The organism is Rhizobium acidisoli (assembly GCF_002531755.2).
GTDB lineage: Bacteria > Pseudomonadota > Alphaproteobacteria > Rhizobiales > Rhizobiaceae > Rhizobium > Rhizobium acidisoli.
Genome location: NZ_CP034998.1, coordinates 796,430 through 852,485, shown reverse-complemented (window position 1 = coordinate 852,485; position 56,056 = coordinate 796,430). Strand labels below are relative to the sequence as shown.

Here is a 56,056-nt window from a genome sequence, read left to right as displayed (position 1 = left end):
CCGGGCAGATTGGGGGCGGCGCCGTGATAGAGCCTGGTGCCCTCGCCGTTCAGCAGCAGCACCGACCCGTCGATGCCGGTCAGCTGCGCTTCGATCATCAGCACCAGCGCCTCGAGGATCATCGGCAGCGGCTCGTTGCGGGCGATCATTTCGAGCAGGTTCGCCTGCTCGCGATGGAGATCCTCCTGGCGCTTGCGTTCGGTGATATCGCGGGAAACGCCGATCAGGCCGATGACCTCGCCGCGATCGTTGCGCAGCGGTATCTTCGAGGTCAGCCGGCATATCGGCCTTTTGCCGCCGGGCAGGACGTAGCTTTCCTCCATGTCGATGCAGGCTTGCCCCGTCGCCATGATCTGCTGCTCGATATCGAAATGGTGGAGAGCCGTCTCGAAATCGAACAGGTCGAAATCGCGCTTGCCGGTAAGCAGATCAGCGCTCTCCAGGCCGAGGCTGCTGGCGGTGACGGTGTTGGCGAAGACGAAGCGGCTGTCACGATCCTTGACGTAGAGGAAATCCGGAAGTTCGTGGACGATCGTCTTCAGGCGCAGGTTCTCGATGCCGTCGGAGAGATGATGGGCGGTCGAGGCCATCATCGCCTCCGTCGCGGCGACGATGCGCCGCGTTTCGGCCGACAGGGCATCGGTCGATTCCCATCGCCTGGCACTCGGTTTGGGCATGCCGTCACTCTCCCCGGAGGCCGAAGGCCTCATCCCGCATAATCACCCCGTAATATTCCCTTCAAAGTAGTCCTCATTTCCTTCGGCTTGCTTAAATGAAAGGGTGAACAAGACGACAAAATCGGCGGCGATATCCTGCCCTTCGCCAAGGCTACAACGGCAATTCCGGCCGCCTGTGCCAGAAAGAGACAGGCGCGTCTGGCATGTTTCGTGCTACGGGCGAGTTGTAACGAGAGAACCTGGAATGCCTTCACGCCGCGACATGTTTTTCTTCCTCGCCGCCGCCGCGGTTGCGGGAGGTTCAGCGCCGCGCGCGCTTGGCGCACCGCTGGCGGCTGCCGGACAACCCGATCTGCGCGGCGCGATCGACGCAGTGGAATATCGCGCCATTCCGGAAGGCGGCGACCGCAAGACCCGCAATCTGCAGCAGATGATCGAACAGGCGGCGCGCGAGAACGTGCCGGTCTTCCTGCCGCCCGGCACCTATCGAGTCGCCAATCTCAACCTGCCCGACAATACCCGCATAACAGGCGTGGCCGGCGCCTCGCGGATCGTCTATACCGGCGAAGGCCACCTGTTTGCGGCGGCAAATGTGCGCCGCATCGAGCTTTCCAACCTCGTTATCGACGGCGGCAACCGCCAGCTCGCCGACTCTGCCGGCGGGCTCATCCAATTTACCGGTGTCGACGAGGTGCTGATCGAAAATTGCGAGATCGGCGGCAGCCGCAAACACGGGTTGCAGCTGGAGCGCTGCGGCGGACGGATCGAGCGCAGCCGCATTTCGGGCGCGGCCCAGGCCGGGCTTTATGCGGTCGATTCCGCCAATCTTTCGGTCACCGGAAACACGATCACCGATTGCGGCAATGGCGGCATTCTGGTGCATCGCTGGAACAAGGCGGAGGATGGCACGGTGGTTTCCGGCAACCGCATCTCCAACATCCGCGCCAATGACGGCGGCACCGGCCAGAACGGCAACGGCATCAACATCTTCCGCGCCGACGGCGTGATGGTGGTGAACAACCATATTTCCGACTGCGCCTTCACGGCGATCCGCGCCAATTCGGCCTCGGACATCCAGATCAGCAACAATCAGTGCCGGCGCTCCGGCGAAACGGCGATCTATGTCGAATTTGCCTTCGAGGGCGCCGTCGTTTCCGCCAACATGATCGACGGGGCGGCGAACGGCATCTCGATCGCCAATTTCGACGAGGGCGGCAGGCTCGCGACCGTCACCGGCAACGTCGTGCGCAACCTCACTCTGAAAGGCCCCTACAAGCACGAAGTCGGCTTCGGCATCGGCATCGCGGCAGAGGCCGACACGCTGATCTCGGCCAATATGATCGAGGGGGCGCCGCGCTGGGGCATGCAGATCGGCTGGGGTCCCTATCTCCGCAATGTCGTCGTCAGCGGCAATGTGGTGCGCCAGGCGCCGGTGGGATGCGCTGTCTCGGTCGCCGATGGCGCCGGCACCGCCGTCATCACCGACAACGTCTTCCAGGAGACCGCTAAAGGTGCGGTTCTCGGCTTCCAATGGGAGAAGAAAGTCTCGGCCGAGATGGCGGGCGGCGGCGCGCCCTACAAGCAGCTGACCGTCGAGCGAAACCGGGTTTCGTGACGAGCATCAAAAGCTTTCATCATCCCATCAGCGGCAAGGACTTTTCCGCAGCTGCTGCGGCCTCTACCCTCCCGGACAGTTACATCGAGGGGAACAAGATCATGCTGACAATCTACGGAGTCTATCGATCGCGGACGTCGCGCGTCTACTGGATGGCTGAGGAGCTCGGACTCGAATTTCGGTCGGTGCCGGTGCTGCAAGCCAGGCGGTTGCCGGAGCCCCTATCCGAGAGCGCGCCGTTCAACACCCACTCGCCCGATTTCGCTGCCGTCAATCCGCTGGCGCAGATCCCCAGCATCAAGGATGGCGATTTCGTCATGCACGAGTCGCTGGCGATCAATCTCTACCTCGCCCGCAAACATGGCGGGCCGCTTGCAGGACAAACCGTCGAAGAAGACGGATTGCTGACGATGTGGACCGTCTGGGCCGCCTCGCAGGTCGAGCCGCATTCGGCAAGGAGACGATCGCCGCCGCCTGTCATGCCTTGCGCAGGCCGCTTGCCGTGCTCGAAGGCCAGCTTGCCGGCCGGCAGTGGATCGTCGGCGACCGCTTCACCGTCGCCGATCTCAACATTGCCGAGGTGCTGCGCTACGCTCAGAGTGAAGAAGCGCTGTTCGATGCGCATCCGAATATCAAGGCCTGGATCGAGCGCTGCCAGTCGCGCCCGGCCTACAAAAGGATGCAGGGAGACGCGTGGCAGGGAGCCGATCGAGGTCTGAGTTATCGGAACAGCGCAAGCGTGCCGGCCATTTCCTCGCGGATCCAAGCCTTGAAATCCCTGACCTTCTTCGGCTCGCGCGTGCCTTCGGCGGTGACGAAGTAGTGGCCGAAGCCGGTGCGCGCGCGAATGCCGAAGGGGGCGACCAGCCGGCCTTCGGCAAGCGCAAAGGCGGCAAGGGTCTGCCAGGCGAGCATGACGCCCTGCCCGGCGATCGCCGCATCGAGGCACAGCGAGGCATCGTTGAAGACGTGGCGGGTCGCAGGTGTCGCGCCTGACAGTCCCGCCTCGCGCATCCAGACATCCCAGGAGAACATGGCGCGGCCGTCGACGACGGCAGGCAGCGCCAGGATATCGGCGGGCGCCTTCAGTTTCGCCGCCATCTCCGGCGAGCAGATCGGAAAAACCTCCTGCTCCAAGAGCAGTTCGGCCTTCACGTCAGGCCATTTGCCGGCGCCGACGCGAATGCCGATATCGACATCGCAGAGAGCGGGACTGACGAGATTGGTGGTCGCATCCAATCGCAGCTTGATGTCGGGATGACGCTCGGCAAAACGATCGAGCCGGCAGACGAGCCAGCGGGCGGCAAAAACCGGCGCCACCGAGATTGTCAGGATCGTATCGTCCTTGCGTTGGGCGATCGACACGGCCGCCGATAGACGGGCAAAACCTTCGTCGAGCGCCAGCAGCACCGGCCGGGCGGCTTCGGTCGTCATCATTCCCCGGGCGGTGCGCTCGAAGATCACCAGGCCAAGCTGCGCCTCCGCCTTGATGACCTGCTGGCTGACGGCGCCGACCGAGACGCCGAGCTCGTCGGCGGCCGCCTGCAACGAGCCGAGCCGACCGACGGCTTCCAGCGCCCTGAGGCCGTTGAGATGCACAGTGTTCAGGTTCTTCATATAGTTTTTCTATAGCAGAGCCGCATTAATCTCAATTGAAAACCAGCCTGAGGGAGCAGAGATTACAGCCTGCGGCGATCGTCCCCGCCGTTTGGAGAAAGTGAGGCATGCCATGTCGTTGCTGAAGTTTTTCTTGAGGCCCGCCCTAGCCCTCGGCGGCGCAGACGCTCCCCCAGCCTGGAACAACGATCCGCTGCGGCATCCCGAGGTCGAGCGCATGTCGATGCGGGAAATTGCCGATCTGCCGCTCGGAACAGAGACCGGTCTTGCCGCCGAGGCCAAACCGACGTTGGCAAAATGCGCGTGACGCTGCGCCCCCGTTTCAGCCGGCCCTGAAACGCGCCGCATCACTCGCGTGACGCGACGCGCTTTGTTCCGAGCGACCTGCCTCAGTCCGCCGCCGCCTGCCAGCAAATCACGCGACCGTCTTCCGGATCGATACGCTCGCCGATGCGGATGAAGCCGTTGCGCTCGAGGACACGCTGCGAGGCGATGTTTTCCACGCCCGTATCGGCTGAAACGAGCGTCACGCGCGGGTCCTTCCGCGCCCATTCGAGCAGTTCGCCGATCGCGCGCGTGACGTAGCCACGCCGCTCGCGGCTCGGCGCAATCCCATAGCCGATGTGGATTTCGCCGTTCTCAGGTGCGCGAATGAGGGAGCACAGCCCGACGATCTCGCCATCCTCGACAATCATCCAGGCCGACGGCGTAAAATCGGCGCCGATCTCGGCGGCGATTCGCGCCAGCATCTGCAGCACCTCAGGCGGCGCGATGGCGCTATCGGAAACCAGGCACGTATCTGCGGGCGCGGCGCCGTTCAGCAACGCGGCGAAATCATTAACAGTCAATTCGATGATCATGTTCTTCTCGACATTGGACATGCGCCAGCTTTGGCGCGTCATGGCCGAGCAGCAAGACTAGCCCTCGATTGAATTCGAGCCGCGTCTCGTCCTTCCGCCTCGGCCGGTGCGTTCTGAATATTTTGCGACGGCAAACAAAGGCGTTCTCCTCTTCGGGCCCGATCCCGGAATGAGCGGATGCGGATTGATATTGAAGCCCACCGGCTTCTTTGTCCAGCCGTTACGGAGGACCGGCCCCAGCAGGCTGAAGGGCTATTTCGACAGAGCGGGCAACACTTCCACCGTAGAAAAACCTTACTTGGCGGTTGCATTCGCGCGACGCTACGCCAACCGGCGTCGCGAAGCCCTATCTGTTTCAGCAAAGAGATTTTCAGTGCCAGCAATTCGAAAAATCCTGTTCGGACTCCTCGCAATTTTCACGGTCGCCATTGTCGTCAGCGCCGGCTGGCTCTGGCAGGTCGCGGGTGCTTACGGTTTCAACACCGTCCTGCGGCGCGGTGGGACCTATTGGATCGACATGAAACCTGACGACGAGCGCCTTTCCGCCTCCATGCGGTTGGCGTTGAGCCCGGTCATCCCGGCCGTTTTGCCCGGGCCGCTGGTCTGGCAGGAGCCGGAGACGGGCTTCGAGGTGGCGGAACTGCCGGTTCTTGCCGATGGCCGCGAGGTCGACCGGATCTTTCTCAGCAGAATTGACCCGACCCGCTTTCGATTCGTCACCCGTAACGCGGCTGCTGGCGATGCCGGCATCGACGAATGGGAGAAGGCTTTGCCCAACGCCGTGCTTATCGTCAACGGCAGCTATTTCGACAAACATGGCAGACCCGATACGCCGTTCATCAGCGAGGGTATTGCGATGGGTCCTCAGCAATATGACGCGAGGGCCGGCGCCTTCATTGCCGGCAAAGACGCTGCCGATATCCGCGACCTGACGCATCAAGATTGGCAGACAGCCTTTGCCGGCGCGTCGAACGCCATGGTCTCCTATCCACTCCTGATCGGCGATGACGGGCAGACGCATGTGAATGTGAAAAGCCGTTGGCTCGCCAACCGTACGTTTGTCGCCAAAGACGATTTGGGGCGTGTCGTCATCGGGACGACAAAGGACGCGTTCTTTTCCCTCGACCGGCTTGCGGAGTTTCTCAAGACCTCGCCGCTCAATCTCAAGGTCGCGCTCAATCTTGACGGCGGTCCCGTCGCCTGCCGGAGCGTTCGGCTGAATGGCTATCGGCAAAAATTCTACGCAAGGTGGGAGTCTCAGGCGGACGGCAACAAAGTAAGCCTGCTCCGCTGGCCGATTTCCGAGGTCAATTGGGCGATGCCGATGGTGCTGACGGTCGAGCGGAAATAGGTCGGGATCTGGCGATCGTCGCAAGGCCGGCGAGGATTATCGCGAGCATTAATGTCGGAAACGCGTTTCGCCAGCCGTCTTCAAGCCAGTGCATAACGCCTTACATCGCATCGATCTAAGGATAATCATATGGAGGAAGCGATGACGATTACCATTACCGCCTTTGAACGCTCGCCCGATCGCGGCCAGGGCCTGGCGCGCGACATGCGCGTTCGCTGGGCGCTCGAAGAAGCGGGCCAGCCTTACGAGGTTCGTCTCGTTTCGTTCAAGACGATGAAGGAGCCCGCGCATCTGGCGCTTCATCCTTTCGGGCAGATTCCGACCTATGAAGAAGGCGATCTTACTCTGTTCGAGTCCGGCGCGATCGTGTTCCATATCGCCGAGCGCCATGCGGGCCTGCTGCCCAAGGATGCGAACGCCCGGGCGCGCGCTGTCACGTGGATGTTTGCGGCGCTCAACACGGTGGAGCCGCCGATCTTCGAGCGCAGCCTCGCCACCATCCTCGAGCGCGACGAACCCTGGTACGAGCAGCGCCTGCGCGCCCTTGGGGACAGCATCCGCAAACGGCTGGACAGCCTTTCCGCTCGCCTTGGCGATGCCGACTGGCTCGATGGCGCGTTCAGCGCCGGCGACCTGCTGATGGTGACGGTGTTGCTCAGGGCGCAAGCATCGGGTCTCTTGGAGGAATATCCAAACCTTGCCGCCTATGTCGCCCGCGGCGAAGCCCGGCCGGCCTATCAGCGTGCTTTCGCGGCCCAGCTGGCGGTGTTCACCGCCGCAGCGGCCGGCTGAGGATGGGCCGACTTCTGTCCGAAGCGGTGGGGCGCGGTTTCAGCTTTCGGATCAATACAAGGGGAAGGCGAGATAATGACCGGCGACGTCGATGCAATTTTTGAGCGCCTCAAGAGGCTGGCTGCGGAAGCCGGTTTGCTCGATGTTGAGGAAAGCACCTCTTATGGCAACCCGGCGCTGAAGGTCGCGGGAAAGAGCTTTGTCGCGGTAAAGGACGCCGAGACGATCGTCATCTCGATAAGTCTGGACGACAAGGATCATCTGCTCGAAATGGCGCCCGACATCTATTTTCAGACCGCGCATTATATCGGCTGGCCGCATCTGCCGGTGCGCGCCGCCGTGATCGGCGACGAGGAATTGCGATTGCGGCTCATCGGCGCCTGGCTGTTCCGGGCGCCGAGGAAGCTTGCTGCCCGTTTCGGATGTCAGCCGCGATCGTAGGCCAGCGCCCGCTGGACGGCGGGGCGCTGCAGCATGCGGGCGTGGTGATCGCTCACCTCTACGAAACGGGCGGGATCGACGCCGTCGGACGGCAGCCAGCCGGTCATGACGAAAAGATAGGGATCGGCGATCGAATAGGTCTCGCCCATCACCCACGGGCCTTTGAACATCGTCTCTTCGATCAGGGTGAAACAACCGGCCATATTCTCAGGCACCTTGGCCTTCATTGCCTCGAGTGCGGCCTGATCGTCGGCCCAGCGGGAGCCGCGCGGGCGATGGGCATGGTTCACATGCACGGTCGAGCAGAGATAGCTGTTGAAGGACTGCAGCCGCGCCATGTCGAAGGCATCGCCGAGCGGCGCCAGTTTGGCGGCCGGCGCGCTTTCGGCGATGAAGCCGAGGATCGCCGGCGTTTCCGTCAACACGCCGCGATCGGTGACCAGCGCCGGCACCCGGCCCTTCGGATTGATCTTCAGATAGTCCGGCGAGCGCTGTTCGCCATTGGCGAAGCTGAGCTTCCTCGTTTCGAAGGCGAGGCCGGATTCCTCCAGGGCAATCAGGCTTGCGAGTGCGCAGGTTCCCGGCGCGTAATACAATGTCAGCATGGTTCTCGTCTCCCTTTCGGCAGGTGGTATAGCGCAGGGATGCGTGCGCCGGAACCGGGGGATGATGCGACATGTCGCCAATGACCGGCGTGCCATGGCGCGCCCCTCATCCGGCTGCCGCCACCTTCTCCCCGCTCGCGGGGAGAAGGGAACACGCCGCGACCTCTCGGTCCCCCGCAGACCTTTCGCAGGGCACGTCCCCTCTCCCCGTTTTTACGGGGAGAGGGCTAGGGTGAGGGGCAAATGCATGGCACAAACTCGCCGCCCCCTCACCCGCAGCCCGGCACATCCTCCAGCCGGTGCCAGACCGGGATGCCGCGCTCCCTGGCGATGCGCACATCGTTATCGGCCCCCTTAGAGTCGCCCGGGAGCCGCAGCACGCCGTCGCAGAGCTGCAGCAGCCGGCCGGCGACCGGGTGGAAGATTTCTTCGTAGAGCGCGTCGCCGACCGACTTGCCGCCGGCGGCGTGCCAGATCGGCAGGGCCACCCATTCGCCGATCATCGGCACATGGCCGGCGGCAAACAGTGCGTGTGAGGGTTCCTCCAGCCGCTTCAGGTTGGCGGCCATCTTTTCCGGGTCGTCGCCCGTTCCCGACCGATAAGGCCCGGCAATCAAAATCAGCATTTTCCACTCCATCGCTGAACACTCCCGGCCTCATGCACGGGACATCGTGAAAATGCACGATATTTCTTGAATGTCGAGTCATTTAGTGCAATATCATGCTATATCGTTCACTTTCGTGCGGAGAGCCCATGCTGACGACGCAACGCAAGGCCCTGATCCTCGACATTCTGCGCCGTGACGGCCAGGTGATCGCCAAGCGTGTCGCCGAGGATTTTTCCCTTTCTGAGGACACGATCCGGCGCGACCTCCGCGAAATGGCGGCGGAGGGGCTGTTGAAACGGGTGCATGGAGGCGCGATGCCGCTGGCGCCCGATCTGCCCGATTTCACCGCGCGGCGCAGCGTTTCGTCGGAGATCAAGGCGCGGCTCGGGGCTGCTGCGGCGGCGATGGTCAAGCCCGGCCAATTGATCTTTCTCGACGGCGGGACGACGACGGCGGAGATCACCAGGCACTTGCCGCGCGACATGCCGCTGACGGTTGCGACCCACAGCCCGACGATCGCTGCCGAACTCGAGCACCACCCAACGGCGGAGGTGATCCTTGCCGGCGGGCGGCTCTACAAACATTCGATGGTGGCGACGGGCGCGGCGGCGGCGGCGGCGATCTCACAGTTACGCCCCGACCTGTTCTTCCTCGGCGTGACGGCCGCCCATCCCGTGCACGGGCTTTCCACCGGCGACTTCGAGGAAGCGGCGATCAAACGCCATATTGCCCGCTGCTCGGCCGAAACGCATGTGCTGCTGACGGAGGAGAAGTTCGACCTCGTCTCGCCCTGCCCGGTGCTTGCAATTTCCGAAGTGGCGGGGCTGATCGTGCCGACGGAAATGCCGGCCGAGCGGCTGAAACCCTATCGCGATCTCAACAGCACGATCGCCGTGGCATAGTCATTCGGTCAAGGCGGACGTGACCCTGATATCGCCGACATGGATGCCGTTCCAATTGCGCATCGAGGTTGCGGCAAAGGCCGTCAGGGCGGCATGCACCTCGCTCTCCGTCTCGAAGAAACGGGCAAGTGTCGCCGCCACCATGGCTTCGGCGGCGCGGGTGGCGCCATCCTCGCATTTCAGGGCGACGGCGATGCCCTTTTCCGGGATCGCGGCGCAGAAGACGCCCTCGGCGCCGGTCTTGACGAAGATACGGCCAGGGGCGATCTGCATCAGCTCCGTGCAGGCGCGGCCGGTGCCGGCGACATAGAAGGGCTCGGCCATGCAGGCCTCGATCAGCCGGCGGGACGCTCTGGCGCGCAAGGGTTCCAAGCCGGTTCCGGTCGCCATTTTGGCAAAGCCGTGGGCAAGGCTTTTGAGCGGCACGGCATAGGTCGGGATCGAGCAGCCGTCGGTGCCGCAGCTCTCGGCGCCGAGCACCGCACCGGTCAGGCTTTCCATCGCCGCGCGGATCTCGACCTGCAGTGGGTGCTCATAGCCGACATAGCCCTTCGGATCGATATGCTGATGGCAGCAGGTGCAGATGAAGCCGGCATGTTTTCCCGAGCAATTGTTGTGCAACGCGGTCGGTGCGGCGAGCGCGCGGGCCTGCTGGATCAGGACCTTCTGGCTCATCGACCAATGGGCGCCGCATTCCAGCGCCTCGGCATTGCGGCCGGCCCGCGCGAGCATGGAGGCGGCAAGCGCCACATGCTCGTCCTCGCCATTATGCGAGGCGCAGGCGAGCGCCAGCTCCTTATCGCCGAAGCCATAGGCATCGGCCGCACCGCTCTCGATCAGCGGCAGCGCCTGCATCGCCTTGCAGGCCGAACGCGGGAAAACGGCGGCTTCGATATCGCCGAGCGAGAAAACGAGCTTGCCGTCACCATCGACGACAGCCACCGAACCGCGATGGCGGCTTTCAACGAGCAGGCCACGGGTAACTTCGACGGCGACGGGATTGGTCATGAGCTCTCATCCGGATGCTGGCGGGATACGGGAGGCATAACGCGTCGCGGCGCGAAAGCCAACGGGGTTTGGCTATGCTAACGTTCGCATGGCGATGCGACATCCCCACACATTCCGTCATGCGGCGGCGGCTGATGGATGCGGCGTGAATGCTCGGGTCAAGCCCACGGCTGTCCGGTTTAAAAATGGTGGACAGGGCGCACAGTGTTGATTCTACTCATGTTCGAGCGTTTGGCGACGTTCCCGGACACGAAAAGAGGAGCAACACCGTGCGGCATGACAATAGCGTCTTTCATGATCTGTTGAAGCGGATTCCGTGGGCGGCTTTCGAAAGACTTGTGGAGGAGCATCAGGCCGATAAGCATGTTCGGCGGCTGTCGACCAAGAGCCAGTTGATTGCCCTGCTTTATGGCCAGCTTGCCGGTGCCACCAGCCTGCGTGAGATCGTTGGCTCCCTGCAGAGCCACGGCACCCGCCTTTACCATCTCGGCGCTCGTCCGGTGTCACGCTCGACATTCGCCGATGCCAATGGCCTGCGTCCGAGCGCCGTTTTTGCCGAGTTGTTCGCGCAGATGGTGGCCCGCGCCGGGCGCGGGCTCAAGCGGGCCGTCGGCGAGGCGGTCTATCTAATCGACGGCAGCAGTCTGAGCCTTGCCGGGGCGGGATCGCAGTGGGCCCGCTTTTCCGATCAGGCCTGCGGCGCCAAGATGCACGTCGTCTACGATGCCAACGCCGAACGTCCGATCTATGCGGCCGTCACCCCGGCCAATGTCAATGACATCACCGCGGCCAAGGAGATGCCGATCGAGGCAGGCGCCACCTATGTCTTCGATCTCGGCTACTACGACTTCGGCTGGTGGGCGAAGCTCAATGCCGCCGGCTGCCGCATCGTCACCCGCCTCAAATCCCACACGAGACTGACGGTGAGCGCCGAGCAGGCGGTCAACGAGGATGCCGGCATCCTGTTCGACCGTATCGGCCTGCTGCCGCAGCGCCAGGCCAAGAGTCGCCGCAACCCAATGAACCGGCCGGTGCGCGAGATCGGCGTGCGGATCGAAACCGGCAAGGTGTTGCGCATCTTCTCCAACGATCTTACCGCCCCGGCCGAGGAGATCGCCGCGCTTTACAAGCGTCGCTGGGCGATCGAACTGTTCTTCCGCTGGGTCAAGCAGACGCTGAAGATCCGCCATTTCCTCGGCAACAACGAAAATGCCGTGCGCATCCAGGTCGCCGTCGCCCTGATTGCCTATCTGCTGCTGCAGATGGCAAAGGCCGACCAGACCATCGTCACAAGCCCGCTGGCATTCGCCCGCCTGGTGCGCGCAAACCTCATGCACCGCAAAAGGATCGACCGACTGCTAAAACCAAGACACAGCCCTCCCTCCAGTCCCGGCCAGATGAGCCTCCAATGGTGACAAAATTTAAACCGGACACTCGTGGGTCAAGCCCGAGCATGACGGAGTGTGGGGTGGGCTTCTGCAACAAGAGCCGCAATGCTGAGCGGAATAAGAGGATAATTGTGCCTCCGGCCGATCGAGCCTCAACTTCCGTCATCCCCGGCATTGTGTCTCGGATTCATGCCTGCCGCGGCGGAGGCGATCTGGATCCTCGGGTCAAGCCCGAGGAGGACGGAGCGTGGGGTGGGCTTGGAGCAAGCGCGGCAGGGTGGCAGGGTGGTTGGTGCCTCCTTGCCGGTCAAGCTCTCCCCGCCCTCCGTCAGGGTCGTTGCGCTTCCTCCTGGTCGAGCCCCCCACTCTCCGTCATCCCAGGCCTTGAGCCTGGGATCCAGCCTCGGCCAATCCAGCAAAGTGCCAATCCTCCGAAAGCCATTACGTCGCCAGGCAATCATCACAAAAATTGACCGCGACGATCGAAAACTATCATTTTCCTGATGGGTCTGTTCCCGCTAAAGGTGGAGCATCAGGAACTGCCCCATGTCATCCACCCTCTCCTTGATCCTGCGCGACAACAGGATCCGTATCCCGGCCGTGACGCTTGTGGCGCTCGCCTTCACCTATGCTTCGACCGCGCCCTATCAGTCGATCATCGGGATCAACGAACTGAACTTGAGCAACGGCACCTATTCGGCGCTGATCTTCTTCTCGGCGATCGTCAACGTCACCACCAGCCTGACGCTCGGCATCTGGTCGGACAGGCTGAAAGAGCGGCGGCCGCTGGTGTTGGGGCTTTCGGTCGCCGGCATGCTCGGCTTCGGGTCGATCGCGATCTTTCACAGCCCTGCCGTCTTCGTCGTCTCGACGCTGTTGCTGGTGCCGATGAGCAATTCCACCTATTCGCTGCTGTTTGCCAGCCTGCGCGCCAGGACCAACCAGATGGATCGCGGCCAGGCGGCAGGGATCACCGCGACGGTGCGGGCGCTGTTTTCCGGCTCGTGGGCGCTGGCGCCGGGGATGATCGGCCTTTATCTCGTCAATTCGTCGTCGATGACGCCGGCTTACGGGATCGCCGCCCTGGCAAGCTGCACCTGTTTCTGCCTGTATTTCTTCTTCGCGCCCGGAAACGGCACGGCCGGTCCCGCCCCCGATCAGCCCGGATTCATGGCATCGCTGAAGCGGATTTTCATGCCCTATGTGCTGGTCCGCGTCATCGTCATGGCGCTGCTCTTCGGGCTGCAGCGGCTAAACAGCATGCTCCTGCCGCTGATCATCACCCATTCGGGGGGTGGAAGCGTGGTCGATGTCGGCTTCATCGCCGGGCTGACGGCCTTTCTCGAAATGCCGTTCATGATGATATGGGGCATGGCGCAGCGGCGGTTCCGCACCGTGCATGTGCTCGCCTTCGGCGCGCTGATCTACTGCGCCTATCTGCTGCTGCTCGGATTTGCCGCCGCACCCTGGCACATCTATGCGCTGCTCCTCCTCAACGCCTGCGGGGCGGCGGCGATCCTCAGCGTGCCGATCACCTATCTGCAGGACCTGATCGCAGACCGGCCGGGGCTCGGAACCTCGCTGATCTCGCTCAACACCTTCATCGGCACCGGCATCGCCGCCGGGCTCTTCGCCTTCGGCACATCGATCAGCGACTATTCCGGCACCGCCTTTGTCGGCGCGGCCGCAGGCTTCGCGTCGATCGGTGCCTTGCTTTATCTCGAAAGCGCCAGGCGGCACGCGCGGCAGCCGGCCTGAAGCGCGCGCTGCCTGCGTGTGCTCCGCCTCAACGCGGCGTGATCCGATAAGCGCAGCGCCTTGCGCCCAAGAGGATGTGTTCGCTGCGCTCGACCTCGGCGCCGAGGGCGGCGCGAAAGGTTTCGAGTTCGGAGCGGCAGAAGCCGGCGCAGGCGGTGGCCGCCGCGCAGATCGGGCAGTGGTTTTCGACCAGCATGAAGGAGCCGTCCGCCTCCTGCCAGTGATCGGCCATATAACCCTCGCGGGTGCGGATGGCGGCAAGGCTATCGACACGCGCCGCAAGGTCGCCGGCATTTTGCAGTTCCTGTCGATAACGCTGCAGCGTCTCCGCCTCGCGGGCTGAAATGACGGTGTCGAGCGCGGCCGGCCCCAGCTGTTCGACCAGCGTGCCGAGCAGGTTTGCCGTCAGTTCGGCATGGCCGTCCGGGAATTGGCGGTTGCCCGCGGCAGTCAGGTGCCAGAGCTGACGTGGCCGCCCCCTGCCCGTGGCGCCGACGGTGACCGGCTCCACCAGCCCCTGGTCCGCCAACTTGGCGAGCTGCTGGCGGGCGGCCTCGCCCGATATGCCGAGCGCATCGCCGATCGCGCCGCCAAGCTGCGGGCCGTCGGTCTTTATCAGGATCAGGATGCGGTTGGCGGGGGACTGGCGCATATTTTTCCAAGCAACATCTTGTTTTAATCGGGACGGCGTGTAATTTTCCAAATTATAACTTGGAAAATTATTCTTCGCCAGAAAAAATCTCGGGGTCATTCCATGTCCGATATCGACCAGACTGCAGCCATCCCCGCCACCAGCTCCCTCCTCCGCCTCTTCCTGCCCGAGCACCTGCCGGCTACGTTGATGCTTGCCGGCGGCGTCATGCTTTACGCTGTGGAGACTTACATCATGGCGACGATCGCGCCTTCGATCGTGCGCGATATCGGCGGGCTCGCGCTGTTTTCCTGGGTCACCAGCCTGTTCGTCGTCGCCGCCGTGCTCGGTTCGATCTTCGTCGCCATGCGGCCGCGGGGGATCGGGCTTCGCGCCATCTATGTGATCGCCGCGCTGGTCTTCGGCGTCGGCAGCCTGATTGCCGCAGCCGCGCCGTCGATGCCGGTGGTGCTGATCGGACGCGCGGTGCAGGGTCTCGGCACCGGGGCGCTGGCAGCACTTGGCTATGCCTTCATCCGCTACGTCTATCCAGAGCCGCTATGGACGAAGGCGACGACGCTCTACGCGGCGATCTGGGGTGTGGCGACCGTCATCGGGCCGACGCTTGGCGGCTTCTTTTCCGCCGGCGGCAACTGGCGCTACGCCTTCATCGTGCTGGTGCCGCTCGGCCTGGTGATGGCGGCTCTGGCGCCGCGGCTGTTGCCCGAGGTCGAAGACGACCGCGAGCAGGCGAAAACGCCGGTTGCCCAGATCGGGCTGCTGCTCGGGGCCGTGTTGATGGTCTGCACCGCCGGGACGATCGAGGTGACGGCCGCGAAAATCGCTTTGATCGCGGCCTCGATCGCTGCGGTGATCGGCATGCTCCTTATCGAAGCCCGAAGCCCGAACCGGCTGCTGCCCTCCGGCGCGGTCAGCCTTTCCAGGCCGATTGCGCGTGTCTACCTGACGATGCTGGCTATGACCGTCGTGCTCGTCAGCGACGTCTTCATTCCCTATTTCCTGCAGGTGCTGCACGGGGTGACGCCGCTTGTTTCCGGTTATCTCGTGGCGCTCGTCGCCCTCGGCTGGACGTTTTCGGCCTTCCTCAGCGGCTCGCTGACCGGCGGCCGCGCGCAGGCGGCGATCGTTGCCGGTGCGCTCATCGAGGCGGCAGCCACCATTTCGCTGGCGGTCTTTCTCGCGCGCGACAATCCGCAAGCGCATATGCTCTTCATCGTGCCGGCGGCTACGGCCATGTTCATGATGGGCTTCGGCGTCGGGCTCGGCTGGGCGCATCTCGTCGCCATGGTCCTGACGCTCGTCGCCAGCAGTGAACAGGACAAGGCTTCGGCGGCGATCCCGACGATGAGTTCGCTCGGCGGCGCGTTCGGTGCGGCCTTTGCCGGCCTCATTGCCAATGGCGCCGGCCTCGTCGATCCGGGCGGCATATCCGGGGCGCTGTCGGCAGCCTATTGGCTCTATCTGCTGATGGCGCTACCCGGCGTTTTCGCCATCGGCGTATCACTGTCACTTAGCCGACGCTGAGCATGATCTTGCCGACATGGCTGCCATCTTCCATCAGCCGATGGGCGGCGACGACCTCTTCAAAGGCGAAGACCTTGTGGATGACGGGGGCGACGGTGCCGGCCTCCAGAAGCGGCCAGACCTCGGAGAGCAGGTCGTCGCGGATGGCGCGTTTTTCCTCCGCCGTGCGCGGGCGCATGGTGGAGCCGGTGACAGTCAGGCGCTTGACCATGATCGGCGACAGATTGACCTTTTCGGCAATGGCGCCACCGAGGAAGGCGATGATCGACAGGCAGCCGTCTTTTCCAAGCGAGGCGAGGTTGCGCTCGAAATAGGCGGCGCCGATGATGTCGAGAATGATATCGACGCCCTGGCCGGTCTCGGCCTTGATCACCTCGGCGAAATCCTCGCTTTTGTAGTTGATCGCGCGTTTGACGCCGAGCCTTTCGCAGGCCGCGCATTTCTCGCTTGAACCGGCCGTGGCGTAGACCTCGGCGCCGAAGGCACGGGCGAGTTGGATCGCCGTCGTGCCGATGCCGCTGGAGCCGCCATGGATCAGCACGGTCTCGCCTTCGGTCAGCCCGGCCATCTGGAAGAGATTGGCCCAGACGGTGAAGAAGGTTTCGGGAAGGGCCGCGGCCTTCACCGCGTCATAGCCCTTGGGAAAGGGTAGGATCTGGCCGGCCGGCAGCAGGCAATATTCGGCATAGGCGCCGCCATTGGCGAGGCCGCAGACCTTGTCGCCGACGCGATAGCCGCTGACGGCAGGGCCAATCGCAACGATTTCGCCCGACAGTTCCAAGCCGAGGATCGGGCTCGCATCCCTGGGCGCGGGATAGCTGCCCTGGCGCTGGGCGACATCGGGGCGGTTGACGCCGATCGCCTCGGCGCGGACGAGGACCTGTCCCTCACCCGGCACCGGAAGCGGGCGTCTGCCGATGGTCATCACTTCCGGCCCGCCGAAAGACGGCAGATCGACGAAACGCATTTCCTGAGGCAGTGACATGGCGCGGCCCTCCCTGACGCATTTTTCGGGCATTCCGGACGCAAAACCGCGACACACTTTTGCTGGAAATGCTCTGCGCCAAGGAAATAAGTCAGCCCCGCGGGCTTGGGAAGGCATGATGTGGCAAGGGCGTCAATTCGCCTCGCCCAGCGACAAATGCTGCAGCAGATGGAAGACGAGGCCGTCGTCGCTCTCCTTGGCGGCCGACTTGATGACGGCGATCTCGGCGCTGACGCGATTGATATCGTCGATGACGAGGCTTTCCGGCAGTTCGATGACGCCGATCGAGCAGCGCATCAGCGGAAACAGCGCTTCGGCGCCGGCGCGATCGTGACCGAGGATGCGGCCGGCGGCGCGGTGCTCGTCGGAATAGAGATCGAGCACATCGTCGTGGAAGTCGCTGATCAGCCGGTCGAGGATCTCCGTCAGTTCCTCCTGCGTCCAGCCGACGACGCCGATGAAGAAATCGTCGCCGCCGACATGGCCGAGAAAGTGGCGCTCGGCGAAGAAGTAGCGGCGCATCAGCGCGGCAAACAGCGAGATCGCGTGGTCGCCGAGATGGAAGCCGTAGGCATCGTTGAACGGCTTGAAATTGTCGAAGTCGCAGTAGCAGAAATGGCGGACCTCATCGCCGTCGCGGCCGGACTGGCGCATGAAATCGCGGATGGCGCGATTGCCCGGCAGGCCGGTCAGCGGGTTCTGGTCCTGGGCTGTCTTCAGCTGCTTCTCGTTGATGACCTTGATCAGCGAGGCGGCGGAGACGACGCCGGCATAGCGCATATTGTCGGTGAGGATCAGGCAGTTGCTGCCTTCCATATTGGCGAAGATCGCCATCAGCTGCTCGGCATCGCTGTCGAGGCCGACGATCGGGGCCATTTCGACGAAATGCGAGATGCTGCGCTCATACATCTTGTTCTTCAGCAGATCGCGGCCGAAGGGCTGGTAGATATATTCCTTGAGGTGCGGCTCGTGAATGATGCCACGCGGCTCGCTGTTGGCGTTGAGCACGGGAAAGAAAGCCTGGCGCGGATTGCGGCGGAAGAGTTCGAAGACGCTGTCGATACTGTCGTTCTCATAAACCGTCGGCAGGAGTTCGATCTGCTTGCGGATGAGGATTTCATCGAGCGACTGGCTGCCGCGCTTGGTTTTTCCGAGCTCCTGCAGATGCGGGAAGGACGGCGCCAGCTCCGACATATGGGTCGTCGGGCGGGAGATGAACCAGCCCTGGACGAGATCGACGCCATATTCGCGGCAGGCGATGAATTCGGCCTCGGTCTCGATGCCTTCGGCGATGACGCGGGTGCCGAGCACATGGGCGATGTTGACGATGCTCTTCAAGAGGTGGCGCTTGCGGGGGCTGCGGTCGATCTCGGCGACGAAATGGCGGTCGATCTTCAGGTAATCGACGGCATAATCGCACAGCAGCTTCATCTCGCCGTGACCGACGCCGAAATCGTCGATCGCCAGTTTGAAGCCGGCCTTGCGCAGCTTGGAAACCAGGGCTGAGAATTCCGGCACGCTGGTATTGTCGAAACGTTCGGAGAATTCGAAGCAGACGGAGGACGGCGGAATATTGGCCTTCCGCAGGTGCTGCAGCAGGCTCTCGACCAGGCGTTCGCCATGCGGGATCAGCCGGACATCGAGATTGAGGAACAGCGTCGAGGTGGAGAAATTCGACAGAGTAGCGAATTTGGCGAGCGCGCGGCTCGCCAGCATCTGTTCGAGCTGCAGCAGCTGGCCGGCCTGATGGGCCTCGTCGAGAATGTCGACGGGCGTGTCGAAGCCGATGCGCTCCTGGCCGCGCATCAGGGATTCGTAACCGAACACCGTGCCGGTGCCGGCCTCGACGATCGGCTGAAAGGCGTTCTCGACCACGAGCTTGGCAAGCGTGACGATCTGGTCGCTGGCATAGCGGCGCAGGACGCCGGGCTCGACGGTGGCAGCCAGGGAAGTCCCGCTCTTCATTTGGCTGATCTCCACCGTGACTTGTTCTTCTTGGTCAGGAAGATGCCCCGGAAGGATCAATGAACCCTTTCGCCAATATGAAAGTTTTGTGAAAGACGCAGGCGCGACCACGCGTTCCGCGTTTACTTTTAATTTCAACATACAATCAGGCGCTTAGTCAGGCGGAGCGGCGGCGCTCGGCCTCGTGGTCGGCGAACATGTCGGCGACACATCTGCCGCCTGATGGAGCGCCCTCGTCGTCGAGGACATCGTCGCGGAATTCGTTGAGCTTGCGGGCCGTATCCCAGAGGCGGAGCGCCTCGCGGACGACCTCGCTGCTCGAGGCATAACCGCCCGTGTCGACGGCGGCGCGGATGCCCGCTGCCTGTTGCGGAGAGATGGAAACGGTGACCATCGGCATGAACTTCCTCCCTTTTTTATTGAGGCAGAACCCTGCCTTTGGGGGACGCATGACCATTTGCGGCGATCGCATACAGGACCACCCGCTTTTGGCGAGCGGTCCCTACCCCTTTAGTCTAATCCCCTGTCATGCCCTTGTCAAAATCGGCGTGTCAAAAAGGGCTTCAGCCGCGGATGCCGAGGCCGAAGGCGATCATCGTCGAGCCCTGGATGATGAGATCGGCGGCCAGGAACAGGCCGAGAACCCAGAGGCTGTTGACCGGCCAGCCGAGCGCGATGACGAAGCCGGCAAGGGCGGTGACGACACCGCTGGCGACGATCCAGCCCCAGCCTTTGGCCGGCTTCATCTTCCTTCCGACCCAGGTGCGGAAGACGCCGGCAATGACGAGCGACAGCGACAGAAACAGCGTCAGCGCCGCCGAAGTCAGGATGGGATTGACGAAGGCGGAGATGCCGGCCAGCACGTAAAGCAGGCCGCTCAGCGCCCAGACCAGCACATGATCCCAGCCGCGCACCTGGAAGGCGTGGACGAGATAGATGACGCCGCCAAACAGCATGAGCATGCCGATATAATAAACCGAGACGACGGTGGCGAGCATCAGATTGCCGAGCGCGATCAGACCGCAGACGAAAAGCAGCACGCCGAGGCCGACGAACCAGACCCATTTCGACTGCAACTGGGATGTCGGCATTCCGTCAAAGACATCTGTCATAACGCACCTCCCGTTAGGTTTTGAATATGTTGCAGCAGAAGCTCGGGAAAAGATGCGATCGGCGCGAGATCGCGAAAGATTTTTGTTGATTGATCAGTCAATCAAAAATACTCTGGTCGAAATTTCAAGGGAGTTGGCGCTTTGCCGAAAGTCGGAATGGAGCCGGTGCGCCGCAAGGCGCTCGTCGATGCGGCGCTGCGGGTGATCGGTGATCACGGCTCGCTGGCCGTCACCATGTCCGACATCGCCCGCCAGGCCGGCGTCTCTCCAGCCCTTGCCCATCATTATTTCGGCAGCAAGGAACAGTTGCTGATCGAGACGATCCGCTCGCTTCTGAGGCAATTGCGCAGCGATACGGTGGCGGCGCTGAAGGCGGCGCAGACGCCGCGTGCCCGGCTTTCGGCCGTCATCCGTGTCAACTTCCACGCCGACCAGTTTGCGCCCGAGACGATCGCCGCCTGGCTTGCCTTTTACGCCGAAGCGCAACGCTCGGAGGAGACGCGGCGCTTCCTGGTGATCTATGCCCGCCGGCTGCGCTCCAACCTGCTTGCCGCTCTCAAGGCGCTGCTGCCCGCCGACGCCGCAGAACGCATCGCCGAGGGCGCTGCGGCGATGATCGACGGGCTTTACATCAGGCAAAGTCTGAAATCGGCGCCGATCGGCATCGAAGCCTCGATCGCGCTGACGGAGGATTATCTGAATGCGCTTCTGGTCAGCGCCTCCCCTTCCAGGGGAGGTGGGACAACCACATCGAACACCCAAGGACAAATGACATGAAAGCCCAGCCGAAAGCCTCGCACTTCATCGACGGCGAATATGTCGAGGATACCGACGGCACCGTCATCGAGAGCCTCTATCCGGCCACCGGCGAAGTGATCGCCCGGCTGCACGCGGCAACGCCTGCAATCGTCGAGAAGGCGATTGCGGCGGCCAAACGCGCCCAGCCGGAATGGGCGGCGATGAGCCCGATGGCGCGCGGGCGCATCCTCAAGCGTGCCGCCGACATCATGCGCGAGAGAAACCGGGCGCTGTCGGAGCTCGAAACGCTCGATACCGGCAAGCCGATCCAGGAGACGATCGTCGCCGACCCGACCTCGGGTGCCGATGCCTTCGAATTCTTCGGCGGCGTTGCACCCGCTGGGCTCAACGGTTCGCATATCCCGCTCGGCCAGGATTTTGCCTATACCAAGCGCGTGGCGCTCGGCGTCTGCGTCGGCATCGGCGCCTGGAACTATCCGCAGCAGATCGCCTGCTGGAAAGCGGCGCCGGCGCTCATCTCAGGCAATGCCATGGTGTTCAAGCCCTCGGAAAACACCCCGCTCGGCGCCCTGAAGATCGCCGAGATCCTGCATGAGGCGGGGCTGCCGAGGGGACTCTTCAACGTCATCCAGGGCGACCGCGATACCGGGCCGCTGCTCGTCAATCATTCCGATGTCGCCAAGGTGTCGCTGACCGGATCGGTGCCGACCGGGCGCAGGGTGGCGGCAGCAGCAGCCGGCAACCTCAAGCATGTGACGATGGAACTCGGCGGCAAGTCGCCGCTCATCGTCTTCGACGATGCCGATCTCGATTCGGCGGTGGGCGGAGCGATGCTCGGCAATTTTTATTCCACAGGCCAGGTCTGCTCGAACGGCACCCGCGTCTTCGTGCAGAAGGCTGTTAAAGCCGAATTCCTCAAGCGACTGAAGGCGCGCACCGAGGCGATGCTGATTGGCGATCCGATGGATGAGGCGACACAGGTCGGGCCGATGGTTTCCTGGGCGCAGCGCGAGAAGGTGATTTCCTACATCGAGAAGGGCAAGGCCGAGGGGGCGACACTGATTGCCGGCGGCGGCATTCCGAACAACGTCTCCGGCGAAGGCTATTACGTGCAGCCGACGGTGTTTGCCGACGTCACCGACGAGATGACCATCGCCCGCGAGGAGATCTTCGGGCCTGTTATGTCGGTGCTCGATTTCGACGACGAGGACGAGGTGATCGCCCGCGCCAATGCCAGCGAATTCGGCCTCTCCGGCGGCGTCTTCACCGCCGACCTCACCCGCGCCCACCGCGTCGTCGACCGGCTGGAGGCCGGCACGCTGTGGATCAACACCTACAATCTCTGCCCGGTGGAAATCCCCTTCGGCGGCTCGAAACAATCCGGCTTCGGCCGCGAGAATTCGCTGGCGGCGCTGGAGCATTATTCCGAGCTGAAGACGGTTTATGTCGGCATGGGGCCGGTGCAAGCACCGTATTAAAGGGCGCAAGATCCCGCCCCTCACCCTAACCCTCTCCCCGTAAACGGGGAGAGGGGACGTGACAAACGGGGCGGTCAAGAATGCCGAAACGGTGCGGCATATCCCTTCTCCCCGCGAGCGGGGAGAAGGTGGCGGCAGCCGGATGAGGGGCAGGCCCGGCGAACAAGCAGCCGGACGAAGGGCAAATTGAGAAAGAAAAACCATGCAAGCAGATTTCGTCATCATCGGCTCCGGTTCCGCCGGCTCGGCGCTTGCCTATCGCCTCTCCGAAGACGGCAAGAACAGCGTCCTCGTCATCGAGGCGGGCGGCAGCGATTTCGGGCCGTTTATCCAGATGCCGGCGGCCCTTGCCTGGCCGATGAGCATGAAGCGCTACAATTGGGGCTATTTGTCCGAGCCGGAGCCAAACCTCAACAACCGGCGCATCACTGCGCCGCGCGGCAAGGTGATCGGCGGCTCCTCCTCGATCAACGGCATGGTCTATGTGCGCGGCCATGCTGAGGATTTCAACCGCTGGGAGGAGCTCGGCGCCAGCGGCTGGGCCTATGCCGACGTTCTCCCCTATTTCAAGCGGATGGAACATTCGCATGGCGGCGAGGAAGGCTGGCGCGGCAGCGACGGGCCGCTGCACGTCCAGCGCGGCGGCTTCACCAATCCGCTGTTCCGCGCCTTTGTCGAGGCCGGCAAACAGGCGGGCTTCGAAACGACGAAGGATTATAACGGCAGCAAGCAAGAGGGCTTCGGGCTGATGGAGCAAACCATCTTTTCCGGCCGTCGCTGGTCTGCCGCCAACGCCTATCTGAAACCGGCGCTGAAGCGAAAAAATGTCGAGATCGTCTACGGCTTCGCGCGCAAGGTGATGATCGAGAACGGCCGGGCGACCGGCGTCGAGATCGAGCGCAACGGCAAAATAGAGGTGGTCAAGGCCAACCGCGAGGTGATCGTCTCGGCCTCCTCCTTCAATTCGCCGAAGCTCTTGATGCTCTCGGGCATCGGTCCGGCTGAGCATTTGAAGGAGATGGGCATCGAGGTGAAGGCCGACCGGCCGGGCGTCGGCGCCAACCTGCAGGACCATATGGAATTCTACTTCCAGCAGGTGAGCACCAAGCCGGTGTCGCTCTATTCCTGGCTGCCGTGGTTCTGGCAAGGGGTGGCGGGTGCGCAATGGCTGCTGTCGAAAGGCGGGCTCGGCGCCTCCAACCAGTTCGAGGCGTGCGCCTTCCTGCGCTCGGCGCCTGGGCTGAAACAGCCCGACATCCAGTACCATTTCCTGCCGGTGGCGATCAGCTACGACGGCAAGGCGGCGGCCAAAAGCCACGGCTTCCAGGTGCATGTTGGCTACAACCTGTCGAAATCACGCGGCAGCGTGACGCTGCGCTCGGCCGACCCGAAGGCCGACCCGGTGCTGCGCTTCAACTATATGAGCCATGCCGAGGACTGGGAGAAATTCCGCCACTGCGTGCGCCTGACCCGCGAGCTCTTCGGGCAAGCGGCCTTCGACGACTACCGCGGGGCAGAGATCCAGCCCGGAGAAAGTGTGCAAAGCGACGAAGAGATCGACGCCTTCCTGCGCGAGCATCTGGAAAGCGCCTATCACCCCTGCGGCACCTGCAAGATGGGCGCCAAGGACGATCCAATGGCGGTGGTCGATCCCCAGACCCGGGTGATCGGGGTCGAGGCCTTGCGCGTCGCCGACAGCTCGATCTTCCCGCACGTCACCTACGGCAACCTCAACGGCCCGTCGATCATGACCGGCGAAAAGGCCGCCGACCACATCCTCGGCAAACAGCCGCTGGCGCGCTCGAACCAGGAACCCTGGGTCAATCCGCGGGCCGCCGTCAGCGATCGGTGATGTTAATGCATGTCGCCCGGAAGTGTGCAGCGGTTCCGGGATAACGACATGCATCAAAACAAAGAGCTAAAGCGCGTCGCATGAATCAAGTTTGATGCGACGCGCTTTAGAGAGCTGTCGTCGCTTGTCGCGGGGATGTCCTGGAATTCAACACTGTATGTCCATCGTCAAAGCGATAGAAATACCGATGCCGGGATGAGAAACCGCTCGCTCAAGGCGCGCGCCTGTCGAACGTTGATTTGTCGTTTCCCGCTCAAGATCTCGGATACGACGGATTGAGCGCCAACCTCCGGCAGTTCGGACTGGCCAAGGCCCCGCTCCTCCATGATATAACGCAGCGCATCGGCTCCGGTCCCGGGAGGCATTGGGCGGTTTTGCTGGTCATAGGCCTCGACAAGGTCTCCCATGCGCGATGCAAGCAACGCCAGGGGATGATCCTCATCGTCGCCGACTTCCGCGAGAATCTCGTCAAGCTGCTCCACAAGATGATCATATTCAGCTTCATCGGCCGGCATGGCAAGAAGCGGGGCCACATGCGTCCAGTGCTCGCTTACCAGTTTTACAAGTGCGCTCATCAGGCTTGACCCTTCCATGCTCCTTTGTCGTATTCCGCGTGATCCATAATCCGCTGAATACAGACCTTCCTGAATTTGTAGTGCACCATCGCGATCAGGCGGAGCTTATTTACCAAATATCGAAGAAACAACGCCCCCCGGGCTGCCGCTCAGGCGAGCAGCCGGGTGACTTCGGCGCCGTGCCTTGGGCCGACGGCATCGGCGATGGTGGTGGAGAACAGTACCTTGCGGGTGGCGTCGGCGACCTTGGCGAAGACGTGGCGAATCTGGCAGTTCTGTTCGCCGTCACAATCGTCGCACCGGCGGTAGGCGGTGATCGAGAGACACGGCAGCGGGGCGATCGGGCCGTCGATGATGCGCAGGATTTCGCCGAAGGTGATGGTGTGGGCGGGCTTCAGCAGCAGATAGCCGCCCTGCTTGCCGCGGCGGCTGACGACGATGCCATGATGCTTCAGGTCGAGCAGGATCTGTTCGAGGAACTTTTTCGGGATCTTCTGCTGCGCGGCGATGTCGGAAATCATCACCGGTTCGTCGGCATCGGCATCCGCCAGAACCGTCAGCGCCCGCAGCGCATATTTCGCCTTTTGCGTAATCATCTCAGACCATCGACACACAGGCGGCGCGAATTTCCGCGCCGCTACGGAAGTACTTTCGCCTCTATGGCACAACCAGCATGAACGGAATTTGAACGCGCCGGAGAAAGCCTTGAGGACTAAGCGTTTTCGGCCTTGTTTTTCCCTCTCGGCCGAGCTGTCACAATCTACGCTCAACCCGCCCTTTCTGCACCTTTTTCGGCATCACTTCAGATTTCGGATTGACAGGCCGCGTGTAACTCTACTATTTTTATAGACATACCAGCTGTTCGCGGGGATTTTTGTCCTCGGGCGGCTGTTTTTTTGCATTGCGGCAGCTTCGGAGAGATATTTGCTCCTCCGGCCGCAGCTTTCGAAATCCCTTTTTCTGTCCGAGCCAGGATTGAACTGCGATACTCCCGTCAACAAAGGACAGGATTCTCATGACTGTTATCAATACAATTGCGGAAGAAGGGCCGATTGCGGAAGCCGAGGCGCTGAACCAGAAGCTGGCGGGTCTCGACCTGGCCGGGCGTCTGTCGCTGGTCTCCGGCCTCGGCGGCCGCGTGGTGTTCACCACCTCGCTCGGCATCGAGGACCAGGTGATATCAGCCGAGATCGGCACGCATCGCCTGCCGATCGACGTGGCGACGCTGCAGACCGGCCGGCTGTTTGCCGAGACGCTGTCGCTGATTACCGAGACGGAAAGCCAGTACGACATCAAGATCCAGCGCTACGAGCCCGAGAAGGCCGATATCGACGCCTATGCGGCGCAATACGGCCTCAACGGTTTCTACGAGAGCGTCGAAGCCAGGCATGCCTGTTGCGGCGTGCGCAAGCTGAAGCCGCTTGCGCGTGCACTCGAAGGGGCGACGATCTGGATCACCGGCCTGCGTCGCGGCCAATCGGCCAACCGCGCCGAAACGCCCTTTGCCGAATACGACGCCGAACGGCACCTTTTGAAGGTCAATCCGCTCGCCGATTGGGACCTGGAGGCGATCAAGGCCTTCGTGTCCGACAACGGCGTGCCGGTCAATCCGCTGCATGCCCGCGGCTATCCCTCGATCGGCTGCGAGCCCTGCACCCGGGCGATCAAGCCCGGTGAGCCGGAACGCGCCGGCCGCTGGTGGTGGGAGCAGGACGAGACGCGCGAATGCGGCCTGCATGTCGCCGAAGAGGCCGCCGTCATCGCCGCACAATAATCAACTTCACGGCTTACCGAACCCGGGCGCGGCCACCGCCGCAGCCCTGGGAAAGCCAGCATCAGGAACTGCTTTGCGGCGAACCGCAAAGGATCGACAGTCTGGAGTAAAACATGCCCGATAGCCGTCCGGATACGGAACTCAGCAATCCCCAGAGCGCCAAGGCGCCACTCGACCCGCATCTGAAGGCGCTGGAAAACGAATCCATCCACATCTTCCGTGAGGTTGCCGCCGAATTCGAGCGTCCCGTCATGCTCTATTCGATCGGCAAGGATTCCTCGGTGCTGCTGCACCTGGCGCGCAAGGCCTTTTATCCCGGCCGTGTGCCCTTCCCGCTCCTGCATGTGAACACCGGCTGGAAATTCCGGGAGATGATCGCCTTCCGCGACGCGACCGCGAAGAAGTACGATCTCGACCTGATCGAGCACATCAATCCGCGCGGTGCGGCCGAAAACATCACGCCCTTCACCCATGGCTCGGCGGCTTTCACCGACATCATGAAGACGGAGGGCCTGCGCCAGGCGCTCGATGCCGGCCAGTTCGACGCCGCTTTCGGCGGTGCGCGGCGCGACGAGGAAGCCAGCCGCGCCAAGGAGCGGATCTATTCCTTCCGCACGCCCGACCATCGCTGGGACCCGCGCAACCAGCGGCCGGAACTCTGGAACGTCTATAACGGCATGATCCGCAAGGGCGAGAGCGTCCGCGCCTTCCCGCTGTCGAACTGGACCGAAGTCGACATCTGGCGCTACATCCAGGCCGAGGACATTCCGCTGGTGCCGCTCTATTACGCCAAGAAGCGGCCCTTCGTGGAGCGCGACGGCATGATGATCCTGGCCGAGGATCCGCGTCTCGAACTGCTGCCCGGCGAAGTGCGCCAGGAAGGCATGATCCGCTTCCGCACGCTCGGCGACTTCCCGCTGACCGGCGCCATCCGCTCACAGGCGACCACCCTCGAAGAGGTGATTGCCGAACTCGAAATCGCAACGGTGTCCGAACGCCAGGGCCGCGCTATCGACCGCGACCAGTCCGGCTCCATGGAAAAGAAGAAGCGTGAAGGATATTTCTGAGATGACCGCAGCCCAAACCGCCGTCTCGGCCGCCACCGTCGTCAGCCTGCCCGCGGCCGAGCCGCAGAAGGCCCAGCGCGACTCTCGCCCGCTGCGGCTGATTACCTGCGGCAGCGTCGATGACGGCAAGTCGACTCTGATCGGCCGCCTGCTCTGGGACACCAAGGCGGTCAAGGAAGACCAGGCCGCCACCCTGCAGCGCGATTCCACCGGCAAACAGAACGATCTCGGCCTGCCCGACTTCGCGCTGCTTCTCGACGGCCTGCAGGCCGAGCGCGAACAGGGCATCACCATCGATGTCGCCTATCGCTATTTCTCGACCGACAAGCGCTCCTTCATCGTTGCCGACACGCCCGGCCACGAGCAATATACCCGCAACATGGCGACCGGCGCCTCGACCGCCGATCTCGCCATCCTGCTCGTCGATGCGCGTTTCGGCATTCTCGAACAGACGCGCCGTCACGCGACGATCGCTTCGCTGCTCGGCATCAAGCAGTTCGTGCTTGCCGTCAACAAGATCGACCTGACGGGCTATGACCGCGCCGGCTTCGACAAGATTACCCATGAATTCCGGGAATTTGCGCTGTCGCTCGGCGTCAAGCAGATCACCGCCATTCCGATGTCGGCGCTGAAGGGCGAAAACGTCGTCTATTCCGGCCAGGCCGCCATGCCCTGGTACACCGGCCCGACGCTGGTCGAGACGCTGGAGCTTGCGACCGTGCGCTCGTCGCAGACGGTCGGCTTCCGTCTCTCGGTCCAGCGCGTCTCGCGCCCGGGCGAAAGCTTCCGCGGCTATCAGGGCACGGTTGCCGGCGGCTCGGTGAAGCCGGGCGACAGCGTCATGATCCTGCCGTCGGGCATGGTCGCCAATGTCTCCAAGATCGTCACCTTCGATCTGGTGCGCAATGCCGCCGTTGCCGGCGACGCGATCACGCTGGTGCTCGACCGCCAGGTCGATGTGGCGCGCGGCGACATGATCGTCTCGATCGACGCCCAGCCGCAGGTCGGCCTTGCCTTCGACGCGCAGATCGTCGCACTGCAGCCCGAGGGCATCGAGCCCGGAAAACGCTACTGGCTGAAGAGCGGTTCGCGCCGCCAGCGCGTTCAGGTGCAGCCGCTCAGCCAGCTCGAGCTGAAGACCGGCACCTGGACTGCCGCCCAGCGGCTCTACATGAACGCCATCGGCAAAGTCCGGCTTGTCTTCGACGAGGCGGCGATCTTCGACCCCTATGAGCAGAACCGGCTGTCCGGCTCCTTCATCCTGATCGACCCGGAGACCAACAACACGGTCGCCGGCGGCATGGTGACGGGCAAGCGCACTGAACTCGGCGGCCTGCACAATGGCGAAGGCCGCGTCATCCTCTCGCTCCCGGCCGACCTTGCCGAGCAGATCATGGCCAGCGAACTCTTCGCCAGCCGCAGCCACGAGGCCGAGGTGCGTCGCATGACGGCAGCTGAAGCGGCCGACCTCTGGTCGAGCGCTGCAAGCGATATCTGATAGGGATTGAGGGGCTGCCCGGGAGGTCGCCCGGCCCCTCATCCGCCTGCCGGCACTGTCCTTCGGCCCAGCCTGTGAAGAAAAGGGATGCCGCGCCCTCCCTCCGCCCTCATCCTGAGGTGCCCCGCAGGGGCCTCGAAGGACGAGGGCTGATCGGGGGGGCCGTGCGGCAGGTCCCTCAGCTCAATTTTCTGTGTCGGCCTCTGCGGCCCTTTAAAATATCAGAGTTTACAGAAAACAGCCGTTTACCGCTTGCTCGCAGGCTCATGTGGGCTCATTCTTAGCTCGGATCCTGGCGGTGCGGTAAGACGAGAGGTCGTCTGCAACGCTCAATCTCGACCTCGCAGCACTTGACGTGGCGCCTTTGCTCGACCGATCCCCGAGCGAGGAGGTTGTCCATGTCCACACCCTATGTCGATCATCCGCTGCAACCGGGCGACCGGGTCCCGAATGTTGAGTTCGATGCGATCTCGCGCGAGGGGAAGATCGCGCTTGACGATTTTCGCGGCCGCAGCCCATTGCTGATCGGTTTGTTTCGAGGCCTGCATTGCCCGTTCTGCCGGCGCCATGTTGCGGCCATGGCATATCTTAACCCGATGCTGCGTGAGAAAGGCGTCCAATCCCTGGCTGTTGTAAACACCCCGGTCGAACGCGCGCGGCTCTATTTCCGTTACCATCCGATACCCGATCTTCTTGCTGCGTCCGATCCGGCACGGGCTTCGCACCAGGCCTTCGGCTTACGCGAGATCGGGATCGACGCGGTCATGGCGATACGGATCCATCTTCCGGGCGAGTTGCCCGAGCCGATGAGCGTGATGGCAATGGACGATTTTCTTAACGAGAAGGAAGGATATCAAATCACGGCAGCCGATGAGCAGATGATGACCGCCGACCACGGGCAGCTTGTCGGGCAGTTCCTGATAGACCGGGAGGGCATCGTGCGCTGGAGCTTCACTGAAGTTCTGGAGGCTGGGCTGCAGACATTCAAGGCACCGAATTCCCAGGAATTGATGTCGGTCGCGTCGCAAGTCGCGCTTTAACAGCGAAAAACGCGCTCGACACCCACTGCGCGGTTGCTCAGTGGGTTCCTGACCCTCTACGACTGGGCGGTAGATCATCAAAGCGACCTGTCCGAGGCGGTATCCAATGCCCAATTCTCCCGAATCCTCCGGTGAAAGCGTCAGCAGCTCGAGCTCGGATCGCGAGAAGACACTGGCCTCGGCAGCGCAGGCGGGCGCCTTGGATTCGCCCGGAACCCAAGGCGAAGACCCGCAGCCGCCCCATGGATCCTTCGACCAAACCAGGCGGGCCGCCAGGACGCTATTCGGTGCGATACGCCAGGATTTGCAGGCAAGTTCTGCTTTGGCAAAGCTCAAGGCCGCCGCGCTGTTATTGAAGACGAAGCTAACAAGGTCGGGGCGGCCTGGAGTCACTTCTCCCCACAAATGGATGACGACGGCTTGGGTCAAATCCTGGCGCGGTATTCGTGATCGGCGTTCAAAGCCGCGTGAAAATCGTCGGAGCGCATCGTTCATTGCGGGCTGGCGGAAATTCGCTCTCGGGTTCACCCTTCTTGTCTGCCTCCTCGTCGGAAGCGTGCTGGTCTGGGCGCTGAAAGACGTGCCCTGGAGCGAAATCCGGGATGGTACGTTAAAGCCGGTCGTGGTGCTGGAAACCGCCGACGGCGCGCCGTTGGTCAGACAGGGACCTTATCAAGGGCCATATGCTCGATACGACCAGTTTCCGCCCCATCTGATCGATGCCGTCCTCTCCATCGAGGATCGCCGGTTCATGGATCATTTCGGCATCGATCCCAGGGGCATCGCCAGGGCGTTTTGGCGGAACCTGGAGGCTGGCTCGGTGGTGGAGGGTGGCAGCACCATCACCCAGCAACTGATCAAGCTGCAATATCTCGACAGCGACCGAACGATAAAACGAAAGATCCAGGAGGTGGTGATCGCCTTCTGGCTGGAGTGGAAGCTTGGCAAGGCGGAAATCCTGACGCGTTATCTCAACAGCGTCTATCTTGGCGCGGGCGCCACCGGCATGCCTGCCGCGGCGCGCATCTATTTCAACAAGGATATCGGCGCCCTCAACCTGCCGGAGTCGGCGATGCTGGCGGGATTGCTGCGGGCGCCGAGCCAATGGAATCCCATCGACAATTTCGAAGGCGCCCGGCAACGCACCATGGTCGTTCTCGATGCGATGGCGGCCAATGGCAAGATCACCGCACCACAGGCGGCCGAGGCCAAGACGAGCTTTGCGAGCCTCCACCCAACAACACCAACGCCGCGTTCCGGAAGCTGGTTTGCCGACTGGATTTCGCCGCAAGCGAGCGAAATCGCCGGCGGTTCGCCGGGTTCGACCACGGTGCGCACCACGCTGGTGCCGACATTGCAGCAGATCGCCGAAAGGGTGGTGAAAAAAGGGCTCGACGGTGAAGGAAAGACGGTCGGAGCATCGCAGGCCGCCTTGGTTGCGATGACTCCAGATGGCGCGGTCGTCGCGATGGTTGGCGGGCGCGACTACAAGGCAAGCCAGTTCAACCGCGCCGCCACCGCGATGCGCCAGCCGGGTTCCACCTTCAAGCTGTTCGTCTATTACGCAGCATTGAAGGCTGGGCTCACTCTGTCCGACCAGGTTCTGGACGCGCCCATAGACATTGACGGCTGGTCGCCCGAAAATTCCGGCGGCGACTATCGCGGTTGGGTCACGCTTGCCGAGGCGTTCGCTCGATCGTTGAATGCGGCCTCGGTGACGCTTGCGCAAGAGGTCGGCCTCGACAATGTGATTGCCGCCGCGCGCGAACTCGGCATCGACGCGCCACTGGCCAACACACCGTCATTGGCGCTTGGCACATCCGAAGTCAATCTGCTCAACCTCACCAGCGCCTATGCCTCGGTCCAACTCGGCAGGGCCCCCGTCAAACCCTGGGGCATCATCGACTTTCAAGCGGCGGGGCAGCCCCAGACATTTCGTGTCGGCTTACAATCCAAGCCGACTGTCGATCTTTCGCCCTACCAGTCCGATCTGCTCGGCCTGCTGCAGCTGGTGGTCGAGCGCGGCACGGGACGCGGCGCAGATCCGGGCACCTTTGCGGCCGGCAAGACCGGCACGAGCCAGAACAATCGCGATGCCTGGTTCGTCGGCTTCACGGAGGCCCTCGTCGTCGGTGTCTGGGTTGGCAATGATGACGACGCGCCGATGAAGGGAGTGACCGGCGGCGCACTGCCGGCCCATATCTGGCGGGACTTCATGCGCGAGGCGATGAGCAAACCGACATTGGACGGGGTGCGATCGACAGAAGCAGCCGTCGATGGCCAAGGCGCGCCGCAATCCTGCAACATCACCGCCTGCTCTCGCAGCTACCGCTCCTTCCGGCCGTCCGATTGTACCTATCAGCCATATTCCGGCGGCCGACGGCTTTGCGAAAAGTGATGTGGATGAGCCGAGATTGCGCCGGCCGCCCTGCCTGACGCGATATTGCCGATCCGTGAGGCGCTGCCCACGCGTATCGGCGCCACTTATCCACAAAACGGCATTATCATATGCATTTCGGCCATCTACAGCCATAGTACCTGTTTCGATAGAGTCCCACCGTCGAGGCGGCTGTCGGCAGGGACCGACTGCGCTGCCTTGGAAAGACGCCTGCCGATCTGATCGGCGGCGAATGACAGGGAAAGGATGGATCTATGTCTACAGACAACAAGCCACTGATCGCAGTGACGGGTGCAACGAGCAAACAGGGCCGCAGCGTCGTTGCGACACTTCTTCAAAGCCAGCGGTTCCGCGTTCGTGCTTTCACACGGAGAAAGGATTCGCCCGAAGCTTTGCGTCTCGAGAAACTCGGCGCTGAAATCGCCGTCGTGCCTCTCGAACTCGGCCGTCAGAAGGAGCTCGTTGCAGCATTCAAGGGCGCGGATGGCGCCTTTCTGATGACGCCGCCGATCGTCCCGCCGGAGACCAGCGAGGCTCCTCTCGGCCGGCAACTGGCGGATGCGGCCGTGGAGGCCGGCGTCGGGCACATTGTTTTCAGCACGCTCGAGAATGTCGACACGATCACCGGCGGGACGAAATATGCGCCGCATTTTACCGACAAGGCGCGCGTTGCAGATTACATTCGCGGCCTGCCGATCTCGCATTCCTTCATCATGCTGGCATTCTTCTACACCAACCTTCTCGAATATTATGCGCCGCGGATGGAAGGCGACACATTGCTCCTGCCGATCTATCTGCCTGAAGATTTCGCAGCACCTTTTGTCGATCCGCTGACGGCGACCGGGCCTGTTGTCCTCGAGATCTTCTCCAACCCCGAGCGCTACAATGGCAAAACGCTTCCGATCGTCGGCGATATCATTTCCCCGCGCGAGATGGTCGAAACCTTTCAACGCGTGACCGGCCTCAAGGCCGAGTATCGAAACGCTTTCACCAGGGACGGCCTGCTTGCCTATTTTCCCGAGTTCGCCGCCAACGAATCCTTCGTTCGAGAGCTTCTCGGGATGGTCGAATATGCTGTCGAGTATGGCTATTTCGGCAAGGAGCACGATCTCGAATGGAGCCGTCGCCTGAATCCCGGGACGCTCGACTGGGAGCAGTTTCTGCGGACGACAGGGTGGCGCGGCGACAAGCGGTCTTTCGCAGCTTGAAGCATGGCTCGCAAAAGTGCGGCAGCGGTTTTGCGATAACGGGATGCCTGAAAACAAGAGGCTTACGACGGCCGGATTCCCGGCAGCTTGGCAACCTCGGCGGCCAGAAAGTCGACGAGGAGCCGAACGCGGGCGATGGCCGCACGCTCCGGAACAATCAGCAAGCTCACCGGAACCGGCGAAGGCCGATAGTCGCCAAGCACGACCTCGAGCCGGCCGTCGTCCAGCAGGTCGTGAACCAGCCAGAGATGTGTGGGACCAATGCCGCGTCCGGCGGCAAGGGCTTCGCGCGCCGCAAGCCCGTGATCGACGCGCAACCGGCCGCTGACCGGGACCATCAGGCTGGTGCCATCGGGAGAGGAAAGAAGCAGTTGATTGCTGCCTGCCACGTTGGACATCACGACGGTTTCGTAGCGCGACAGATCGGCCGGGCGCTGAGGCCGTCCGCGGGCAGACAGATAGGCCGGGGCGCCGACCAGCAGCCGCTGGCTCTCTCCGATCGCATGAAGCTTCATCGAGCTGTCGGCGAGAGGCCCAAGACGGAGCGCCACGTCAACGCCCTCGCGGACCAGGTCGATACGCTCGTCCGTCAGGTTGAGGTCGACGCGGATATCCGGATGCCTGTCCTGGAAGTCGAAGATCATTCGCGTGACATGCATGACGCCAAGCGCTGCCGTACAGGAAAGGCGAACGGCGCCGGCGGGGGCCTGACGTGCGTCTCTCGCTTCTTCAGCAGCCTGTTCAACCAGGCGCAATATCTGCAGGCAGTTGGTATAATAACGGCTGCCTTCTTCGGTCAGGGTGACGCGACGGGTGGTGCGGCTGAGAAGCGGCACGCCGACAGCCTCCTCAAGTTCATTGAGGTGCCGCGTCACTGTGGATTGGCCGACATCCAGCTCCCTTGCGACCATCGACAGGTTGCCGCGCTCGGCGACGCGAACAAAGGTGCGCATTCTGTCAAAAGACAGGCCGACCTTATCCATTTTTCAGCACAGTGATTGTCATTCCGTCCGTATACGGAATAATCCCGCCGATGCCTAGCGCAGGCTTCAGCAAGGCTGGCTCCCCCTCTGTTTATCGCGATGTCCTACCCAGATTACCGCGTCGAACCCCGGGGAATAATGGTAAAGCCGAGGTCGGCCTTGTCTTCATCGGCCGGCTCGTCGCGGACGGCGCGCAGCAGCATGTCGGCGACGCGGTAGCCGATATCGTAGCGCGGTATGTGCACCGTCGTCAGCGACGGCTCGATGAAGGCCGAGAATTCCAGATCGTTGAAGCCGCAGATGCCGAGATCCTCCGGCACGCGGATACCGCGCGCCTTGCATTCGATGAGGACGCCGAGCGCCAGTTCGTCGCTCTGGGCAAAGACGGCATCGACATCGGGCACGCGCTGCAACAGACGGGAAAACAGCTCCCTGCCGAGGCCGGTGCGGCTTGCCGCCTCCCCGCCGATGATGAGATCAGGGTCGAAACGCCCGGCGTCCCGCATCACAGCCTCATAACCTTCGATGCGGCGGCGTGAGCGGACATCGGCGCCGCGGCCGAAGAAAGCGATCCTGTTATACCCCCTCGACAGAAGGAAACGGGTGGGTTCGGCGCCTGCGGTATAGTGATCGAGGCCGACAACCAGCCTTTGCGGCTCCTGGCTGAGATCGGTGATATGGGCGATGGGACAGGCGGCGCGTTCGATCAGCGGCAGAAGATCGCGATAGGATTCGGCGCCGGCGATGATGACGCCGGCCGGCTTCTGGGTCAGGAAGGATTTCAGCAGGCCGGCCTCCCCCTCGGCATGGCGGAGAGTATTGGAATATTGCACGGTGAGCTCGGTGTCGCGGAAGCGATCCTCGATGCCGACCATCAGGCCGGTAAAGCCGTATTGGTGCAAGGCCGGCGTGAGAACGCCGACGATGCCGTTGTGGCGGCCGGCCAAGGCGCGAGCGGCGAGATTGGGGATATAACCCATCTGCTCGACCGTACGCAGGATCACCTCGCGCAGATCCTCCGAAACGATCTGAGGGTTGCGAAGCGCACGCGAGATGGTGATCGGGCTGACGCCCACCTTCTTCGCCACATCGCTCAATGTCACATGCGCGCCGCGCTTGCCGTTGCGCCCCCGCTCCACTGCCTTTTTCATCGCCCCTCATATGCCACCGCGAGACTCAGCTGCCCCGATTCGCAGTCTTCACTTTCTGAAGAATAAATAATTTAGAGTCTACTAACATTTTATATTCGCAACAGATTCCGGGAATAGAACCTTCGGAAACGGCGGCGCGATCGTCTATCGGCAAAATTACGGGCGCAGGTGGCAATCGGATCACCACGCCCTGGAATAAGTCCATTTATTTGCGAAGGAAATCGCTGCGAAGACGGCGCGGCGAAACAACGTCCCCAGCCGGAATTTCCGGCGCGCGGCACCCAGCCTTAAAGTCTATGACACAAAGATTAAATTCCGGTCATTTCTTACAAATCGGCAATATAAAGATGATCAATATTTAATTTGTAAATCTTCCGGTCGCGATCATATGAATCCCGAGCGCGAATTCTTGCATTCGCCCGGTCGCCACCCCAACGACTGCGCTGCGATGAGATGAATTGGCGCTACCGCCATCCGACGCCAGGTCCCAAGACATCGACCCATACGCCATGGAACCACGACGCCATCAAAACCCAACGCTCTCGCAAGGGACCATCACCATGTCACACATCCTCCGCAAACATCGCACTGCTGCCCTCATCGGGGCTGCCATCATCGCCGGCGCGGCATGCCTGCCCTTCACCATCACCGCGGCGAACGCCGTTGCCTCGCCTGCGGATTCCGGCGGCGTTCTCGCCGCCAGCGGCTCCTTCGCCTCCATCGTCGACGCCGACAAGCCTGCCGTCGTCACCATCACCACGACCATGAAGGCGACCGATGTCAGCGCCGACCAGCAGCAGTCGCCGATGGACGAGCAGTTCCGCCAGTTCTTCGAGGATCAAGGCATCCCGCTGCCGCGCCAGGCGCCGAAAAACCGGCCCTCGCAGCAGGCGATGGCGATCGGCTCCGGCTTCATCATCAGCCCGGACGGCGTGATCGTTACCAACAATCACGTCATCGACAATGCTGTCGACATCAAGGTAACGCTGGATGACGGCACGGAACTGCCGGCCAAGCTGATCGGTACCGACCCGAAATCCGATGTCGCCGTGGTGAAGATAGAGGCGGGAAAGCCGCTGCAGACCATTGCCTGGGGCGATTCCGACAGACTCAAGCTCGGCGACCAGATCCTGGCGATCGGCAACCCCTTCGGCATCGGCACCACGGTGACGGCGGGCATCGTCTCGGCGCGCGGCCGCGACCTGCACAGCGGGCCCTATGATGATTTCATCCAGATCGACGCGCCGATCAACCATGGCAACTCAGGCGGGCCGCTCGTCGACCGCAGCGGCAATGTCGTCGGCATCAACACCGCGATCTATTCGCCGAACGGCGGCAGTGTCGGCGTCGGCTTCGCCATTCCGTCCGACGAGGCCAAGGCGATCGTCGCCAAGCTGCAGAAGGACGGCTCGATCGATCACGGTTATCTCGGCGTGCAGATCCAGCCGGTGACGAAAGACGTCGCCGATGCCGTCGGCCTCGACAAAACAGGCGGCGCACTGGTTGCCGCCGTCACCGCCGATACGCCGGCGGCCCATGCCGGCGTGAAGCCGGGCGATATCATCACCTCGGTCGGCGGCGAGACCGTCAAGACGCCGAAGGACCTGTCGCGGCTGGTCGCCGATCTTTCGCCGGGCGCCAAAAAATCTCTCGGCATCTGGCGTGACGGCAAGACGATCGATCTCAACGTCACCGTCGGCGGCAATGAGGACGGTCAGAAACAGGCCGCTGCCGAAAGCTCGGACAGCAAGGGCGAGAGCAGCGGCCAGCCGAGCCTCGGCATCGGCCTTGCCGACCTGACGCCAGACGTGCGCCAACAGCTCAACCTGCCGCGCGCCGTCAGCGGCGCGGTGGTCGCCAGCGTCGATCCCGACAAGTCGGCCGCGGCCGCCGGCATCCAGTCGGGCGATGTCATCGTCTCGGTCAACGACAGGCCGGTCCACAGCACCCGGGACGTCAAGACGGCGATTGCCGAGGCCGGCAAGGCCGGCCGCAAATCGGTGCTCCTGCTCGTCGAACGCGATGGCGGCAAGACCTTCGTCGCCGTACCGTTCGGTGCGGCCTGACGGCTCGAAGTCAAAGGAAAGCCCGTGAGAGCGGGCTTTCGACCGACCGACCCCCTCGCGTTCAGCTCTCGCCAATCTATGCGGGAGATCACCCTCATGGGTGCGTGCTGAATGCCGCCGCAGTGAGCGGCGGTACGTACCGATCATCGTTCAGGCAGCCTGGTTTTTGGGAAGCGATAGCCGAGCGGTCGCCGCGATGGGTTGGCACCCGTGGGTGCCGTATACCGGCCAATCCGATAGGCCTTCGGCGGAGCGCCGCCGTCATCCTGCCATCTTACAAAGGACGCGTCTTCGATTGCTTGAGTGAGCGGCCCTGAACTCAACTGGGTTGCAAGATACATTCTCAACGCCGATCTCAGCGCCGCCTCATCGACGATTCCAATCTGGAAACAATGAACGAGGAAACTCGTCGCGCTGATCTCGCTGATATCAATCGCATAGGTTTCGCCGCCACGGAAACCGGCCTTTCGAAGAATGCGCTCCAGCATTCGCAAATTGGTGACATCGAAAAACGGATCAGATGTGGAAGACATGAAGTCCTCCTTTATTGGGGCTAGGGTTCACGCGCGCCCCAAGCGGCGGTGCCCTTATCGTGCCCGCCGATCGCTCAGCTTGCGCTCTTTGCCATATGGCCGCAACCTCATTCGCCGGCAGCCATTGATAATGTCGTCGTAAAGCCCATTTCGGAGAAAGGAGGATACGCATCATGCAGTTCAACGGTGAAGCGACCCTCACAAGGCCTTCGGCATTGGCGGTTTCCGAAAGGCGTGCGCTGATAGATCACCTCAGTGAGGTTATCGGCCGCCTGACTTACGGGCTGGCGGCTGATGGATTGCTCGACCTTGTGCCGTCTCTGCTTGAGATAAACAGCGTTCTCCGCGATATGACGGATGAAATTTCCCGTGCGGACCCTGTGTATTCCGACCAGGTTATCGCCAGCACTGTGCGCTTGATCAGGACATCGGAGGCCTTGCTGGAGAACAGGGTCATCGTGCAGACCATCCATTAAGATCGGTCGCCCATTAGAATCGGTCGGCGGTCGGACATGCCGAGAGGCTTTGGCAAGCTCCTCCTTCTCCGAGTGCATCCAGGATCATCGCCGGCTCCAAGGCCCGCACAACGCCCGCGCCCACCTCCAAGGATCGACCGCCATGGCACTTATCTTTCCAAACCGAAGCCGGAGCTTCGACCAAGTGCGAAAAGGCGTGCGCTTCAGCGGCTATGACGGCATGTTCGAGGTCCGGTTCCTGGTCGAAGAAGGCGCACTCGGCAGTGCCATTACGCAGAGTTCTTCGGAGGCCGCCTATCTTAGTGCCTTCGATGCCGCGCGTTCTTCCATCCAGGAAGCCGCATCGAGAGCCTATCGGCATCGACGCGGAAACAATTTCACGCTCAAGGCCGAAGATTTTCACTAGAACAGCATGTCGCGGGGAGCCCGCGCTCCGCGAGCTGTGCCATCAGCCCGGCAAGACCGAAACGCATCTTCCGCGCTGCTCTCTCTCCTGCAGTAAACTGCGAGAACGCGGATCGCTTGCCCCGACCCGGAAAGCATAAACCGAGCCGGCGCGCGCCCTGTTTTCGATCCCTCCTTTGGCATGGCATCGGCGAGACGATTGGTTTAAGGTGCAGCCCTCAGACCTGCCATGCCCCCTCGACTCGCAGGGTGGCGTTGCTACACGATATATGGAACTCCAGACAGACACGGCCAAGCGCTGTCCGATACCAGCCTTCCCATAGGGGCGCGGATTGCTTGATGCTTTTTACCAACGCGGCTTGCTGAGCCGGCATCGCGTTTAATGGCACGCGACCACCCAAAGGGAAACCATGGACCACGCACCCGAGAACGAAACGCTTTTCAACATCACCGGCCACTTCGTACAGGAACTGAAGGCCGTTCTTCAAAGCGAAAGCATCGTCGAAGGCTCCGACTACGAAAACAGCGCCTTCGACGAAAAACGAAGGGCGGAAGGGCTTCACCTGCTGCGATTTCACGAGACCGGCACCGCAGCTCAGGCAACCCAGATCTGGAAAAAACACACGACGTCCCGGTCTCATCGCTAACCGGAACAAAGCCTATCCGGCTGACGTTGACGTGACGCCGACTCTCAAATTCTGACGAGACCATGATGCTGGCGTGTCCTGACATGACGCGCCAGTCAGCTCGACATTTCCATGAAAGGAAAAATCATGACCAATGACAAAACGAAGAACGCGGCTGCGACCGACGGACCCTACGACGTCATCTACTTCGCAAAGAAACACCGGATTTCCAACGAGGATGCCAAAGACATCATCGAAAAATATGGCGCCAATCGCAAAGAGGCTGATAAGGCCGGCCGCCGCATCAGCGCCTGAGGCTGGGCGGCGTTGCCGGACGGGACTCCAACAGCGCCCGGCACCTGCTTGCTATGCCCACGATTCAGTGGACGAATTAACCCTACTGGCTTACCTTAATATCAGCATACGCTTGAATACATCAGGCGCTATGCCATCGTATCTTCAGGATAACATCTTCCTGAAGCAATTCGCCGGAACCGTGGCCCGCCTCTTAGTTGAGAGGCTGGCCTCAATGCATAGGGGCCGAGCGCGATCATAAGAAGGGTAAGTCATGAGCGTCGTCTTGGAATTTCGTCCCAAATGCCCGCATGTCGAAACTCTCGCCGACTGCCGGGAAGCGCTTGAACCTCTCGTCATGAAGATCCTCGGCGAAGCCGTCAGCAGGGGCTATCCGCCGGCGGAAGCCGCAATGGTGATCGCCGATATCGCCGACGATTACATCCTCATGCTGTCGCGCCAACTCCGGTATTGATCGGATTTGTCGGCTCGCGCCTCGGGCTGCGAGGGCCGGCCGCAAAAGCACTTCCGCCATGAGAGATGTGGGAGTGGACCGCGCAGCGACTGCAGGGGTAGCAGTTGGTACAGGAGACGAGACCTGCTACGCGGTCCGTCGGCCACAACGTCAGTATTTGCCGGAAGTTCCGCCCATGTCGGCGCCGCAAATGAGCCTTTGCTCCCGCAAGCCGGCCGGAGGAACAAGCGAAAATTGCTTCGCTCCGCTTCAATCGTTAGACTGGTATCCTTGCGCGCCGACGAAAAACGAACGCGCCTCACCGCCCCAACAAAAAACCCCGGCGGAGCGGGGCTTTCAGCGGGTTTCGCGGGGTAATCACCATAAACGGCCTTGCCTGAGCAACAGGATCGGCCTGAGAGACCGGAAAACAGGATCATCTCCCCTCGCCTTTGCGCGGTTCGCTCAATCTTTGAATCATCACCGTAACGCAGCGTGAAACAAGTCAGATCCTCCGCCTGAACCGCGACCGTTGCTAACGCCACCGCGGCTGTCTCGGCGGCGCATTGGCCTGGATTTCATGCAGCGGCGCCCGAGCCCCGAGAAGTTTCTTCAGCTTCTTCTCCTCGGCCGGACCGATCCCGAACTTGCGGCAATGTTCTGCGACATCATGCTCCCGCGGACCGGGGATGCGAACTTGGCGATTGCTCATGCTTTTCATGACCGTTTCCTCCTGAGGGGAAAACCAGCACGATGCGAATTGGTTCGTTAGTAAAGTCTAAATTTTAGGGGCTTGTTTATGTGACGTCGGTCGATGGCGACACGGTTCGCAGCGACGAGCAAACTCATGTGATTACCAGAAGTTCCAATGGGTAAGGCATCGGAGAAGGATCGCATACCGAAGGTCACATGGCGGCCGATCCGGCCGCCATTGCGAAGCAGAGAACCTAAGTCACATACGACTCATAGCGCGGTCGATCTCACGGTCGCTGCTCTGGTTAATCGAATCCAGAAACCTCCGGTATTGATCGCGGCTCTCTTGAATTACTTTCTCGCGGTTCTTGTCTTCCCGCGATTTCGATACCTTGTCGCGCGTCGTCGGCGGAGGCGCTTCCTTCACCATATTTAAGTTAGCCATCCTGCATTCTCCCTCGGGCTACGAATGTTGCGTTGCCTGGCGCAACCTGAACCTGGAATTCAGGTCGGGGTGGAAGAAATGTTTGCGCTTCACCCAGACCAAGCCCTCGTGCTTCGTAATTATCGCCACATCGACAGGTCCGCCAACCGTCTCAGATGGTTTAGTCACTTTCTCCTTTAACGATTGAAGAGTTATTAAGGTTTCCGCCAGTTCGGCCATCTCGTTTGCTGGCAGAACACCTAGAACTCTCCTCAGCGGCAGAGAGTGCTCTTTGCGCGCATTGTCAATCATTCCCGATCCGATTTTCTCTCTTGCACCTTGTATGAGGCTGTCTACATCGTCAATTGCGGCAAAATTGCCACCGCTCTTTTGGGCTATCTCTTCGGCAAAGCCGCGAAGATTATCCCCCACGGCAACCATTATCGAGCTGTACGCGTCAAAGCTGAAGCCAGCGTTGAAGGTATCGACCATCTCCGTTTGCGCGAACGCTTCCAGCCAAGCCGGCTGGTGGTGATCGAGAACTACGCCGCGCTTTCGCTCGTAGATATGCTTCCCACCAACCATCCCTTGAGATTCGAACTCAACCATCGCTGGGAAGATTTCGTGATCTCCGAAGCCGGCAAAAACAAGTCCGGTGGTATCTAGATAATGCGATGAATTCTTAATCACCTCGTGAAGCGCGCCAATGCAAAAGGATGGGAGGTCTTGAACACCTTTTATATCGAGGTATTTCAAGAGGCTGGATAGGATCTTCTCGACCTCTGTGCAAAGGTCAGCGGTAACCTTACCGATGTGTACGTCGTCCAGGCAGTCAGGAACAGCTTTCGCAAGCGCCGCATCGCGGTTTGCGATTAATGCTGTCTCGACTGCCTTGCGCTGTTCATCCTTCTCCACCCCATCGATTGCTGTGCTTATCCAGTCCAAGACAACGCCTCTGGTGGCCTCGATTAGCTTCTCGTTTTGGATTTGCTCCGGGAAAAACCGCGGATTGTCGCTCAGGTACGAGAACATCTCGCGCGCGTATTCCTCCACCGAGTTGAACGACTTTAAGTTAATGTGCTCGCGGAACGACTTGACGATCAATTCCCAAGGAACGTTCAAAATGTCGGCCGAGTCATAGATCATCAATCCAACCGGCTGCATGTTGGATAGTTGAAAAACCTTGTTGGCACCCTTGAAGTAGCGCTCCTCACGTTTTCCGTCGACCCATCGAGACACCGTAGTGGCCGAGTCAGCGGCCAAGACTACTGCCAATCGGTTCATCATGCAGATTTCGGCTGTCATATCCCCTCCCGATTGTGCCTGCTGACAGAAAAACACGATTCGAGCGAAATCGCACGTGGCTCGTTGGCTTCAATCGGTCGGTGGACCTTATTCAACTGATCTTCAACCAATGCCTCAACGCCGCCACCGCACCGTCGCTCGCATAGGCAATCATCCCGCCGACCGTGAGCCCGGCAAAGGCAATCAGCCCCGATATGCCGTAGCCGATCGATTTCATCCGCTTCCATTCTTCGATCGCCGGCGCCACCGTCTCCTGGTTTTTCTCGACGGTCTCCTTGAGGCCCTTGATCTCCTCGCGGATCTGGGCGTCGACGCCGCCGCTGATCGCCGCCCTGGTGTCGAGATGTGCGATCTGCCTTGCCTGCTCGTCGAGCCGGGTGTGGATCACGGCGCGGCTGTCGTGGGCATTCGCCTTTTCGTCGCTGACCTCGTTGCGCAGCAGTGCGACGTTTTCCTCGATGCCTGTCAGCCTTCCCTCGACGCGCCCGAGAGCGCGGAGAATATCGTCATTGGATGTCATGGATAGAACTTCGCCTTGTGCGATTGAGGCAGGCGGCTGACGAAACGCAGGACGCCGTAGAGCGCCGGGTGAACGAAATCGGCGGCCGTATAGGCGTGACCGAGCAGGGCGGCGTTATCCTGCACGTTGGTCGCCAGCACTTCGGCGACGCGGTAGTTCGCCGTGCCGTCTCCCAAATCCGTTCGGTCTACCAGCGTCCGGCTGGTCCAGAGCCCCGGCTGATACTCGAACATGACGCGCGCGCCGAGCTTCGTCGTGTTTGGCAGGCGCATCGTGTCCCATGTCGTCACGCCATCTTGGTTGCCGGGATGGCCGATGACGTTGCCGAGCGGCGTCAATTCGGCCGCCGATCCCTTCGTCGGATCACTGTCCGACATGAAGGCCGGCACGATATCAATCGTCTTGGCGAACCGCGACGACGCGATGAGTGACGCGTTCATGCTGGCGAGCGTCCCCGTGATCGGGTTCCACAGCGCCGACGTCGCGCTGTAGCCGGCGACCGTGCGGCCGCTATCCGACGATCCCGCCATGGTCGGCAGAATGGTCATGCCCACCATATGCGCGCCGGGATACCGGGCGATGATCCGATCATCGAGCCCGAACTTGCGCGACTGCCAGAGCGAAAGCGTCGTGTTGTTGTCATTGCGGCCGCCCTGGTCGAGGCAGAAAGTCCAAATGTCTTTGCCGCCGTTGAACGTCGTCTTGATGGCGTCGATCATCACCCATCGCTTGGTAGCGTTGGTGGCAAGCTCGAATTCGTTATGCTCACCAGGCACGCCCATGACGAGCGGGACAGTGCTCCCCCATACCAGGTCGCGCTGGTCGAGCCATCGCCGGATCATGCCCATGTTGCCGCGCTCGTCGGCCGACGCGGCGATCTCCTGCCGCTCGATCAGGCTGTCACCGACGACGAGTGGAACCGGCCGGCCGTCCCATCCTTTCGCCAGGACAAGGGCGGGCCCGTAAGCCTGGATCTGCGAATTCGTCGCGTTGCCGATCGTGTTGTAAAGGCTGTCAGGATCGAGCGCCGCCGTCGACGCCCCGTTGGCGGCAGCCAGCGCCTGTACGGACGCCAAGTCGGCCGCGCCCCAATACTTTTCGCCGCGATGGCGCTGGATGCGATAGGAGCCGCAGCGCTGCGCACCCTCTGCGCCGTGATAGACCGTCCGGACGCCAAAGATCGACCATGCCGGCAGTGCAACTGGCAGTATGACCTGCCCGTAAACAATGCCGGTTGCGGCGGTGACCGTCGCCGGCACCAGACCGCCGAACAAGATCGGGTATTCCGTGCCGTTTGGCATCACGAAGAACGCCTCGTCGATCACGGTGTCGGCGTTCGGCGACTGCGTTTCTTGCGGCGCATTGCCGCCTTCGGTCAGCGCGAAGCCGACGAACGGGATAAGGAAGTCGTTCGTCGGATAGTCGGGCGAGCCGAAGAACAGCTTGGTGCATTGGTAATTCAGCCCGGCCGGGAACGTCCATGGCGTGGCGGTCGCGCCGGTCGGCCAGCGCGTGCGCGTCGCCGCCGGCATGTAGCGATCAGGATCCGGCACCCAAGGCGGTGGCGCCAGAACAGCTCCACCCCTCGGATATGTCAGGGCAAGCGAGATGGCATTCATCATCGGCGGGTTCCATATCTGCTGGTGAGGTCGTCGTAAAAGCGAATGGTGCGCCCCTGGCGGGCATTGGCGCGGTCTAGCGCCTGGCGCTCGCGGGCGAGGATCGCGATGATGGGCTCGCCTTCCACGACAGGCGCATGCGCTTCCTGCCTGAGAAGATCGTCGGGCAAAGGCGGCAGCGCGATGCCGGCTGCCGCCTGCCCCTTCGTCACCGCCGCCTTGTTCAGCCGCTCAGTGGCGGAGCAGCCACTGACGATCAGCAGCAGTGACAGCGCAAGCGCGGTTCTTTTCCGAAAGCTGAAGCTCATAGGATTGGATCTCGGTTTCGAGTGTGTCTCTGGCCGCCTGCTCGGATGCCTCAGCCGCTTTCAGGCGCTTGCGGTGTTCTTCAGTGGCCTCGGCCGCCGCGTCGCGCTGCCGTTCCATCTCGACGGCTTTCGCTTCAGCCGTCGTCTTTTCGGCCAGCATGATATAGCCGGCCCGCGCCTCGCGGGCGGCCGAGGGATAGCCGATCGCAACCGCATAGAGGTGATAGAGCATCAGGCCGGCGGCGATGCCTGAGCCCATCTTGAGCGTATCGAGGAGGGAGAACATCAGATGCCCTCGAGGCAGAAGGCGCGCTCTTTCTGTCGGCGCCGGGTCAGGCCGGGAAAGGTGATGCCGGCGGCGCGGTTCCACTTCAAAAGCGCCTCGCAGCCCTCGGCCGTCCTGCCCTGGTTGATGAGCCTGACCGCGCTCGAGCCGCAGGCCGCCTTGACGCCGACATTATAGGCAAACGAGGTCAGCGCCACGAAGCGCGCATCCGGCAGCGGCACGCGCACGCAGCTTTCGACGCCGGCTGCATAGGTCTTGAGCTCCAGCGCCAGCAGCGCCTTGCATTGCTCCACCGTCTTGTGGTCGCCGGGTTTGACGCCATTCGTGCTGCCATAGCAGATCGTCCACGGCTGCCCCTTCGTGGCCGGATCGGGATAGGCATTCTGGCGCAATCCCTCGAACGAGCCGACGAGCGCCACAGCCATGGCGGCTGCGGCACTACCCTTCTGCAGGCGGTTTGCCATTCAATTCTCCTGAGATTTTCTGCTGAACGAAGATGCGGGCGACGATCGCCGCAACGGCGAAAAGCCCCGTTGCCGCCGACATGGCGAGCTGGATGTAGAGGTTGCGCGACACCCAGGTTGCAGCGACGAAATTGATGACGGGCTCAAGCACGATGAAGAGCAGCGCCAGCGCCATCAGGCGGACGGACCAGGCGTGCCGCAGCACAGCGCGCCAGTTGTGGACGAGCATGGGGTGGGCTCCGGGGTGTATGGGTGTCGGGGGTGCCTGGCTCCCGGGCAGCGACCCGGTGCCAGTCGGCTTTCAGTGGTGCTTAATGGCACCCTGTCCAACGAAAAAGGGAGACTTATAGCCGTTCACTACCACTCGTTAACGAACGGCAAGTGCCATCCACGCGGTCGGCTCAAGAAGGAAGCAAAACCTGAAACCGGGTGGCAGGACGGTATCGATGAAGCCGAGGTGCTCGTAATGGGCTCGAGACAGCGCGGGAGCCACACGCGTCCCAAATTCGACCCTACACTTCGGATCAGATTTAAGTGCGGTATTTAATGACTTTCGCTGGCGAGCCAACGGCGATTGCGTAGTCGGGGATATCGGCCGTGACGACGGAGTTTGCTCCGATCACGGCTCCGGTCCCTATCGTGACATTCATCAATATTTTGGCACCTGCACCGATCCAGACATCATCACCAATTTCGACAAAACCGATTTCGGCCTTCTGAAGTCTGATCGGTACGTCTCGTCTCATACCGTGGCCGTGATCGATGATCTGGACATCCGAGCCGATCAGGACATCATTGCCTATGGATATGCGGTTCTTAGCAGTGATGATATTCCGCCGTCCGATGACGGTGTTGTTTCCAATAAACACCTTCGGCTCAGGCATCGTGAGTTGGAAGAAGGAATAGTCTTGAATCGTGACGTTGCTGCCGACGTCAAGAACCGCGTGCTTTACCATTCGGAACTCGGCGCTGCGCTTGACAACGAGGTTCGCGCCGGCGCGGCTGAAGTAGCGAAATCGCTTGTAGGCGGTAACGAGACGCTGAAAAACTCCTCCGCGGTTTCGGTACGATGCTTTATCGGCTGCCATGGTTTCCTCCGAGTTCGAAGGTCATTAGCTGACGACATCGATTATTGCCAGTGTTCGTGCATGCATATCCCCCTCAAGAAGCTCGGGCGCGCTCGATCGTGACACAAACGGCATTATGCATTCCTCCCGCACGGGAAATAGAAACCATCGTTCCACAGCCACATAGTGCCGGACGCGCCGGCTACGTGGCGGATCTGCCTGCTTGTATTTGTCCAGATATCGCTACAGCCGATTGCAAGTCCATTGGAGACCTGGATCGTGCCCATGTTGCCGCCATCATTACCGATACCCCCTGCAAGCGTTCCTTGAGCTGGGTCCGATAACAGGGCTGCGTTGGTCGCCGCCGACGAGGTGAATTCAAATCGCAGCTTGGCCTTGACCTTCACCCCATTCGGCACCGTCAGCGCCAGGAGTGCCGAAGTCGTAGAGATAGCAACGTTGACAGCGTCCTTGACGGGCGTAACGAAAGTATATTCGTCACGCGGGTACATCACGAATTGCCGGATGAGCGAGCTGGCATCGGTCAGTACCACACCAATGCATCTGACGATCGTATAGCCGGTGAGCAGTGTTGTGATGATGCCGCCCATCGTTGCCGAGGTCGAGAGAACAACGTCGAAAGACAGGTCTGCGTCCTTGCGCAAGGCATAGGCAAAGTAGGTCGCGTTCGCCGCAACGGCGCCCGCGTCAAGGCCGCCAGCGCCGGTGCCAGCCGCAAATGTTCCCGTCACCCGCTTCGTCAATGACGTTGTGCTGGAAACGAAGCTCGATCCCGTCCTGGCAGATCCTGCAGCAAAATCGATATGCGTATTCGGGCTGCCGCCGTTGTTGGAAAGGGTGAGCCCGACAACGAAATCGCCGACAGCCGAACTGTCGGCTTTGCTCTGTATCCTGGCGAAGAGCTTGTTGGTGAAGAAAGCGGCACCGGAACAGATGATTTCGACGCTGTAACCGTCCTTGAGAATAAGCGTTGCCGCCCCGTCGATCGTCTCTGCGCCATTCGGATCAATCGTCACATCCCCGCCATCGGCGATGACGCAATAGTGCCAGTTGGCGCCGAGCGTTGCCGCTGCGGTCAGGGTGAGCGTGGCTGCCGCGGTAAAGCGATGGACGGCGTTATCGTCGGATGCGAGCGCGGTGTAATCGCCTGACTTCACCGCATAGACCAGATCCTGATCGAATGCGACCTCAACGCCGTTCTGGGCAAAGCCGAGCAGGCCGCCGCCTTTCAGATAGAGACCGGTCTGCGGGGTCGAGGCGAAGCCGACCCCCGGCGCGGACACGGTTCCGCCTGCGGCTTTGAGCGGTGCGATCATCGGCGCCGAGCCATCGCGCGGCAGAGAATTGGTGATTTCGTTGCCGAGGTCGGTGGTCAGCGCGTTCCACGGCGCCGGGTCGATGACCTGGCCGACGGAGGGTGTCGTGCCGGCGGGTTTGGAATAGACGCCGGTTGATGGGTTTCTGGGCATTCATCATCTCCAAAGAAAAAGGCCCCGCGGATGCGAGGCCATATGATGGGTTAGCAATGGCGGGTGCACGCGCGCCCAGATTTTGCGGGTGGATCAACCCAGCGACCGACAGCCTCGATCTGCCGTCTCAAGATCGCGGATTAACTCAGCGGTCTGCCCGAAGACGGGCACTTGAGTTCGCCCGTGGCAGTCGCGACGGCGCCCGTGGACTGCTGCCTTTGGTTCAGGGCCAATTGGGCCAGCCACGGCTTTGTTGATGCCATAAGCCTCAAAGCGCCCGCAGCGTTACATTCACCAGTTCAGCCAGATAATTTTTCAAGCCACTAGGCTCGATGAAGCGATAATAGAGGTATCCAGATGCGACAGAAACGTCGTTCCATGATCTTTGCGTGGCTGTAATTTCCAGTTCCGCTTGTGGGCCGCTCAAATCAATATCTTTCGCGCTGGCCCAAGAATTGCAGAAAAAAGCGATTCGAGCGGGAAGATTGGAGTGGACGGGCCTAACGCCCGGCTTTGTATCAACGCCAAAAAACAAGATGTGGGCGGGCGTAAATGCCATCCTGGTTTGTCCGCCCCAAAGAATGCGGAATTTAGAGGTATAGTCAGCAAACCCATATTCCGAGACTTCGCCAGACAGCGGAAGCTTGTCGACTATCCAGTAAACCGAATAAGCAGACCACTCAGGATGATCAGCGAGATATTGGGAGACAGCCAGATCCTTCGCTGCCCGTGCTTGCCACGCCGCGTAACTCTCCCACCACCGGCCGATGAACACGGTGAGAAGTGATACAAACATTAAGATTGCCACCCTATGGCTTTGAAGGTTGGTCGATCTGAATTTGATAACTCGCCATATCCCGATGCCCACCACGCTTATCGGCAGCGGCATAAGCATCGCGTTTCTCATCAACACGCCGGGTGCGGGGCTCTTACCAACAAGTATATAGGGGACCGTTCCACACAGCAGTAAAAAGATCCCAAAGCCGATAATCTTGAAACCATCGCTAGAGCGTTCATTTAGCTGTTGGTTTCGAGCATCTCCCCTGTTCGCGAACACAAAGCACGCGACAAAAAGGATCGAACAGACCGCAGCTCCCAAGTAGGTATAAACATTCCAATCATAAACGCTCCTCGCCAAAGGAAAGATCGTGCCATTAACTATAAATCGATAGGAATTCTCCGCAATGCTCTCAACATTTAGGGTAAAGCCATTGTAGTTATCGTATAATCCGTACCTAGGGTAGAAAATTGCCTTACAAACCCAGTACACGAAGGGCAGAATGGTGAAATCCGCTCGTGCAAGGCAGAATGATGAAAATGTCGAGACCAATTCCCGCGCATTGCGAACTCGGCGCCCTGTCCTTCTCAGCCACACCGCATAAACGAGGACGAAACCAGCGGCATAGAGCACCAGCAAGGAATTCAGCGTGAATGCAATGAAGTAAATGCAAATTGCCAGTCCGCGGAGGAGATAGTGGCTCCTTCCGCGCATCCAATCGATTGACAGGAATAAATATGTAGCCAATAGAAAAAGGGCATAGGCATTAAAGTATATCGAATATGTAAAAATAACCGTGATCGTGGGTAGCGGCAACAACTGCGTGAATATTGCGAGGACCAAAGACTCGCGCTCCGAAAAATATCCAGACTTTGAAGCTAGGAGGTAGGAGAAGATCGCAATGAAGTAGACCCCGATTACGACAAAGGATTTTAAAAGCAAAACGTCCCCAACGAAGGCCATCGGCCAAACATAGTACGTAAAGACCGGCACCCCTGCTGAAGAAAACATGTCCGCGATGGCGATCCAATCATTGTAGATCAATGTTGGAAATAAACCGGCATCCTCAGCAAATATTCCTTCATTGAAGAGGGCCATCCAGTGGGTCAAGAGAACAGCAATCGTCAGTAAAAGCAAACTATTCAGTTTCGGCTTGACTTGAAGCTGATCACTCATCTCATTTCCCGCGCTCTAGAAATTTTCCGGATATCGAGCCCTTGCGGACCGCCGTTCTAAATCAACCGCGGTCGTAAGCAAGCGCTAAATCACGCTGATTCCACGCCGTGCGCGACCAGGAAAAAGAAGACTTGTGGGTACTGTAAATTGAGATGGTGCCGCGACAAAACTATTGGTAGCGGGCCGCCCGTTAGTGATGTATGCGGTCAACTTCACCCTCGACATCTACTTGCGATCGATTCAAACGCAGGCCTTTTATGCTCAAACGTCCTATCAAAAACGCTTTACCCAGTTCGGCTGTTGAAGCCGTAAGTCACTGGCGGATGCGTGAGAGGTTGTATAACTCATGGAGCAAAGCTGCGGCGGCGGCTCCTGCATATCAACGCCTGCAGATGCTTATAGCCTCGGCAATAAGCATTTTCCTCCTGATATTCTTGCTAAAGGCGGTGGATTGGGAGGAAGCCATCCGGATTTTTCGTAGCGGAATATCCGTCACATCGCTCCTTTGGTTTATGCTTGTTACCTTTGGTATCGCGGTAGGCTATGCGGTGCGGTGGCGCCTGTTGTTGGATGGCAAGATCGGTTACGGAACGTCCCTCATGGCCTCCCTACTCGGCTTGGGCGCCAACATGTTCCTTCCTGCGAGAGGTGGAGACCTCTTGCGTGTACATTACAGCCGAGTTGTCGCGACTGTCCCCTACGGAGACGCTCTTGGCCGGCTTCTGGTCGAAAAGATGGTTGACTTGGTGACGATCATTTCCGTCGGCATATTTTCTTTGGTTTTACTGAGCCACACACTGAATTCCGAATACCGAAATGTTCTTTTGGTCATCATGGTTGGTGCAATAGTTGGGATATTTCTATCGGCAGTTCTGGTAAGGAATTTCGGCAATCGGCTTGTGCCGATATTGCGGCCCGTCTTCGGTCTCCTGCGACTGCAAGAATTCTTTGATCGTCACGTTATTCATTTTATCGGAAATTCCGCACGAAGCTTATCTCTGTCCGTGACCATCGTTCCGGCCTTTCTCACGCTGGTTTTGTGGCTTTCGGCATACGCCCTTGCGTATATCTTCGTCGCCCGGTTTGTCGGCGTCGAGCTGAGTTATCAAGAATCGTTATTCGTGTTGTTTGCCGGGGGGTTGGGTCTGATGATCCCAGCTGCACCATCCGGAGTCGGCACATTCCATGCATCCGTCGTTTCGGCATTCGTATTGCTAGGGCGTTCACCCTCAGAGGGGTTACTCCTGGCGACGGCCGTTCATTTTCTCTTTTTTGTGGTGTACGTCGTGCCTGCAGCCCTCATCCTGGGACATTGGCGCTTGAACCGCTTGGCGCCGAGGTAATTTATGCGGGACTATTTCTATTCTCAATTGAGAAAGTACATTGGCCTCTTTGTCTTGGGCCAGAATTCCGTGGTCGAGATCGATCCGACGACGCCTCTGCTGATTGGTAAATTTCCTCAGGGCAAGATAACGTTTCGCTCGATAACGCAACCGACTGAACCTGTGAAAGAGTTTGACGAGCACAAGGTCGTCAAGATCGAAGAAGTCGCTGACACCAAACCTGATTACCTGGTCATCAGCGGCCTCATCCATTACGAACGAGACATACAGAGCATGTTCGCTCAGGCACGCGCATTGTGTTCGCCTGAGACACGGCTTGTTCTTACCTATTACAGCAGCATGTGGCGCCCGCTCGCAACTCTGGCATCCAAGCTCGGTCTGCGCCGGCGGGTTCCTGAATCGAATTGGCTTGCCCATGAAGACGTTGAGAATCTTCTGACGCTCGAAGACTTCGAATTAATCCGACTGGACCAGAAGATACTAATCCCGGTTTACATCCCACTTATCAGTGGCTTTGTTAACCGTTGCCTTGCTCCTCTTCCGCTTTTTCGAACTCTCTGCCTTCTCAACATCGCGATTGCGAGGCCGGTCGGCGAGGCCGTATCGAAAACCGAGCCGTCGGTGTCAATTGTCGTTCCAGCGAGAAACGAGGCAGGAAATATCGAGGATATTGTCAAACGGTTGCCTGTTATGGGGCCGGATGATGAACTCATTTTTGTCGAAGGCAATTCAACCGATGCGACGTGGAAGGCGATCCAAGAAGCGCAACAGCGCTATGGCGGCGAACGCACCATCTTGATTGCCCAACAGAATGGTAAGGGTAAAGGCGACGCCGTCAGGAAGGGTTTTTCGCTAGCCACAAAGGAAGTCTTGATGATTCTTGACGCGGACATGACGGTCCCGCCCGAGGATTTGCCGAAATTCTACAACGCCATCAAGGATGGGAAAGGCGAGTTCATCAACGGAACTCGCCTAGTCTACCCCATGGAAAAGGAGGCGATGCGTTTCTTCAATCTCCTGGGCAACAAGTTTTTCGCATTGGCTTTCTCCTTCGTTCTTGGCCAGAGATACAAAGATACCCTATGCGGAACCAAGGTGATCAGCCGCTCCAATTATCTCAAACTTCAGGCAAACAGATCCTACTTCGGTGATTTCGATCCCTTTGGTGATTTCGACCTGATCTTCGGCGCCGCGCGGATGGGCCTTAAGATCGTCGAGGTTCCGATCGGCTATCGAGAAAGACTCTACGGTGAAACGAACATCTCGCGTTGGCGTCATGGTTCCATTCTGTTGGCTATGCTGGTTTTTGCGGCAAGACGAATAAAGTTTCTCTGACGATGGAAATCGAAAGCACTCTCTATGATGCCGATCTTGCTCAGACGCTGGCAAATCGCGAGCGGCTAAGCGCAAATCCGAACCTGATGCACTGGTATGGTGAGCTCTACAAGGAGATGTTCCGACAGGAACCGGATATTGCCACGAATACCGTTCTGGAAATCGGAAGCGGAACATCGCCTCTCAAGCGCTTCCTACCGAATGTCATCACTTCCGATGTGCTGAAGTTAGACTATTTGGACTTTGTCTTCGATTGCCACGAGATCGCTGGGTTGCCTGACATCGCAGACCATAGCGTCGATGTGATTACGATGACCAATGTTCTGCATCACCTGAAGGATCCCCTTGCGTTTCTCCGCGGGGCGACGCGCAAGCTCACAAAGGGCGGCAGGGTGTATGTGACGGAACCTTATTTATCTTGGCTATCCTACCCGATGTATAAACTTCTCCATCATGAGCCGGTGGATTTGAGTATCCGCCGTCCGGTTCTGGATACCGTTCAGGGTCCTCTTTCGACCTCAAATCAGGCGATGCCGCATATGATCTTCTTTCAGCGGCCGGACTGGCTCGCTGAGCTCACAGATTGCTATAGCCTTGAGAAGACGAGGATCAGCTATTTCACCTCGCTCTCCTATATGGTGACAGGCGGGATATCGAAGAAGTTTCCTGTGCCTGGCTGGGCTTATAAGCCTTACTTCACGCTCGACAGAGCAATAGGCGCCGCGCTGCCCAAGGTGTTCGCCTCATTCTTCACGGCCCGCCTCACGTCAAAAGAAGAGGTGTAGGGATGGTTTTGCTACGTCTCGCCGATTGGCTCTATCGGCATTGTTATCCCCTTTATTATCCTCTCTATTCCGTATGGAAGGCAGTTTCAGAACGACGTGAGCGCGCTTTGATGCGTGAGCTGATTTCGCCGGGCATGATCGTCGCAGATATCGGTGCAAATATCGGAATATATACCCGCATGTTCTCCGCGCTGACGGGAACGACCGGCCATGTCCATGCCTTCGAACCGGCGCCGGCGAACTTCGAAAAGCTTGAAGCAACGGTAGCCGGCGTGTCGAATGTATCCCTGCAGCACGCCGCGGTAGGAGCGGCCAGCGGTACCACAAGGCTGTATGTTTCGGCCGAGCTGAATGTCGATCACCGAACATTTGATAGTGGCGATGGGCGAGTGAGCATCGACGTCCCATTGGTGAAGCTAGACGATTACTTTTCGCCAGGGCAGCGGGTCGATTTTATCAAAATCGATGTTCAGGGATATGAGCTGAGCGTTCTGCAGGGTGCCGAGCGGGTCCTGCGGGACAATCGCGACATTCGGGTATTCATGGAGTTCTGGCCTTATGGTTTGTCGAAAGCGTCCGTGAACCCGGCCGAACTCACCAATTTCCTACAGATGCTGAATTTCGAGTTCCACAACATAGCGGATCCACCTGGCACTGCTTTCAATTACGAGAGCCTTGATCCAAAAAACGCTGGCCAATATTGCAATCTGATCGTTGCAAGAAGAGCGCCCGCCAACCCCAATATCACTTAAAGGCGACGTGCGGACAATGTTATCCACCAGCAACAAAATCCTGATCGCTCGCTCTCTATCCAAAGCTGTCTTGTTCGTCCGGGGTTGCGTTGGCTTACCCGCAACCGTCATAACGAAGCGCCGCGGAATAAATTGGTCGCTGGACCTTAGAGACGGCGTTGATTTCGCGATCTACCTATTGGGCGGGTTCGAGGTCAGAACGCTCGACAGGTATAGAGAGCTGATAGGGGAAGGAGACATAGTCCTCGATATCGGCGCCAATGTGGGTTCTCATACGTTGCCCCTGGCGCAATTGGTGGGCGGAGCCGGCAGGGTAATCTCTTTCGAGCCGACGGCTCATGCGTTCGCGAAACAGAAAGCCAATATTTCGCTCAACCCGACGCTCGCCCAGCGCATCGACGCTTACCAGGTGATGCTTATGGCAAGTGCGGCCGAAGCGATGCCCGAAGCGGTCTATTCAAGCTGGCCGCTCGAAGTTGCTGAAGATCTGCATAGCGAACACCACGGTCGCCTCATGTCGACACAGGGCGCCCGGCTCGGCACCCTGGACGAAACATTGCGGGATCTTGGGGTCGGCAAGGTCGATTTCATAAAACTTGACGTCGACGGAAACGAGCTTGCGGTTCTACTTGGGGCGACCGTGACTCTCAAAAAGTTCCAGCCGCGTATAATGCTTGAATTGGCCCCCTATGTTTATGCTGAAAATCCCGGAGACTTCGACAGATTGTTGGAGCTTCTCTGGGAGGGCGGTTACGAAATTGGTGAAATGGCATCTGGCAGGAAGCTGCCCGAAGACGCCGACAAAGTACGCGCGATGATCGCGGAAGGTGGCGGTATGAATGTGCTGGTTAGAAGCAAGAGTTCAAAGGAAGTTGGATAACTTACTTCGAGGGTCCTAGAATGTATAGGAAAGGAGGTCCGTCGCTACCGCGACGGATTCGTTTGTAAGATTTGAGCGTCGCCTTTCAGCCCGGCGCTTGCAGATGCTTTCAAATTTCGAAACCTGAGGATTGGTCACTGCATGGATGCGCAGTTCAATGAATGCATGAAGGTAGCGAGAAGGCTTGTCGACCAGAGCTTCCTTGAATCGTTGAAACAGCCTCAACCGCGCGCAATTATCGTGGCGACGACGATGGTCTGGGTTCAGATCGTCATCTCCTGGGCGATCGCGCTCTTCGGCCCTTGGTGGGTGCTATGGCTGCCATTCCTGATTA

At 60.6% G+C, this 56,056-nt stretch carries 59 protein-coding genes and 1 pseudogene (2 of these 60 cut by a window edge); 31 read left to right on the top strand and 29 right to left on the bottom strand.

The features are described from left to right. Positions 1-677: the start of a sensor domain-containing protein gene (locus CO657_RS04280; RefSeq protein WP_054181637.1), read on the bottom strand. Its footprint begins 1,621 nt before the window's first position; 677 of the gene's 2,298 nt are visible here — the first part of the coding sequence; its start codon is at positions 675-677; its stop codon lies beyond the left edge, outside the window. Positions 678-921: 244 nt separating this feature from the next. On the opposite strand from CO657_RS04280, the gene CO657_RS04275 reads away from it, so the two are divergent. Together CO657_RS04275 and CO657_RS04270 are read left to right on the top strand one after the other, a co-directional pair. After that, entirely contained in the window at positions 922-2,292 is a 1,371-nt protein-coding gene (locus CO657_RS04275; RefSeq protein ID WP_054181636.1) for a TIGR03808 family TAT-translocated repetitive protein, read from the top strand. A gap of 101 nt (positions 2,293-2,393) precedes the next feature. Beyond that, positions 2,394-3,011: pseudogene (locus CO657_RS04270) on the top strand (glutathione S-transferase family protein). A gap of 1 nt (position 3,012) precedes the next feature. Here CO657_RS04270 and CO657_RS04265 read toward each other — a convergent pair. Next, positions 3,013-3,909 (bottom strand): LysR substrate-binding domain-containing protein, encoded by an 897-nt coding sequence (locus CO657_RS04265; RefSeq protein WP_054181634.1) that lies wholly within the window; start codon positions 3,907-3,909, stop codon positions 3,013-3,015. 112 nt (positions 3,910-4,021) lie between these two features. On the opposite strand from CO657_RS04265, the gene CO657_RS04260 reads away from it, so the two are divergent. Then, positions 4,022-4,216, top strand: a complete 195-nt coding sequence (locus CO657_RS04260) for a hypothetical protein (protein ID WP_054181633.1) — start codon at positions 4,022-4,024, stop codon at positions 4,214-4,216. 82 nt (positions 4,217-4,298) lie between these two features. Here the strand turns inward: CO657_RS04260 and CO657_RS04255 are convergent, their stop codons facing one another. Then, positions 4,299-4,790, bottom strand: coding sequence for a GNAT family N-acetyltransferase (locus CO657_RS04255; RefSeq protein ID WP_054181928.1), 492 nt, complete (start codon positions 4,788-4,790; stop codon positions 4,299-4,301). Between the two features lie 352 nt (positions 4,791-5,142). Between CO657_RS04255 and CO657_RS04250 the strand changes: the two genes are divergently transcribed. From CO657_RS04250 to CO657_RS04240, 3 genes are all read left to right on the top strand, one after another. Then, on the top strand, positions 5,143-6,120 hold the full coding sequence (locus CO657_RS04250; RefSeq protein ID WP_054181632.1) for a phosphodiester glycosidase family protein: 978 nt from the start codon (positions 5,143-5,145) through the stop codon (positions 6,118-6,120). Positions 6,121-6,261: 141 nt separating this feature from the next. Then, positions 6,262-6,912 carry a glutathione S-transferase family protein gene (locus CO657_RS04245; RefSeq protein WP_054181927.1) on the top strand — a complete coding sequence of 217 codons (651 nt, stop codon included), beginning with the start codon at positions 6,262-6,264 and terminating at the stop codon, positions 6,910-6,912. A 75-nt stretch (positions 6,913-6,987) separates the two neighbouring features. Continuing rightward, positions 6,988-7,353: an MmcQ/YjbR family DNA-binding protein gene (locus CO657_RS04240; RefSeq protein ID WP_012556961.1), complete on the top strand. Its 366-nt coding sequence runs from the start codon at positions 6,988-6,990 to the stop codon at positions 7,351-7,353. Here the strand turns inward: CO657_RS04240 and CO657_RS04235 are convergent. Then, positions 7,338-7,958, bottom strand: a complete 621-nt coding sequence (locus tag CO657_RS04235) for a glutathione S-transferase family protein (RefSeq protein ID WP_054181631.1) — start codon at positions 7,956-7,958, stop codon at positions 7,338-7,340. The genes CO657_RS04240 and CO657_RS04235 overlap by 16 nt on opposite strands. Positions 7,959-8,227: 269 nt before the next feature. Then, positions 8,228-8,584: an NUDIX hydrolase gene (locus tag CO657_RS04225; protein ID WP_054181630.1), complete on the bottom strand. Its 357-nt coding sequence runs from the start codon at positions 8,582-8,584 to the stop codon at positions 8,228-8,230. Between the two features lie 128 nt (positions 8,585-8,712). On the opposite strand from CO657_RS04225, the gene CO657_RS04220 reads away from it, so the two are divergent. After that, the gene (locus CO657_RS04220) at positions 8,713-9,468 is read left to right on the top strand and encodes a DeoR/GlpR family DNA-binding transcription regulator (protein WP_054181629.1); all 756 of its coding nucleotides are present in this window, start codon (positions 8,713-8,715) and stop codon (positions 9,466-9,468) included. Here CO657_RS04220 and CO657_RS04215 read toward each other — a convergent pair whose 3' ends face one another. Then, complete coding sequence (locus tag CO657_RS04215) at positions 9,469-10,476, bottom strand: asparaginase (protein WP_054181628.1); 1,008 nt, start codon at positions 10,474-10,476, stop codon at positions 9,469-9,471. Positions 10,477-10,745: 269 nt separating this feature from the next. On the opposite strand from CO657_RS04215, the gene CO657_RS04210 reads away from it, so the two are divergent. After that, positions 10,746-11,891: an IS4 family transposase gene (locus CO657_RS04210; RefSeq protein WP_054181627.1), complete on the top strand. Its 1,146-nt coding sequence runs from the start codon at positions 10,746-10,748 to the stop codon at positions 11,889-11,891. A gap of 519 nt (positions 11,892-12,410) precedes the next feature. Continuing rightward, a complete protein-coding gene (locus CO657_RS04205) occupies positions 12,411-13,622 on the top strand; it encodes an MFS transporter (protein ID WP_054181625.1) in 1,212 nt (403 codons plus the stop codon). A gap of 28 nt (positions 13,623-13,650) precedes the next feature. Here CO657_RS04205 and CO657_RS04200 read toward each other — a convergent pair whose 3' ends face one another. Continuing rightward, positions 13,651-14,274 carry a helix-turn-helix transcriptional regulator gene (locus CO657_RS04200; protein WP_054181624.1) on the bottom strand — a complete coding sequence of 208 codons (624 nt, stop codon included), beginning with the start codon at positions 14,272-14,274 and terminating at the stop codon, positions 13,651-13,653. Positions 14,275-14,376: 102 nt separating this feature from the next. Here CO657_RS04200 and CO657_RS04195 point away from each other — a divergent pair, with 102 nt between their 5' ends. After that, the gene (locus tag CO657_RS04195) at positions 14,377-15,798 is read left to right on the top strand and encodes an MFS transporter (protein ID WP_054181623.1); all 1,422 of its coding nucleotides are present in this window, start codon (positions 14,377-14,379) and stop codon (positions 15,796-15,798) included. Here the strand turns inward: CO657_RS04195 and CO657_RS04190 are convergent. The 4 genes from CO657_RS04190 to CO657_RS04175 form a co-directional block, all read right to left on the bottom strand. Next, positions 15,785-16,783 (bottom strand): NAD(P)H-quinone oxidoreductase, encoded by a 999-nt coding sequence (locus tag CO657_RS04190; protein WP_054181926.1) that lies wholly within the window; start codon positions 16,781-16,783, stop codon positions 15,785-15,787. The genes CO657_RS04195 and CO657_RS04190 overlap by 14 nt on opposite strands. A 132-nt stretch (positions 16,784-16,915) precedes the next feature. Next, entirely contained in the window at positions 16,916-18,748 is a 1,833-nt protein-coding gene (locus tag CO657_RS04185) for a GGDEF domain-containing protein (protein WP_054181622.1), read from the bottom strand. Positions 18,749-18,905: 157 nt separating this feature from the next. Next, positions 18,906-19,148 carry a ribbon-helix-helix domain-containing protein gene (locus CO657_RS04180; protein ID WP_003587881.1) on the bottom strand — a complete coding sequence of 81 codons (243 nt, stop codon included), beginning with the start codon at positions 19,146-19,148 and terminating at the stop codon, positions 18,906-18,908. Positions 19,149-19,311: 163 nt separating this feature from the next. Further along, entirely contained in the window at positions 19,312-19,860 is a 549-nt protein-coding gene (locus tag CO657_RS04175) for an HdeD family acid-resistance protein (protein WP_054181621.1), read from the bottom strand. Positions 19,861-20,001: 141 nt separating this feature from the next. Between CO657_RS04175 and betI the strand changes: the two genes are divergently transcribed. From betI to betA, 3 genes are all read left to right on the top strand, one after another. After that, positions 20,002-20,637: a transcriptional regulator BetI gene (betI, locus tag CO657_RS04170; protein WP_082366234.1), complete on the top strand. Its 636-nt coding sequence runs from the start codon at positions 20,002-20,004 to the stop codon at positions 20,635-20,637. Continuing rightward, on the top strand, positions 20,634-22,097 hold the full coding sequence (betB, locus tag CO657_RS04165) for a betaine-aldehyde dehydrogenase (RefSeq protein WP_054181619.1): 1,464 nt from the start codon (positions 20,634-20,636) through the stop codon (positions 22,095-22,097). Before betI ends, betB begins: the two co-directional genes overlap by 4 nt. Positions 22,098-22,299: 202 nt before the next feature. After that, complete coding sequence (gene betA, locus CO657_RS04155) at positions 22,300-23,949, top strand: choline dehydrogenase (RefSeq protein WP_054181618.1); 1,650 nt, start codon at positions 22,300-22,302, stop codon at positions 23,947-23,949. A 167-nt stretch (positions 23,950-24,116) separates the two neighbouring features. Here the strand turns inward: betA and CO657_RS04150 are convergent, their stop codons facing one another. From CO657_RS04150 to CO657_RS04140, 3 genes are read right to left on the bottom strand one after another with little or no spacing between them, the layout of a single operon-like run. After that, the gene (locus CO657_RS04150; RefSeq protein ID WP_012556952.1) at positions 24,117-24,524 is read right to left on the bottom strand and encodes a helix-turn-helix domain-containing protein; all 408 of its coding nucleotides are present in this window, start codon (positions 24,522-24,524) and stop codon (positions 24,117-24,119) included. Next, positions 24,524-24,613 carry a type II toxin-antitoxin system HigB family toxin gene (locus CO657_RS04145; protein ID WP_245292943.1) on the bottom strand — a complete coding sequence of 30 codons (90 nt, stop codon included), beginning with the start codon at positions 24,611-24,613 and terminating at the stop codon, positions 24,524-24,526. Before CO657_RS04145 ends, CO657_RS04150 begins: the two co-directional genes overlap by 1 nt. A 60-nt stretch (positions 24,614-24,673) precedes the next feature. Beyond that, the gene (locus CO657_RS04140) at positions 24,674-25,120 is read right to left on the bottom strand and encodes an RrF2 family transcriptional regulator (RefSeq protein ID WP_003569590.1); all 447 of its coding nucleotides are present in this window, start codon (positions 25,118-25,120) and stop codon (positions 24,674-24,676) included. A 419-nt stretch (positions 25,121-25,539) separates the two neighbouring features. On the opposite strand from CO657_RS04140, the gene CO657_RS04135 reads away from it, so the two are divergent. From CO657_RS04135 to CO657_RS04110, 6 genes are all read left to right on the top strand, one after another. Beyond that, a complete protein-coding gene (locus CO657_RS04135; RefSeq protein WP_054181617.1) occupies positions 25,540-26,298 on the top strand; it encodes a phosphoadenylyl-sulfate reductase in 759 nt (252 codons plus the stop codon). Between the two features lie 113 nt (positions 26,299-26,411). Beyond that, positions 26,412-27,365, top strand: coding sequence for a sulfate adenylyltransferase subunit CysD (gene cysD, locus CO657_RS04130; RefSeq protein WP_054181616.1), 954 nt, complete (start codon positions 26,412-26,414; stop codon positions 27,363-27,365). A 1-nt stretch (position 27,366) separates the two neighbouring features. Next, positions 27,367-28,863 (top strand): sulfate adenylyltransferase subunit CysN, encoded by a 1,497-nt coding sequence (gene cysN / locus CO657_RS04125; RefSeq protein WP_003587890.1) that lies wholly within the window; start codon positions 27,367-27,369, stop codon positions 28,861-28,863. Between the two features lie 398 nt (positions 28,864-29,261). Beyond that, positions 29,262-29,903, top strand: coding sequence for a peroxiredoxin-like family protein (locus tag CO657_RS04120; protein ID WP_054181615.1), 642 nt, complete (start codon positions 29,262-29,264; stop codon positions 29,901-29,903). 106 nt (positions 29,904-30,009) lie between these two features. Beyond that, entirely contained in the window at positions 30,010-32,301 is a 2,292-nt protein-coding gene (locus CO657_RS04115; protein WP_054181614.1) for a PBP1A family penicillin-binding protein, read from the top strand. A 254-nt stretch (positions 32,302-32,555) separates the two neighbouring features. Next, the gene (locus CO657_RS04110; RefSeq protein ID WP_054181613.1) at positions 32,556-33,509 is read left to right on the top strand and encodes an NmrA/HSCARG family protein; all 954 of its coding nucleotides are present in this window, start codon (positions 32,556-32,558) and stop codon (positions 33,507-33,509) included. A 62-nt stretch (positions 33,510-33,571) separates the two neighbouring features. Here CO657_RS04110 and CO657_RS04105 read toward each other — a convergent pair whose 3' ends face one another. Further along, entirely contained in the window at positions 33,572-34,492 is a 921-nt protein-coding gene (locus CO657_RS04105) for a LysR family transcriptional regulator (RefSeq protein ID WP_054181612.1), read from the bottom strand. Between the two features lie 113 nt (positions 34,493-34,605). After that, entirely contained in the window at positions 34,606-35,643 is a 1,038-nt protein-coding gene (locus CO657_RS04100; RefSeq protein WP_054181611.1) for a LacI family DNA-binding transcriptional regulator, read from the bottom strand. A 560-nt stretch (positions 35,644-36,203) separates the two neighbouring features. Between CO657_RS04100 and CO657_RS04095 the strand changes: the two genes are divergently transcribed. After that, entirely contained in the window at positions 36,204-37,709 is a 1,506-nt protein-coding gene (locus CO657_RS04095) for a DegQ family serine endoprotease (RefSeq protein WP_054181610.1), read from the top strand. A 143-nt stretch (positions 37,710-37,852) separates the two neighbouring features. Here CO657_RS04095 and CO657_RS04090 read toward each other — a convergent pair whose 3' ends face one another. Then, on the bottom strand, positions 37,853-38,242 hold the full coding sequence (locus CO657_RS04090; RefSeq protein ID WP_054181609.1) for a hypothetical protein: 390 nt from the start codon (positions 38,240-38,242) through the stop codon (positions 37,853-37,855). 173 nt (positions 38,243-38,415) lie between these two features. Here CO657_RS04090 and CO657_RS04085 point away from each other — a divergent pair, with 173 nt between their 5' ends. The 5 genes from CO657_RS04085 (at position 38,416) to CO657_RS04065 (ending at position 40,518) form a co-directional block, all read left to right on the top strand. Beyond that, positions 38,416-38,718, top strand: coding sequence for a hypothetical protein (locus CO657_RS04085; protein ID WP_003587899.1), 303 nt, complete (start codon positions 38,416-38,418; stop codon positions 38,716-38,718). Between the two features lie 142 nt (positions 38,719-38,860). Then, a complete protein-coding gene (locus CO657_RS04080) occupies positions 38,861-39,124 on the top strand; it encodes a DUF1488 family protein (protein WP_003587901.1) in 264 nt (87 codons plus the stop codon). A 409-nt stretch (positions 39,125-39,533) separates the two neighbouring features. Continuing rightward, positions 39,534-39,770, top strand: coding sequence for a hypothetical protein (locus tag CO657_RS04075; protein WP_012556940.1), 237 nt, complete (start codon positions 39,534-39,536; stop codon positions 39,768-39,770). A 126-nt stretch (positions 39,771-39,896) separates the two neighbouring features. Beyond that, positions 39,897-40,064, top strand: a complete 168-nt coding sequence (locus tag CO657_RS04070) for a hypothetical protein (protein WP_003587904.1) — start codon at positions 39,897-39,899, stop codon at positions 40,062-40,064. Between the two features lie 253 nt (positions 40,065-40,317). After that, positions 40,318-40,518 carry a hypothetical protein gene (locus CO657_RS04065; RefSeq protein WP_003587906.1) on the top strand — a complete coding sequence of 67 codons (201 nt, stop codon included), beginning with the start codon at positions 40,318-40,320 and terminating at the stop codon, positions 40,516-40,518. Between the two features lie 514 nt (positions 40,519-41,032). On the opposite strand, the gene CO657_RS04060 is transcribed toward CO657_RS04065, so the two are convergent. From CO657_RS04060 to CO657_RS04005, 12 genes are all read right to left on the bottom strand, one after another. Beyond that, on the bottom strand, positions 41,033-41,218 hold the full coding sequence (locus CO657_RS04060; RefSeq protein ID WP_012556939.1) for a hypothetical protein: 186 nt from the start codon (positions 41,216-41,218) through the stop codon (positions 41,033-41,035). 231 nt (positions 41,219-41,449) lie between these two features. Beyond that, positions 41,450-41,635, bottom strand: coding sequence for a hypothetical protein (locus CO657_RS04055; RefSeq protein ID WP_054181608.1), 186 nt, complete (start codon positions 41,633-41,635; stop codon positions 41,450-41,452). Positions 41,636-41,653: 18 nt separating this feature from the next. After that, positions 41,654-42,919: a hypothetical protein gene (locus CO657_RS04050; protein WP_054181607.1), complete on the bottom strand. Its 1,266-nt coding sequence runs from the start codon at positions 42,917-42,919 to the stop codon at positions 41,654-41,656. Between the two features lie 91 nt (positions 42,920-43,010). Further along, on the bottom strand, positions 43,011-43,439 hold the full coding sequence (locus CO657_RS04045; protein ID WP_054181606.1) for a hypothetical protein: 429 nt from the start codon (positions 43,437-43,439) through the stop codon (positions 43,011-43,013). Continuing rightward, positions 43,436-45,061, bottom strand: a complete 1,626-nt coding sequence (locus CO657_RS04040) for a hypothetical protein (protein WP_054181605.1) — start codon at positions 45,059-45,061, stop codon at positions 43,436-43,438. Before CO657_RS04040 ends, CO657_RS04045 begins: the two co-directional genes overlap by 4 nt. Beyond that, positions 45,058-45,270: a hypothetical protein gene (locus CO657_RS04035; RefSeq protein WP_054181604.1), complete on the bottom strand. Its 213-nt coding sequence runs from the start codon at positions 45,268-45,270 to the stop codon at positions 45,058-45,060. Before CO657_RS04035 ends, CO657_RS04040 begins: the two co-directional genes overlap by 4 nt. A 19-nt stretch (positions 45,271-45,289) precedes the next feature. Beyond that, positions 45,290-45,652, bottom strand: coding sequence for a hypothetical protein (locus CO657_RS04030; protein ID WP_054181603.1), 363 nt, complete (start codon positions 45,650-45,652; stop codon positions 45,290-45,292). Continuing rightward, the gene (locus CO657_RS04025) at positions 45,652-46,116 is read right to left on the bottom strand and encodes a lysozyme (RefSeq protein WP_054181602.1); all 465 of its coding nucleotides are present in this window, start codon (positions 46,114-46,116) and stop codon (positions 45,652-45,654) included. The genes CO657_RS04030 and CO657_RS04025 overlap by 1 nt, the downstream gene beginning before the upstream one ends. Further along, the gene (locus CO657_RS04020; protein ID WP_054181601.1) at positions 46,091-46,345 is read right to left on the bottom strand and encodes a DUF7940 domain-containing protein; all 255 of its coding nucleotides are present in this window, start codon (positions 46,343-46,345) and stop codon (positions 46,091-46,093) included. The genes CO657_RS04025 and CO657_RS04020 overlap by 26 nt, the downstream gene beginning before the upstream one ends. 301 nt (positions 46,346-46,646) lie before the next feature. Next, on the bottom strand, positions 46,647-47,204 hold the full coding sequence (locus tag CO657_RS04015) for an acyltransferase (RefSeq protein WP_054181600.1): 558 nt from the start codon (positions 47,202-47,204) through the stop codon (positions 46,647-46,649). Positions 47,205-47,317: 113 nt separating this feature from the next. Then, entirely contained in the window at positions 47,318-48,673 is a 1,356-nt protein-coding gene (locus tag CO657_RS04010) for a hypothetical protein (RefSeq protein ID WP_054181599.1), read from the bottom strand. A gap of 268 nt (positions 48,674-48,941) precedes the next feature. Further along, entirely contained in the window at positions 48,942-50,627 is a 1,686-nt protein-coding gene (locus CO657_RS04005; RefSeq protein WP_054181598.1) for a hypothetical protein, read from the bottom strand. A gap of 257 nt (positions 50,628-50,884) precedes the next feature. Here CO657_RS04005 and CO657_RS04000 point away from each other — a divergent pair, with 257 nt between their 5' ends. From CO657_RS04000 to CO657_RS03975, 6 genes are all read left to right on the top strand, one after another. Beyond that, complete coding sequence (locus tag CO657_RS04000) at positions 50,885-51,970, top strand: lysylphosphatidylglycerol synthase transmembrane domain-containing protein (protein ID WP_245292939.1); 1,086 nt, start codon at positions 50,885-50,887, stop codon at positions 51,968-51,970. A gap of 3 nt (positions 51,971-51,973) precedes the next feature. Beyond that, on the top strand, positions 51,974-53,305 hold the full coding sequence (locus CO657_RS03995) for a glycosyltransferase family 2 protein (RefSeq protein WP_054181597.1): 1,332 nt from the start codon (positions 51,974-51,976) through the stop codon (positions 53,303-53,305). A gap of 2 nt (positions 53,306-53,307) precedes the next feature. Next, positions 53,308-54,090, top strand: coding sequence for a class I SAM-dependent methyltransferase (locus tag CO657_RS03990; protein ID WP_054181596.1), 783 nt, complete (start codon positions 53,308-53,310; stop codon positions 54,088-54,090). A gap of 2 nt (positions 54,091-54,092) precedes the next feature. Further along, positions 54,093-54,842: an FkbM family methyltransferase gene (locus tag CO657_RS03985; protein ID WP_054181595.1), complete on the top strand. Its 750-nt coding sequence runs from the start codon at positions 54,093-54,095 to the stop codon at positions 54,840-54,842. Between the two features lie 16 nt (positions 54,843-54,858). Next, positions 54,859-55,722 (top strand): FkbM family methyltransferase, encoded by an 864-nt coding sequence (locus CO657_RS03980; RefSeq protein WP_054181594.1) that lies wholly within the window; start codon positions 54,859-54,861, stop codon positions 55,720-55,722. Positions 55,723-55,863: 141 nt separating this feature from the next. Further along, positions 55,864-56,056, top strand: the beginning of a protein-coding gene (locus tag CO657_RS03975) for a fatty acid desaturase family protein (protein ID WP_054181593.1). 815 nt of this gene lie beyond the right edge of the window; only the first 193 of its 1,008 coding nucleotides appear in the window; its start codon is at positions 55,864-55,866; its stop codon lies beyond the right edge, outside the window.

Coding starts and splice junctions, on each gene's coding strand:
- CO657_RS04105 (WP_054181612.1), bottom strand. CDS start 34,492: ATGGATAAGGTCGGCCTGTCTTTTGACAGAATGCGCACCTTTGTTCGC.
- CO657_RS04115 (WP_054181614.1), top strand. CDS start 30,010: ATGCCCAATTCTCCCGAATCCTCCGGTGAAAGCGTCAGCAGCTCGAGC.
- cysD (WP_054181616.1), top strand. CDS start 26,412: ATGCCCGATAGCCGTCCGGATACGGAACTCAGCAATCCCCAGAGCGCC.
- CO657_RS04195 (WP_054181623.1), top strand. CDS start 14,377: ATGTCCGATATCGACCAGACTGCAGCCATCCCCGCCACCAGCTCCCTC.
- CO657_RS04090 (WP_054181609.1), bottom strand. CDS start 38,242: ATGTCTTCCACATCTGATCCGTTTTTCGATGTCACCAATTTGCGAATG.
- cysN (WP_003587890.1), top strand. CDS start 27,367: ATGACCGCAGCCCAAACCGCCGTCTCGGCCGCCACCGTCGTCAGCCTG.
- betA (WP_054181618.1), top strand. CDS start 22,300: ATGCAAGCAGATTTCGTCATCATCGGCTCCGGTTCCGCCGGCTCGGCG.
- CO657_RS04110 (WP_054181613.1), top strand. CDS start 32,556: ATGTCTACAGACAACAAGCCACTGATCGCAGTGACGGGTGCAACGAGC.
- CO657_RS04200 (WP_054181624.1), bottom strand. CDS start 14,274: ATGCGCCAGTCCCCCGCCAACCGCATCCTGATCCTGATAAAGACCGAC.
- CO657_RS04060 (WP_012556939.1), bottom strand. CDS start 41,218: ATGAAAAGCATGAGCAATCGCCAAGTTCGCATCCCCGGTCCGCGGGAG.
- CO657_RS04245 (WP_054181927.1), top strand. CDS start 6,262: ATGACGATTACCATTACCGCCTTTGAACGCTCGCCCGATCGCGGCCAG.
- CO657_RS04030 (WP_054181603.1), bottom strand. CDS start 45,652: ATGTTCTCCCTCCTCGATACGCTCAAGATGGGCTCAGGCATCGCCGCC.
- CO657_RS04040 (WP_054181605.1), bottom strand. CDS start 45,061: ATGATGAATGCCATCTCGCTTGCCCTGACATATCCGAGGGGTGGAGCT.
- CO657_RS04240 (WP_012556961.1), top strand. CDS start 6,988: ATGACCGGCGACGTCGATGCAATTTTTGAGCGCCTCAAGAGGCTGGCT.
- CO657_RS04135 (WP_054181617.1), top strand. CDS start 25,540: ATGACTGTTATCAATACAATTGCGGAAGAAGGGCCGATTGCGGAAGCC.
- CO657_RS03990 (WP_054181596.1), top strand. CDS start 53,308: ATGGAAATCGAAAGCACTCTCTATGATGCCGATCTTGCTCAGACGCTG.
- CO657_RS04265 (WP_054181634.1), bottom strand. CDS start 3,909: ATGAAGAACCTGAACACTGTGCATCTCAACGGCCTCAGGGCGCTGGAA.
- CO657_RS04215 (WP_054181628.1), bottom strand. CDS start 10,476: ATGACCAATCCCGTCGCCGTCGAAGTTACCCGTGGCCTGCTCGTTGAA.
- CO657_RS04235 (WP_054181631.1), bottom strand. CDS start 7,958: ATGCTGACATTGTATTACGCGCCGGGAACCTGCGCACTCGCAAGCCTG.
- CO657_RS04085 (WP_003587899.1), top strand. CDS start 38,416: ATGCAGTTCAACGGTGAAGCGACCCTCACAAGGCCTTCGGCATTGGCG.
- CO657_RS04055 (WP_054181608.1), bottom strand. CDS start 41,635: ATGGCTAACTTAAATATGGTGAAGGAAGCGCCTCCGCCGACGACGCGC.
- CO657_RS04025 (WP_054181602.1), bottom strand. CDS start 46,116: ATGGCAAACCGCCTGCAGAAGGGTAGTGCCGCAGCCGCCATGGCTGTG.
- CO657_RS04175 (WP_054181621.1), bottom strand. CDS start 19,860: ATGACAGATGTCTTTGACGGAATGCCGACATCCCAGTTGCAGTCGAAA.
- CO657_RS04185 (WP_054181622.1), bottom strand. CDS start 18,748: ATGAAGAGCGGGACTTCCCTGGCTGCCACCGTCGAGCCCGGCGTCCTG.
- betB (WP_054181619.1), top strand. CDS start 20,634: ATGAAAGCCCAGCCGAAAGCCTCGCACTTCATCGACGGCGAATATGTC.
- CO657_RS04000 (WP_245292939.1), top strand. CDS start 50,885: ATGCTCAAACGTCCTATCAAAAACGCTTTACCCAGTTCGGCTGTTGAA.
- CO657_RS04005 (WP_054181598.1), bottom strand. CDS start 50,627: ATGAGTGATCAGCTTCAAGTCAAGCCGAAACTGAATAGTTTGCTTTTA.
- CO657_RS04140 (WP_003569590.1), bottom strand. CDS start 25,120: ATGATTACGCAAAAGGCGAAATATGCGCTGCGGGCGCTGACGGTTCTG.
- CO657_RS04145 (WP_245292943.1), bottom strand. CDS start 24,613: ATGGTGCACTACAAATTCAGGAAGGTCTGTATTCAGCGGATTATGGAT.
- CO657_RS04020 (WP_054181601.1), bottom strand. CDS start 46,345: ATGCTCGTCCACAACTGGCGCGCTGTGCTGCGGCACGCCTGGTCCGTC.
- CO657_RS03995 (WP_054181597.1), top strand. CDS start 51,974: ATGCGGGACTATTTCTATTCTCAATTGAGAAAGTACATTGGCCTCTTT.
- CO657_RS03985 (WP_054181595.1), top strand. CDS start 54,093: ATGGTTTTGCTACGTCTCGCCGATTGGCTCTATCGGCATTGTTATCCC.
- CO657_RS04225 (WP_054181630.1), bottom strand. CDS start 8,584: ATGCTGATTTTGATTGCCGGGCCTTATCGGTCGGGAACGGGCGACGAC.
- CO657_RS04045 (WP_054181606.1), bottom strand. CDS start 43,439: ATGACATCCAATGACGATATTCTCCGCGCTCTCGGGCGCGTCGAGGGA.
- CO657_RS04095 (WP_054181610.1), top strand. CDS start 36,204: ATGTCACACATCCTCCGCAAACATCGCACTGCTGCCCTCATCGGGGCT.
- CO657_RS04080 (WP_003587901.1), top strand. CDS start 38,861: ATGGCACTTATCTTTCCAAACCGAAGCCGGAGCTTCGACCAAGTGCGA.
- CO657_RS04010 (WP_054181599.1), bottom strand. CDS start 48,673: ATGCCCAGAAACCCATCAACCGGCGTCTATTCCAAACCCGCCGGCACG.
- CO657_RS04205 (WP_054181625.1), top strand. CDS start 12,411: ATGTCATCCACCCTCTCCTTGATCCTGCGCGACAACAGGATCCGTATC.
- CO657_RS04275 (WP_054181636.1), top strand. CDS start 922: ATGCCTTCACGCCGCGACATGTTTTTCTTCCTCGCCGCCGCCGCGGTT.
- CO657_RS04190 (WP_054181926.1), bottom strand. CDS start 16,783: ATGTCACTGCCTCAGGAAATGCGTTTCGTCGATCTGCCGTCTTTCGGC.
- CO657_RS04220 (WP_054181629.1), top strand. CDS start 8,713: ATGCTGACGACGCAACGCAAGGCCCTGATCCTCGACATTCTGCGCCGT.
- CO657_RS03980 (WP_054181594.1), top strand. CDS start 54,859: ATGTTATCCACCAGCAACAAAATCCTGATCGCTCGCTCTCTATCCAAA.
- CO657_RS04070 (WP_003587904.1), top strand. CDS start 39,897: ATGACCAATGACAAAACGAAGAACGCGGCTGCGACCGACGGACCCTAC.
- CO657_RS04100 (WP_054181611.1), bottom strand. CDS start 35,643: ATGAAAAAGGCAGTGGAGCGGGGGCGCAACGGCAAGCGCGGCGCGCAT.
- CO657_RS04015 (WP_054181600.1), bottom strand. CDS start 47,204: ATGGCAGCCGATAAAGCATCGTACCGAAACCGCGGAGGAGTTTTTCAG.
- CO657_RS04255 (WP_054181928.1), bottom strand. CDS start 4,790: ATGTCCAATGTCGAGAAGAACATGATCATCGAATTGACTGTTAATGAT.
- CO657_RS04120 (WP_054181615.1), top strand. CDS start 29,262: ATGTCCACACCCTATGTCGATCATCCGCTGCAACCGGGCGACCGGGTC.
- CO657_RS04180 (WP_003587881.1), bottom strand. CDS start 19,148: ATGCCGATGGTCACCGTTTCCATCTCTCCGCAACAGGCAGCGGGCATC.
- CO657_RS04075 (WP_012556940.1), top strand. CDS start 39,534: ATGGACCACGCACCCGAGAACGAAACGCTTTTCAACATCACCGGCCAC.
- CO657_RS04050 (WP_054181607.1), bottom strand. CDS start 42,919: ATGACAGCCGAAATCTGCATGATGAACCGATTGGCAGTAGTCTTGGCC.
- CO657_RS04260 (WP_054181633.1), top strand. CDS start 4,022: ATGTCGTTGCTGAAGTTTTTCTTGAGGCCCGCCCTAGCCCTCGGCGGC.
- CO657_RS04150 (WP_012556952.1), bottom strand. CDS start 24,524: ATGAGCGCACTTGTAAAACTGGTAAGCGAGCACTGGACGCATGTGGCC.
- CO657_RS04065 (WP_003587906.1), top strand. CDS start 40,318: ATGAGCGTCGTCTTGGAATTTCGTCCCAAATGCCCGCATGTCGAAACT.